This is a genomic window from Sphingopyxis indica, from assembly GCF_032879645.1.
In the GTDB taxonomy this organism is placed as follows: domain Bacteria; phylum Pseudomonadota; class Alphaproteobacteria; order Sphingomonadales; family Sphingomonadaceae; genus Sphingopyxis; species Sphingopyxis indica.
Genome location: NZ_CP076394.1, coordinates 2,019,743 through 2,075,733 on the forward strand (window position 1 = coordinate 2,019,743; position 55,991 = coordinate 2,075,733).

Consider the following 55,991-nt stretch of genomic DNA (forward strand, 5'->3'; position numbering starts at 1 on the left):
GAGAGCTACGGCCAGCTGACCGCTGATGAAGCCGCCACCCGATGGCGGAGCGCTGCTGGCGTCTGACAATCCGGTCCGACCAACGGGCCGACCTTCAATACCCGCTCACCCCAAGGCGGCTTCGACCCAGGTCGGAGCCGCCCTTTTCATGTCGAAAGGATCTGATCATGCACGCATCCGCCCAGGTCGAAATGCAGACCTTCATCGTCACCGTTGAATTCTCCAGCGGCGGCGAACCCTACGCCACCGAGACGTATACGGTCGAAGCGCCCGACTGGTATCGCGCCCAACGCGACGCGATCGAGATGTCGGTCTCCAGTCCTTACGACAATTCCCGCATCCCCGAACTCACGCGCCGCGTGATCGCACAATAGCCGGCCTCGGCTCTCTCCCGCCACCGATCACGGCACGGCGGGAGGAGTCACGTCTGCAACCGGAGTTGCCGCTCATGATCACCACCAGAAGCCAGCGCTGGCGCGATCGACGCTGCCACTGGGTGCCCGGTGCCACCGAGATCGATCCCCGGCGCTTCGCCGTCGATATAATCGATACCGTCAAACAGGCTGCCCCCTTCGTGCGCCAGCATCATTATGCCGCCTCGATGCCGGTCACACGCCTCTCGGTCGGTCTCTTCCGAAACGGCGCTGGAGGGCGATCCGACCTGGTCGGTGTTTGCGTCTTCGCCCACCCGGTCAACAATGCCAGCGTCCCCAAATCGGCTGGACTTTCCGATCCGCGCAGCGCCTGCGACCTCGGACGCCTTGTGCTGCTCGACGACACCGGCGGCAACGCCGAAACCTGGATGCTCTCGCGGGCCTTCAAACTTCTGCGTCGCGAGAAACCGGAAATCGTGTCGGTCATCTCCTATGCCGATCCGATCCGCCGCACCGACGACCAAGGCCAGGTGTTCATGCCTGGCCATGTCGGTTCGCTCTATTGCGTGATGGGCAGCCGCTATACCGGCCGCTCGTCCGCGCGCATCGATCTCATCCTGCCCAACGGCCAGCCGATCTCAAGCCGGGCGATCTCCAAGATTCGTAACGACGAATGCGGCCAACGCTATGCCGCCGAGCAACTCGCCGCCGCTGGTGCCCGGACCCGTCGTTTAGGCGAGGATGGGGTGCATTGGCTCGCCGATCTCGAACGCTCAGGCTTTCTGCGCCGCCAGAAGCATCCGGGCAACCATGTCTATCTTTTCCCGCTCACCAAAGCGGCGCGGCTCGCGGCACGCAAGGTTCCAGACTTTCCCTATCCGATACTCGACCGCATCGCCAGCGACGCAGATGTCACCGCGTTACCACTTCTCAGAATGGCGTCATCACCAGGATGATGCCAAAGGCGTGCCCGTATAGTAGAGCGCAAGACTGCAAACACAGCCTCTTCTACTGATAGTGCGCGACCGACCGAGGGAGCACCAGAATGCCATTCCGTGAGGGTCATATCTATCCGCTCAGGGATCCAGGCAGATTTGTCGAAGCTTTGGGCGAAATCTCGCACCACCGCAGAACAACGCTGCTCGCAATCCCTCTTGAGTTACCAGCCAGCGCCTTCACGCACGCGCTCCTGGCCTATTACGGTCCAATCCCCGCTGACGCGGCCACGCATGACGCCTTCATCACCACCGATAAAGGCGATGTGCATCCAAACATGGACAAGCCGATTTCGATCCATCTAGACGACGTCATTCTGGAGGACGGCCGACTCCTGCGTCTCGACTGAGCCAAGACGACTTCGTTCCGGCATCCGAGAAACCCTGCACCGGCAATGCGTTCACCGGGTTTCTGCGCGTTCCGTCCACCGTTCGTCCGCTGCGGCAAGACAGACCTGGCAGCAGTCCTAACCCTGTCTATCGGTTGCCGACTACCGAGGTGCCAAGGACCGCCTCGCACGGCATTGGCGAAACGCGGCGCGCGGTGCTGAGCCTGCCCATCGCGCCACGCCCGCCGGCGACGTGACGGCGCTTCCGCTGCCTGCCCACGCAGCCTGAGGAAAACGGACGCAGCCGGAGGGAAGGGGGTGGGACTGGGTGCCGGTCCGGGATCGGTTCAACGGAGACCCACCATGTCCGACCATGACGCCCGCGCCCTCCTTGTCGAGGCGCTCGATTTCTTCAACGACCATCCCAGCTTTAGCCTGCGACGCGACCGGCGTCGCACGAGCTACGAACTTGCCGCGCGGATCGATGCCTTCCTTGCGCCGGACAAAGCCGTTCTGCCTGTCGTGGCGGATGCACGCCAACGCTGGGAGGCCTCCCATGACGTGCGGATCGACCCCGGCGAACAGGCAGTAGCGCGCGAAGACGATGGCTATTGGGTGCGAGCCTGGGTGCGGTTGAGCGAAGTCGGCCTCAGTCCCGTTGCGCCAGATCTGGCCGGGCAATACGCTCACGCCGTGGCCGCGCTGCCGGAGATCACCCGCAAGGTGCTGCTCGCGCACCAGCGCGACAACGAGGACTTTCGCACCATCGCTGTTCGGCTCGGCATCACGACGTCTGAGGTCGAGCAACATATCGCCGACGCTCTTCTCGCCATCGGCCAGGCGCTGAATCGCCCCTGATTTCACGCCCGAGGCACTCCTCCCGACCCGAAATTCCGAAAGGATATCATCATGACACCTATGACGAGGCACGATTTCGCGCGCCTTCTGGCGCGTGCCCGTGTTGCCATCGCCGGCAACGCCACTAACCCGGCAGACAGCACTCTACGTGACGACCTGGCACGGGCCGAACAACTCACGGAAAACCATGTGGTGCCCTGGCCGGCGGATATCCACGTGGCTTTCATCGACCATCGTCATGGAGGCGATCTCTATGCCGCCTTCACCCGCGAGGCGCTGATGGCCGAGGTCGGCGAATTCTGCCGGGAATGGTGGTCCGAAATCAGCGACAAGCGGGACCCTTCGGCGCTGTCCGACGAAGATGTCGCCTCGGTCTATTTTGATGGCCACGACAACGAATATCTCTGGACCGAACGCGTCTCCGTCGACCGACCCGCAATGGACACCGACGGCTTGCGCATCGGTCGCCATCTGGTGATCAGCACCAGTCACATCCAGCCTTCGACCGCCGACCTTCTCGATCAATGGGCACCCCTGCTTCCGGAGAACCGCCCGCTAGGTGTTGCGGAAGCCGGCTATGGCTGGTTCGTCCTCACCGACCCGCTCGACGGAGACGAACGGGACATGATCCCTTCCGAGCTGTGGTCCGCGATCGAATATGCCCGCGCACAGGGCTGCAGGTGGCTCCTCCTTGATCGCGATGCCGACACCGTCGACGCGCTCGAAACCTTCGACTGGTGAATGCCGCCATGCACGCGCGCTCCACCCGTGCCGAAGTCCGCAATCCCGTCCTCGGACTGCCCTCTGCCAGGCTGCTCCGGGCCATGCCCGACGAAAGCCGCAATTTGCTTGCCGCATTGCTTATCGACCTGGCGAACGACGCCAAAAGACGTAGCGCCCGCAGCTGGGACGCCCGCAAGGTCTTCGTCGCAGCCTATTGGGCGACCGTTGCAGTCCATGCCCGGCATATCGCCCGGTTGCTGTGTCGCGGCGCTCGTAGCCGTCCGGCGCGAAATCCGTTTCGGGTCGTGCAACGAGGGTTTCCCGAACTTGCGGCCGCGGATTGGGCAGACGCCTCCCGCCTCTATTGCGAGCGGCGCGACACCCTTGACCTTGGCGCCAGCATGTATCCGGAAGGCTTGCTCCTGATCGGCGAAACAAAGGTCGGCCGGATCAGCTATAACGGCCGCATCTGGCAGCCGGGCGAATGGCAGGCGGATGATGCGCCGCTCTACGACAACCGCGTTGCCGCCGGCGCCTAGAGCGCCCTTCCAACGAGGCGGCTCCTCCCAATAGCTGGAGCTGACGTCCCGCCTCTCGCCTCTCGCCATTCAGGAGAACCCGCATGGGCACATCCCTTGCGCGCGGCTTCGCCTACGTCATCTCCGACCCGCAGCCCGCCATCGATGCCCGAGTGATGGCCGCGATCAGGGCGGGTGCATGGTTCGCCTTCAACCTTTCGGGCGGCAAGGATTCCACTGCCTCGGCGCATGCCGCGCTCGCGCTGCTCGATGCGATGGGCCATCCGCGCGATCGCCGGATCGCGATCCACGCAGACCTCGGCCGGGCGGAATGGCGCTCGACCCCGGCTATGGTTGCAGCGATCGCCGACAGGCTGCGGATTCCCCTGCTGGTTGTCAGCCGATCGGCAGGCGACATGGTGGCACGCTGGGAGCAACGCTTTCTCTCCGGCAAGCGCCGTTACGAGGCGCTCGAGACCTATAATCTCATCGGTCCATGGTCATCGGCATCGCTGCGTTTCTGCACGTCCGAACTGAAGATCCAAGTGATCGGCCCCGAGCTGGCGCGCCGCTACCGGGGTGAGACTATCGTTTCGGTGATCGGCCTGCGCCGCGACGAAAGCCCGAGCCGGCGCTCGACCCCGATTTCCCGAAGCGACGAACGCTTCGCAAAGCCAGGCAATGCCGCCGGTACGCGCATGCTCACCTGGTATCCGGCGGTCGATTGGAGTGCCGACGACGTATTCGGAATCCATGAGCGCCATAGCCTGCCGCTGCACGAAGCCTATGTCCGCTACCACACGAGCCGGCTGTCCTGTGCTTTCTGCGTGCTTGCATCGGCGCACGATCTGGCCGCCTCCGCCGATGCTCCCGGCAATCTCGATCTCTACCGCCATCTCGTCGCGATCGAGATCGACTCGACCTTCTCCTTCCAACCCCAGCGGTGGCTCGCCGATGTTGCGCCCCACTTGCTGTCGGCCGCTCATCTTCGAGAGGTCGCCCGTGCCAAAATACGGTCCCACGAGCGCCGGACGCTCGAAGCGGCAATGCCCCCGGAACTGCGGTTCGTGAAGGGCTGGCCACCGCGCATGCCGAGTGTGGTCGAGGCCTCGCGGATCGCGAAGGCGCGCGCGCCGATCCTCGCCCATCACGGCCTCGCTGACCATTTTCCCGACGCGCCCGCGGTCCAGGCACGCTTCGCAAACCTCCTCATCATGAAGGCCGAACGGTCCCGCTAGCGAGCCGGAGGGGAGGTTTCCTTTTTGAGAATGCGTCGGGCGTTGCCTGGCGATTCCCTTGCTGCCGGACGCGCAGCCCCATGCCCCCATTATCGAAGGAACAGCCAATGGACGTTATCGTCTCTCGGTCCCGCATCCCGGGCACTGCCTCGACCTACCACTATCGGACCCTCGTGCCGCTGGCCGAGGTCGCGGTTCCCCGACGCCTGCGCTGCGTCGTCATCCAGGCCCGGATCGCCAATGGACGGATTCCTTCGACCCGCATCGCCGACGTTGTAGCACCCGCGACCTGGTATGAGCGTGAGTTGGCGACCCCCTTGGACCTCGCGGCGCGCCTCAACCTGGTAGCGCGGCGAATCGAGGCGCTTATCATCCGCACCGTCTTTCCCGAGATGACCGCTCGGCTGACCCCGCTGATGCTCGCCCTCGATTTCGACCCTAGCGAAGCCAACTACCGGGTCGCCGTCGCCGATCTGAACGAAGCGTTCGACCGGCTCGCGCCAGGCATCGACATGCTGATGGCAGCCGATCTCGGCCTCTATCAGGGCTGCGACCTGCGCGCCGCCTGACATTGAAAGGACCCCGTCATGGCTCAATATTCCGAAGGCAGCCTCGAGACCGCCGCCTGCCTCTGGGAGGCGGTCCTGGCCCTGCGCGGCAGGCCGATCACGGATCCCGATGCGATCGGCCTCGCTCTCGCGATCGACAAAGCCTTCGATGCGCTCGGCACCGCTGCGCTGCGGCTGACTGTGGTTGGCTGGACCGATGCCGTCGAAGCCTCCTGGCGTGAAGCCCGGAACGACTATCCGCTCTGCTTCGACTGGGATTTCGTGCCGGCCTGGATCATCGACCACGTCGACTGGTCCGATCCGTTCCGCCCCACCGTGATCCCGAGGGGAGGGGGATGAGGAGCTGTGCGGCGGGGAATTGGTCTCCACCGCGCAGGAGCTGAATCCCATGTCCCTTCCCGCCACCATCCGGCCTGAGGTCGGCCAGTCGCTCATCACCAAGGTCTCGCGCCTGTTCAACGGCACGCTCGGCGACGTTCTGATGGAGCTTTTCCAGAACGCTCGCCGCGCCGGCGCGCGCGCGATCCATGTCGCCATCTACAATCTCCCTGCCGGCACTGCGCTGTCCATCTACGATGACGGCTGCGGCATCGACGATCCCGCCAATCTCCTGACGCTCGGCGATTCGGGCTGGGAGCAGGATATTCGCTCCCGCGAAGATCCCGCCGGTATGGGGGTATTCAGCCTCGCCGGCTGCGATGTGGTTGTCCGCTCCTGGTCGCGAGCGGCGGGACGGGGTTGGGCGGTCCATATTCCGACTGACGGCTGGGAAGGGGCTGTACCGCTCGCGATCAATTCGTGCGGGATCGTGCGCGGCACCGAGATCCAGATCACGCTGCCGACCGCATGGCAGGAACAGCTTGGGTCGGCGCTGCGGCTCGCCGCCCGATATTTCCCACTCCCCGTTCATTTCGAGGGCGCGCAGCTTCCGTGTGAGGACTTTCTCGCTGGCGCCGGGCACATCGAAGAATGGGAAGGCTGTCGCATCGGCATCTTCCACGACGGCACCACCGAGGCAGTCCACACTCCCCGGATCAATTTCCATGGCGTGACGGTCGCGTCCCGTCTTCCCACCCTGAGCGAAATCGAGAGTCCCCATACCTGGCGGGTCCGGGTTGATATCGTCGACGCGCCGGCGCTCCAGCTCGTGCTCCCAGCGCGCAAGGAAATGGTCGAAAACGACGCGCTGTCCCGGCTCAGGGAAGCGGCCGAGATCGCGCTTTATCGAGCCATCGCCCGCGAGAAATCTCACCAGCTCTCCTACAAGGCCTGGGCCCGGGCACGCGACCTTGGTGTCGCTCTTCCCGAAGCCGATCCCTGGCTCAATGTCTGGACGCCCAATATTGCCGATACGTCCAACCGATATCAGGGCGAGGCCGTTCGATCGGGCCCGATGATCATCATGTCCGATCACGAACCCGACATCGAAAATGCGCTTTCCCGCGCACTCGACAAGGAAACACCGCTCGGCGCTCCCCTCGTTCACGAGAATCGCGATTTTGAGGGCTATCGCTGGTACGACGAATTACCCCGTCTCCTCTCCTGCAGCTTCGTCTTGCAGCGCGGCGGCGTCTCCCATCGTTATGCCGATGACGTCGCTTTGCCCGACGATTTTGAATCCGGACCGGTCGAACAAATCTCCGCCGAGATCCTTCTGCGACCGGGCGGTCCATCACCGACCGAACCTGCCCTATACAGCATCCCGGCGGACATGCTGGTCTGCAACAATGGCTGCTGGACGCTCGACGAGGCGACCATACTCTTCGATGGCGGGGCCAACTTGCAGCCGGACGCGCTTGCCGACCTGATGCACGCCAGCCTGTTCTGTTATTCCGACGACTGCGAGCGCGACAGCTGGGATACGCAATCGCTCGAATTCGAGCGTGAAGCCCGCATTCTCGCCAACCTTTTGCTTCTAGGCGAGGAAGAGGCGCTGCTCGCCCGGCTGCGTGAAGCGGTCTTCGAGCACGTCCAGTGGCTCATCCCAGATGGCCGGTTCCTGACGATCTCTGCCGACAAGAACAGGCTCTCGCTCTCGCTCGATCAGGCGGCCTGACGCCATCGACCGAACCTCGCCCAAGCCCTCAGGGAGGAGATATCTCATGCGCCATGCCGCACTCTTTGTCTGCTCGACCGTCCATCTTCCCGTAGCCGAGCGTCGTCACATCGATCACCTGATTGCCGTCGCGCCGCGCGGGGCGGATGGACGTGTCGAGGTCGGTCATCCCGATCTGGTGATCGAGCCCTATGCCTATGGCTTCTTCGTCCACACCTGCGTCGTCGGGTGCGGCGGGGAAGCGCCCGACATCAGCCCGGAATTCTGGGCGATCCTGAAGGCGGCATTCGACAGGGATGCCTCCTGGGTCCTGTTCGACCGCGACGAGCCGGCCTGGTCCGAACTGCCCACCTTCCCCGACCCCGGCCATCCTGAGGAGCATCAGTCATGACCAGCGCCAGTTCGACACAGCCCAGTTCGTCCAAGCGAGCGGCACTTGCGTCCTTCGAACATGCCTACGCCGTTGCCGTTCGGATGCGGCATGAAACCGGCCGCCCACAATTCGTGCTGCGCACCGGCGATCCATTCCAGCCCTTTCGCGTCTCCAGCACCGGACCGCAGCCCCGCCAGGCGCTGATGACGCTCGTCGCCTGAGCCGTCGCTTGCATGTGCCGAAAACGGCGCTTTTCGATGAGGAATAGCGAAATGACCGATAGAATATCACACGGGCCCGCCGCCGAGCTGACCGACGATTCTCGCCCTGCCGTCCAATATCTCAACCTCACCGAGGACGAGTTCGTGGACAGGTTCCAGCCGGTGCCCAATCATCTGCTCGCGACCGCCGGTTTCGACTTTGGTCGGGGTGGGTGTCTGTTCGAAGCCTCCGACCCGGACCTCGCCTTCATCCGCTCCCAACCAATGGCGAATGTCTGGACAGTGATCGATGGCGACGAGTGCCTCGAGATCACCGATGGCATGCACACCGTCAATCGCCTCGGCTATCTCCTGACCGAGCAGCCATGTCCTCCCGACACAATGGTCAGCGTCCCGCTCGACTTCTGAGCGGCGGCACGCCGCGACTCCCACAGCCTCGGGAACCAGCCGACCGTCACATTCCGGTCGCGGGGCATCCGGGGGCAGCCACCACCCGTCACGCCGACACTCCTTCGGCGCCCCCGGCCTCGTTGCTGGAGATCAGCCATGTACGATCCGAAGCGTCCGCCGATCGAGGCGTCGAACGACGACGCCTGCCTTGCTGTCTTGCCCGGCGCCCCTGTCATTGCCGCCTGGGGCATGGGCGTCGACAGCACCGCAATGATCATCGAATGGGTTGCGCGGGGGCTGCCCCTGTCCGCAGTCCTCACCGCCGACACCGGAGTCGAACGCGAGGAGACATATGCCTTTCTGCCGATCTTCCAGCGCTGGATGGACCGGCACCATATCGAGCATCATGTCGTGCGCTATGTGCCAAAGCGCTTCAAGCACTGGCCGCCCTATTTCTCGCTGCTTGAAAACTGCCTTACCAACGCGACATTGCCGTCGATCAGTTTCGGCCGCCACAGTTGCAGTCAAAAATGGAAAATACAGCCGCAAGATCAATGGGTTAATGGATGGTGGCCTGCGCAGAAAATATGGGCCGAAGGCGGCAAGGTTGTCAAGCTCATCGGCTATGATAGCTCGCCCGCCGATAGCCGCCGCTATGCCCATCGCGAAGGCCATATCAGCGACCTCTACGACTATCATTATCCGCTGCGCGAATGGCGCTGGGACAGGGATGCCTGTATCGCCCGCATTCGCGCCGAAGGTCTACCGGTACCGATCAAGTCCGCTTGCTGGCTCTGCCTGGCACAGAAAACCAGCGAGTTGATGAGCCTCCCGCGCTGGTGTCTTCGCCTGATCATATTGGTGGAGGCTCGCGCCGCGCCGCGCCTCGTGACGGTCGAGGGTCTATGGCGGAAGACGACGCGTGAGCGCCCCGGCTCGATGACCCGGTTCATCCGCGAACGCGCTCTGCTGCCCGCTTCCGAAATAGACGCCATCATTGCCGGCGCTCCGGTCGATCTGATCGACTTCCAAAGCGTCGCGGCCCAGATCCCGCTCGCCGAACGTCCGACGATGCGGGACTGGATCGACCGCTTCAATGCGGGGGTCGAGCGCCTCGCGGCATGACGATCCCGCCAATCTGTCTGCAACTGTTGTTGACGGCCGGACAGCATCGCCGAAAAACTGCCTCGATGCGACTTATCGACGAACTGGCCGCAAAGAGGCTCTATTATCACCGGCCACTCCCGACATTGCCGGATATCCTGCTGATCGACATCCCACCTCGCTTTTCGGGAGGAGGCTTGGCACTCGGCCGCTACTATCCTGTCATCCTCGAAAGCCTCTCGGAGATGCACGAATTCGAGGCACATCTGTGCGAGTCGCGGATGACCCTTGAAGCGCCTGCTCTTCTCGACCGACGCCCGTCTGGCCTGCGAACCACCGACATCATTTTCGCTCGCTATGAGCCCCAGGTACCGAACTGGCCCTGGCTGCTGATATGTTTTTGGCCGCGATCCTACACCGCCATGGTATCGCCCTCAGCCGACACCTTCGCGCGGGGTAGCTATACCATCGATGCCTATTCCACGGCTGGAGAACTCACGGACGCGGAGCTGAAACTTCTCGCCACGCTCGGCCCCGAACAAGCCCGCATCGTTCGCTCGGTGGCAACCCGCCTCGGAAACGCCTGAAGCCATGCGTCGCGCTACGCCGCAAGGTCAATGCGCGCGAGCATGTCGAAGATGAAGGGTGGCAACGACGCGATGATACCGGTGACGGCCGCGTCAGTGACGATAACCGAGCACGGCCGCGATCGGTAGCGCCATGTCGGCCCGGCGCTTCATCAAATCCGCAAGCCAGACGAGATGCGCCGCCGCGTCTGCCAATGGCAATTCGCAAACTTCGTCGAATAGTTCATGCTGATAGGCGAGGTTGCGACCCAAAACATCACGCAGCCGAACGCGGGCCGGACTATCCTCCTCCTCGATCCCCGCATTCGCCTCTCGGGCGGCATCGAGAAACGCCTCGGCCATCTCCTGCGCCTCATAATAGCCGCCGTCCAGACCCTCACTCGCCGCAAGGCTCGCCAGCCTGCGGCGAACCAGCGACAGGTCTGGATCGACTGCCGCATCGTCCAGCGGCAAATTATAATCATAGCTGGCAAGATAATCGCGGATCATAGCGGGACTCCTCAGCGTGCCTGAGAACATAAAATGAACAAGATTGCAAGTCTGAGCGCGCCTATGCCATGCGGGGCTAATGTCTGTTTCGTCTTTTTTGCCGATTCCCCCTTTGGCAGTCTCCATTCTGGAGGCACTCGCCCGTGACTGACAGCAGGGCACCGTTGCGATTGCACGGAATACTGCGCGTCAACGAGCGCGGCCTGTTTCTGGAGGTGGAGGAGGGGCCTCTCTGGCGCCTTCAAACAGACTCGGATCTTCGGACGCATCAGGATCGGCCGGTTCGGATCGAGGCTTGGCAACGCGGAGCAAGCGTCCTCGAATTGCTGTGGATCGGTCCGGCCTGATGGCCGGATGATCCCGGTAGGGGCCGAACTATGCCTCAGATGATGGCGGAAGCCAGTCGCGCAGCAGCGTCGCCCAATTCTCCTCACCCTCGCCGCCGGTCGTACCTGGACCCCCGGCTGACTTCGCGTAGATGCGCTCATGTTCCGATGCCATTTCGGTGGTCACCTGCGCCATGAACGTATGAAGATCGTGAATATTTTCGGACATTCCCGCAAGCTGAAGCGGATCAGGATCAAGTCCAGCAATCTGCCAGGAAATGCTCGGGAATCTCCTCTATATAGCACTGATGGCACTCTCCGACGTAATCACGCCGAAAACGATCTACTCCTATGCCGAAGCCTGCGTGCAGGTCGCGCGGACGTCACTTCGCCTGGGACGGGAGGGGTATCGCTACGCGATCATACCGAGCCGCGGCGCCGCTCCGATCGAGCAGGCTGCCAATTCCTATTTCCATGCCGTGGTCAAGGCAGCGACCCGGGGTCGGCACCACCGCCAGCTCATGAGCCAGTATTTAACCAGCCCTTTGAGCGCGGAACTCTATCTCCCGTTCACCGCCGACAGCTGCGACGAGATGGAGGATATCTCTTCCAGGCAGGTTCGCACCTTCTGGGCCAAGGTCCTCGCCGCCATCATCCGCGGCGACCTCGAGGATCCGCATTACCGCTTTTTCGCCTTCACCCGGGACAATATCTGCCGCGTCGGGTTCAAGGTGGGGCATGAGGACAATGTCCGCTCCCAGAAATTCGTCTTTCTCGACACCGTCGTCTCGGGCCGGGCGATTACAGAGATCATCGACGCCTTCGAGGCCGAAGGCCTCACGCAATGTCACTACATCCTTGTCGTGGATCTCCAGGGTGAGAAGCTGGAGCGCCCATATCGCTTGAAACTGGAGCAGCTTCAGCGCGGCGGGCGCGCCACGTTGCTCTTCGTCGATACGCTGTTCACCGAAGACCAGGGGCCGGCCGTCAGTGGCATCTGGTGCCTGTCCTGCCCGGAACTGATGACGGTCGCGCGCAATGAGATCAGCGCCTTCGGCGATCACGGCTCAATCGGGGCAGGCGTTTATTATCACGAGGTCAGGGCGCGCGCCGATAACTCGAATGTCTCAGTGACCGTCGGGATCGCGAAGCTCTACCATCTGTTGTGGACAGCCGTCCAGATCGTCGCGTCACCTGAAGAGCTACTGGACGATTTGCATCAGTTGGAAATGCTCGACGAGGCCTATGATCCGGATTGGCAACTCCTGCGGCCCAAGCTGTACGGACGGCAATTCGATCTCGACGTCGAACTCTATCTCGATCACATCGACCAGCACACGCTCTTTGATAAGGGCACGACGCACCGGATCGCGTCTCCCAAGTTGCTGGATGCCGCCGTCGCCAAACCGCGCATCGAGGTATCGAGCTCGCACGCGCTGCGCATGCATTTCAGCCGAGATGAAGCGGCACAGCTTGTCCGGCAGTTCCGGGATACGCTTCCAGCCTGAGCCGCCAGAAGGGCGCGAAGGCAGAAGGATGCCCAGGGCAACGGCCGCATGTCTGTTTATTCCGCAAGCCGACATTCGATGCCGAACCAAGAATGACGGCTTATCCCCAATCTCTACCACGAATGCGGTCAGACTGGGGACGCGCCATCTCTCAAATTAGACGACTGAGATACTGCGCATAAGGCGGGTTCGTCACCGCCAGGGGCAGGGGATCGGCCAGGCCCCAGAACTTCGTGGTAGCCCAGATATAGCGACCAAGGTCCGCCTCCCGAATACGGACATGCTCGCTTGCCACCGGCGTTCCGGGGAGGAGATCGTGATAATCGACGGCGTGTTCATCCCAAAGGTCCGGGGCGATCGCGCGCAGCCTTTCGCAAGACCGCCCCTCTCCATGGCGCACGACATTGGCGACCACGAACATCTGCGTCAGCGCCTCCCCGAGACCATCAACCGCAAGATCGATACCGGCCTGTTCGGCACAGCCGCCGAGCAATGGTTCAAAGCCGGTGAGCCTGCCCATGTCGGCAATCCCCGCATCCTGCGTCGCGCGCGCCCAGCGGCTCATTTGTCGCTCGAACAAACCGGCGAGGGTAAGGACAAACGCCTTGGCCGCCTCATTTGCAGTATAATTGTCGACCTGCGCAGCGGCCCGATCGAGAAACTGGTCAAGGCTATCTGCCTCTCCGGTCTCCAGCACGGCATGGGACGGCAGGTTCTCCATCACGGGGAGGATCACGCGTTCGAAGAACCGGCCGAGATTGGCCTGAAAGATCCTTGGTAACTGCTCCACCGTCGACATTCTCGGTATCCCCTCGCGCGGTTCCATGTGCCCCCCGAAGTGTGAAGCTTTCTCGCTTCCTTGCAAGTCATCACAGCCTCGCTGTGATGGTGTCGATGCGATACAGATGGACACCATCAATGACGCAGGGGGAATGCGTGACAAGAGCCAAAGGCGATGCTCACCGCCAATCTTCAAGAAAGCCCTATAATGAGCGCACCGACCTTGAAAAGCTCCAGTCACAATGGACCAAATTGTCGGGGTTTCATTGGCGCGATGAACCATCCGCGGCGATCGTGCGCTGCGCCACGGCTGCGGAAATCGCCGCCAACTATGCGGTACGCACCGAGTGGGGCAAAAAGACCCAGTTCGATGCCGCCATCGTCGACCAGTTCCTCCGATGGGCAAATGGTCTCCCGCTGAAGGTCGAGCGCCTGTTCGTCCCCGTTTTCTTTGCGACCCCCAGGACAAGCCCAACCGCACGCGCCCTGATCAGCTCGGCGGGCAAGATCAACACCGTCCGCAATGCCGTCGTCCACCAAGGTTCCTTCAGCAACAAGGATGAGGCCGAGGCGGTGATTGCGGAGGCCAAATCCTTCATTAACATGATCGTCCGCCTCTCGATCGACGGTTTCGATATCGACGCACAGGCCGCATCGGTCAGGACAGTGGGCACTGCCGATAGCGCGCCTCAGTGACCGCCGGCCGGCCCAAGCGGCACCATTATGTGCCGCAATTCTATCTCCGTCGCTTTGCCTGCCCGGACGATGCGAACAAGGTTCGCGTGGTCGAACGTCATGGCAATATCCTCGCGATCGACCGTAAATCCATCGATCGCATCGGCTATGAGGACGCCCTCCACGACTATGTCGAAGACGGCGCGGCCGCCTCTATCGAAGGCCCGATCAACCATATGATCGAGACGCCCTTCTCCAACAGTCCGACATGGAAGAAGATCGCCAAAGGTGCCTGCACGAACCTCGCCGAGGCCGACAAGGTCCCGATTTATGGGTTTGCCCGTCATCTCCAACGTCGCAACATTGAGACCTAGCGCTTCATCGAGGCTGAGTCCGCCCGCTTGGCGGGTGCTGCCCTCGACGGCGACCTGACCGAGGAGGATCGCGAGATGCACGCATGGATCACGGCATCCGCCGACAATGCCCATGCCCTCTTCCGAGAGGGCGCCATGGACACGAATATTCCCGAGGACGCCGACGCCATCAACGTCATGGTCTGCCATTCGCCGATCCCTTTGCGAACCTCAACCAACCCGACGCTGATGATCTCTGCGCCGGGTCATCAATCCATCTTCGGTGCCTTCTTCACCGACCTGCGAACCTGGTGGCTCACGCTCGATCGATATTGCGGCGCCTTCATCGTCGCCGGTGGTCCGCCCGGCTTCAGCAATTTGCCCATGCCGGCAGACGCCGCCCGCATGATCAACCAGCACTATCTGGTCCAGCACGGCAACAGCATGACGGTCCGCTACCTCCTCGCCGACGATCCCTATCTCGATGACGATCTTGTATGGGCTGGCTATGGTTTCGAGCGGTCTACGACCCACGGTGCCCGGTGGCGCAAGCTTGTCACGGGGCAATGATCCGGCACCTGGGATCCAGCACATTGCAGTAGGGTCCGCCGCCGGTTTGGCGTGAAGGCCGGGCATTTCGGGATCGCACGCCGGGCGATTGACGACAGGATCGGCATACCGAGGTCGGGCGGATGCCCGCTAAGGCGGGCACCGGGCTCTATCTCCGCTTCGCTCCGACCAAGCCCCCTGCGGGTCTTGGCCCCTGACGGGGTAACGATCCCTTCCGCAGGGGCACGGGGCAGGAGAGGCGTTCATCCCGAGGCGTCAGGATGAGCGGCACGACCACCGCAATGCAGGCTTCGCCTAAGGAATCGCGCTAGTCGCGCGATGCGGATCGTGGAGCCAGCAGACAAGCCATCACCCCCTTCGCCGCCCTCGCAGGATCCGTGCGTTGCAGGACGGGTTTCGTCCGCAAGAATTGCGTCGGGACAAAGCTACGCTAGGCGAAAAGGGGCCGGCGATATTTGTCTGTTTTCAACAGAAGCGCCGGCCCCTTTTCGCCAAGCTTCGCTAGAGCCCCTCCCGTGCTTCTTGCGGACAAGAGCCCCGCCCTGCGCCTTCGGACCTGCGAGGGCGGCTCCGGGTGCGATGACTTGTCAGCCGGCCCACGCTCCCTTTCCATTCAAGCAGAACCGGCCGCAAGCGGCCGGTGCGTCTTCGTTATTTGTGGGCCGCTGACGCGGCCGTTCGATGCTCGGGCTCACCAGGTACGATGGATTTCTGTCAAGTAATCAATGACATAGAAGTAATGGAGGGGAGGGAGTAGGGTTCTGATGTGGCCGGGAAAGAGAAACGGGCCACAGCACAGAGAAAGGATGGAGTCATGAAGATCGGTAGCTTCAAATTCGACGAACGCGCGAGCGATATTATCGGCAAGATCGCCACTCGTGAGATGCGCTTTCCTTACCTTATCATGCGCCGCGTCGAGGATCGACAGAGCGACAGCGCCCCCGTCTATGAGATTTACGAGACGAACCGCGCGGGCGACGAAATCCAGATCGGGGTGGTCTGGGAACGCCGCATGAAGTCCAATGACGAGGTGTTCCTGTCCGGCATGGTGGACGATCCGAGCTTCCGCGAGCCGCTTCCCATCGCTCTTTTCGGGGACGAGACGAACGGCTTTGATGTCCAGTGGCGGCGCGAACGCGAGCGCGACAGCCAAGGCGGCGGCTTTGGTGGACGGTCGGGCAGCGGCCAGCGGTCGGGCGGTTTCGGCGGACGGTCGGGCGGCGGCTTCTCCGGCGGCAGCACCGCAGGACCGGACGGCGGCTATACCGGCGGCGGTCGAAGCCTAGACGATGAGGTGCCCTTCTAAGCGGCACGAACAGACGGACCGGGGGAGCGCTGGAACGCTTCCCCGGCCCTGAACCGTCATCCCGTCACAAGGAATCAGCCCATGAGCAAGCCAACGGCCTTGCGCAGCGTTAGCAGCTTTGCCGACCTGCCGGAACTCTATGCCGAACTCACCGCCACACCCGATTTCGTGGCATCCTTCGGCGATCCCTTACCCCTCACCATCATCGAACCGGACGAGGAACCGGGCGAATTTCTCATGCCCGATCCCATCGCGGCGCAGGCGGAATGCGGTGGCATCATCGCCGCCATTTTCGACCTGCTAGGCGATACCCGACTGGACCCGCTCGCCCCCGAACTCGCATGGGGTTTCGTCAACAGCTTCCATTTCGTGGCGAACAAGCTGGAAGGCCGCGAGGACAGGCTGGCCGATACCATCCGCGACATGGCCCGCCGTCTGGAGCCGGGCGAGGTGTTCAACAAGGAACTGGAGGACACCCAGCTTGAGTGCCAGTCGGTCGCGGAACAGCGCGCCGCCATGGAAGCCATGCGCGACTATGCGGCGGCAATGTATCGCGCCTATGCCGGTCGCCCATGGTCGCCCGCCAAGGGTTCGCGCGCGTCCCATGTCACCACCGCCAGCCAGATTTCGGCGCTCGACTTCCTGCGCGCAAGGTCCGAACGGCGGCGCGACCGATACGACCCGCAAGGCCCCGTCGTCGTCGTTTCCGGCCCGCAGGACTGGCACGATTGGCGCATCATCTGGAATCGGCTCGACCAGATCAGGGCGCGCATTCCCCATATGGTGCTTGTCACCACCGGGCAACGCGCCGGAGTGGATGCAGCCGCCGCCGCATGGGCCGCACAGCGAGGCGTTATCTGCATCGCCTTCGGTCTCTATGGGCGCGGCAACGGAAAAGCATTCAAGCGCAATCGCAACATCGCCGAGCTTATGCCGGTGGAAGCGCTCTTGTGCGAAGGCTCCGGCATCCAGTCGAGCCTCTATGACCTGTTCAACCCGCAACAGGGACACCGTGTCCCGACCCATGTTTTCATGCGGGCAGATCAGGCGCCCGATGTGCCGATCAAGAAGAAGCGCCGCGTCATAGCTGCCTGATCGGGAAGCCACCAAGAGAAGGGCCGGGGCGGGAAACCGCTCCCGGCCCCTTGTCGTGCCTTTGGCACGAGCGGGGGAAACCCGAACGGTTTTCCCCGCACCGCTCCTTTTGCCGGCGTGCCGCCCGCCAACGTCGCTCCCCTTTCCGCTAAGGATGAACAGCCGTTGAGGCGTCATCCCCGCCAGCCGGGGCAACAACCGCGCGCTTGCGAGACCCACCGGGAGACGCTTCCGCCTGGACGCCCGGTGCCGTCAGCCCCTTTAGCGCGGAAATCGCAGCGCTTCCGCCAACCCGGATCGCTTGGCCGATCACATCGCGAAACTCTCGCTCGCTCAACCGTTCGACCGGCAATTCCGTCACCAGTTTCCCATAATGCGCGCGCAATCCACGCCGCACCGTTTCGGCTTCCCGCGCGAGATTGTGCTGGTCGGCCTCGATCTTCGCCAACCGTTCGCGTTCCGTCATCTTGGGCATTCTTAGACTCCTTGCTCAAGGAGGTCTGCCCGCCAGCACCGACTATCCATCAAGGACCATCGCCATGCAATGCCTTCCCTGCATCGGGAACAACATCGCTCCACCACAGGCACTCGGCTGGGGAGCCTCCCCGCCGACGAGAATCGACGGGCGCAGCGGGCAAGCGCGCTGCGGAGGAGGGACGCACGCCGGAGGCGAGTGTAATGCACCCCACGCACGGGTGCTGCGGGGATGAATCGCCCGGATTTCCGCCATTTTTGCCGGGCACAGGATGGCTGTCGATCTGGCACTGAACGGCTGCCGCCGGCAGCCAGCCACTGGCTGTGCCGCACTTAAGCGGTTGATCTGCCTTGGCACTTAGTGGCTGCCACCGGCAGTTTCGATAAATTGTTGAGATCACGGCGTAAATCGGCTATAAAGCCCTTGCTTCACCACGTTGCTGGCGTGCCGGACAAGGAGTCCGCCGCTTGGCACGCATCACAATCCGCATAGATGATGACCTCTATGCGCGCCTTTCTGTCCAGGCGCGCAATGCAGGTCTTGGCGCCGCGACCTACTGTCGCGACATCCTCGAACGCTTCGAAGGCTCCGATCCTTCAGGCTATCACGCCCGGTTCGACGAACTCCACGCGACGGTCATCCAGGCCTTCGCGATCCTCGCCACATCGGTCGGCGAACGGTCGCCGGATATCCTCCAGAAGGGACTGGGCGAAGCCCGTCGGCTTCTCCGCGAAAGGGGGCTGCTCGATCCCGAGCAGGATCGCCCATGAGCATCTTCCGCCACGATACGCTGGGCTCCTGGACCCGGGGAGGCCAGGCCATCGTCCACAATGTCCGCATGACCACGCAGGTGTTCTACCAGACCTTCCTCGCGGGACTGGTGATCTGGATCGGCGGCATCATCTGGTACGCGCTCGAGAAGTCATCCGAATACGAACGCTTCGTGATTCTGAAGATTACGCAGGCCTATTTCATGGGTGACGCGCTGCCGGGCAACGCGACACCGATCCTGTTCAAGACCCCGGCGGGTAAGCAATACTGGACCACCCCTAAAGGACTCATCGGCTCCGGTATCGCGCACAAGACGCTCGCCGCCTTCGAAACCTACCTTCTTCATGGGGCGCTGCTCGCCGGTCTCTTCGCCCTCGCCATGTTGGGGTGGGCCTGGTTCTATTTCACCCGAACAGGGAGGGGGCTGGGCTCCAACCAGTTCCTACGCGGGGCTCGGTTCGGGACTGTGCGTCAGGTCCGCCGGGCTCTCTGGCGCTATGCTAAGGGCAGCTTCGAAGTCGGTGGCGTCAATGTGCCAGATGCCTTCGAACCGGAACATATCCTCATTTGCGGCGCGCCCGGAACCGGCAAGACCAACATCATCGTCAAGATGCTGGACGGCATCAGAAAGCGGAAGCGCCGTGCTATCGTCTATGACACCGCCGGCACCTTCGTGGAAAAATTCTACCGGCCGGGGATCGACGTTCTGCTCAATCCTCTGGATGCCCGCGCGGATTGCTGGTCGCCCTGGGTCGATGTTCCTCGCGACTATCATTACGATCAGATCGCCGAGTCCACGATCCCGGACAAAGCCGGGGATCCGTTCTGGGCCAAGGCCGCGCGCGGTACGCTGGTTGCCGTCCTTCGGAAGCTCGCGCGCCAGGAACGTACCCTTGTGTCGATCCTGCTCGACACGTTGCTGCGTTCCAAATTGAAGGATCTCGCTGCCTTTGCCGCTGGCACTGATGCGGCTGCGTTCATCTCGACGGAAGGGGAACGCACCAGCGCCGGCATCCAGGCGGAACTCGCCTCCGTCATGCGCAGCTTCTCCTATCTCGACGATACCACCGACGGTTTTTCGATTCGCGATTGGGTCGCCAACGAGAGGGACGACAGTTGGCTCTTCATCACGGTGAAGGCGGATCAGCTTCCGTCGCTGCGTCCTCTTATCACGGTATGGCTCGACATCGCGATCAGCGCGATCATGAGCATGACCGCCGATCGCAATCGGCGCCTCTATTGCGTGATCGACGAGTTGCCGACGCTCCAGCGCCTGCCCTCGCTCGGTGATTTCCTTGCCCGCGCCCGCAAATATGGTGGCTGCGGCATTCTCGGCTTTCAGAGCTACCCACAATTGGAAGCGACCTACGGCATCCAGGATGCAGCCGCGATCACAGGCTACTGCTCAACCTGGGTGGCATTGCGAGCCAACGACACCCCGACCGCGAAGCATGTCAGCGAGAACCTCGGCCAAGTTGAGCAGGTCGAAGCCAATGAGGGCATGTCCTACGGCGTGAACGACATGCGAGATGGCGTGAATCTTTCGCGCATGCAGGTGACGCGACCTTTGGTAATGCACACCGAGGTCACCAACCTTCCAAATCTCATTGGCTATCTGCGCTTCGGACGCAGCCTGCCGGTGGTCCGTTTCGAGGACAGCTACAACAAGGTTGCCTCCGTCGCGGATGCGTTCGAGGAGCGCGGAGCGCCGCCCGTTCGGATAGGCGGCGCAGTCCCACCGACGTCCCCACCTTCGGTAGCGTCGGCTTCACCGGCCAGGCCAAAGCCAGGAGCACCGAAACGACGCCGGCCCGAGCCAAAGGTGCAAGAGGCCGAGCTGCCGCTTCGTCCGCCGCCGGAAGAGACGGAACCATCGGGCGGCGCCCCAAGTGCAGGATCGACGCCACCGGCGCATCCGAATGGAACCGATGAACGGGGCCCCGCTTCGCCTCCGCTCGAACTATTCGGCAAGCCCGCTGGGTTCCGTCTCAGCCAGCATGGTCGGCATGACGGTGCCCGCAACGCTGCGAGGCCGGCATGATCAATCCCATCCGCCTCAAGGGAAAACCCGCGAACATCGCCCGCTATTATACTGTCGGTGACTATTACACCAAAGGCGCCGATGAGCATTCCGAATGGGGTGGTAAGGTGGCCGCTGAACTCGGCCTTGAAGGGAAGGTCGATCCCGGCGTTTTCAAGGAGCTTCTCGCCGGCAAGGTTGGTGATCAACAATTGGGCCGCCGCCGCAAGGATGGAAATATCCAGCACCACCCTGGTTGGGATTTCGCGGTCAATGCTCCGAAATCGGTCTCGATCATGGCGCTGGTGGCAGGTGATGATCGAATCATACAGGCCCATGAGAAGGCAGTCGGGGTGGCGCTTTCCTACCTCGAAGAACACGCCACAATGCGGCATCGCGTCGATCGAGAGGTTGTCGAGAAGACGACGGGGCGGCTCATCTACGCCCGCTTCACCGAGCATGCTTCACGCGAGCTCGACCCGCATCTTCACACCCATGTCGTGGTCATGAACATCACCGATGAGCGTGACGGCGAAAAGAAGGTCAGCCTGGAGACGCGCGCCATGTTCGCGGAACAGATGGCCGCAGGACAGGTCTATCGGAACGAGCTGGCGCACCTTCTCAAGGAGCTTGGCTATGAGGTCGAGTTCGATCCTCGACGCGGTCTCTTTGAAATCAAGGGTGTTCCGAAGGGCCTGATCGTCGAGATGTCCCAGCGAGCCGAGCAGATCGAGGCTCACGCGAAGGAACATGGTCTGATGGGGCAGGCGGCGCGCCAGCAGGCCTTCTACGTCACCCGCGGCCCGAAGCAGAAAATGACTCTTAATGACCTGCATCAGCGGTGGGACGGGCGTTTGGGCCAACATACCGAGGCGGTAAAGGAGACGCGCGAAAGCGCCGAAAAGTCCGGAGAGCGAAGGATCGAGGTCGAGCCCGAGGTCGCCGCGCGGGCGATGCTGTTTGGCCTGCGCCAATCGGAAGGCAAGGAAGCGGTCAATAACCTCGGACGGTTGTTGCAGACGGCTTTAGCCTCGCATGTGGGTGAGGTTCGCCTCTCTGACATACGCCCCGTTATCGAGGACCACGAGGCGCGTGCGAAGCTTCTGGAAACACGACATCGTACTGGCGACGAAATCCATACGCGCGGCCGGACGACACGGAAAACGGCCCGCCTGGAAATGGCCTTGTCGGATCATCTGGCGCTGGCCCTCAATGACGCGCGGCCACTGGTTTCAGTCGAAGCCCTCCGCGACGCCGGTATTGCCCACAATCTCAAGCCCGAGCAGAGAACGGCCCTTCTCCACATCGGGACGACAGACCACCGGGTTGTCGCGGTGCATGGCGTTGCCGGCTCCGGCAAATCGACCATCATCGGGGCGTTGCGTGAAGCAGTGGGGAAGACCAACACCCTGATTGCGCTGGCGCCAACCTCGTCGGCCGCCGGTGAACTAGGCCAGAAGGCGAAAATCGAGTCCCGCACCGTGGCCAGCTTGCTCGCCACCGGAGGTGCTAGGCTCGATGAGAATCATGTCCTTGTGGTTGACGAGGCAGGTCAGCTCGGCAACCGCCAAGCCATCCGGCTCCTCGAGATTAGTCGGATGACCGGCGCCCGCCTCATCCTGCTCGGCGACACCCGGCAGACGGGGGCAATCGAGCAGGGAAAGCCGTTCTGGCTGATGATGCGCCTGGGGATGCCCAAGGCCGAGTTGAAGGATCCGATTCGCCAGCAGGACGACGGGATCACGCAGGCCGTCCGGCTGGCACGGCTTCAGAACTATGATGGTTCCCTCAAGGCGCTTGAAGCTGTCATTAGCGGAGAGAGCAGCGAAAAACTTGCGGTCGCAATGGTTGCGGATTGGACGAGGTTGAGCCCGGAGCAACGTGCCAAGACCAACATGCTCGTTCTGGAAAACGCGACCCGCTTGATCGTCAACACCAAGGTCCGCGAGGCTCTCAAGACCGAGGGCGCGCTTGCGGCGGAGGAGGCCCGGCTCTCGATACTCTTCCCGTCGGGAATGACCGATCAGGAGAAGCATTTCGCGCGTTTCTACTCCCGTGGTCAGGTTGTGGTGTTCTCTCGCGACAACGTGGGCCTCGGGATCGCCCGGGACGCCGAATACAAGGTGATCGGGATCGGGCGGGACAGTCGCGGGCGGCAGACCGTCAATCTGGTGGATGAGCATGGCAGAACGATCCAGTGGGACCCGCGCTTGGGACGGGCATCCCAGATCAATGTGTTTCGCGAAGAGCAACGGGATCTTGCCGCGGGCGACCGTATTCAGTGGCGTCTCGTCAACAAAGACCTGGACCTCAAAAATGCTGAGCGTGGGACCGTGGAGCGCCTTGACGGTTCGCTCGCGACCATTCGCTGGGATCGCGACGAGCGGCTTCAGGAGATCGATCTCTCTCGGCACAAGAACTGGGACCATGGCTATGGCGAAACCGTCTATTCTGCGCAGTCCAAGACCTACGATCGGGTCTATGTCCTTGCGCCGGTGAACTCGCCATTGGTCACCGGCCAGAACTATTACACCGCCATCACTCGCGCGAAATTCGGGGCGAAGCTCTGGACCGAGGATCGGAAGCGCCTGGTCGATAAGCTGAAACAGCGTTCGGGAGAGAAGACCTCTTCGCTGCAAGGTCTGGGACGGATCGAGCGGGACAGCGTCAGGGGCCGAACTGCCCGCCACGGTGAGCGCTGGGACCGGCTTCGCAACGAGCAGCGCGCCAATCGCGAAACCCTCAAGGATCGCTTTGCAGCACAAGGTGAACCGATTGAGATATCTCGGCCGGAGGGGTTCGCCGAGCGCATCGCAGACCGAGCGCAGTCCGCAGCATCCTTTCTGGATCGTTGGATAGTTTCTCTGCTCGACCGAAGTGCGGATCGAGGCGATGACCGGGAAGGTGGACGTTCCGCTGGGTCCACTCCTCAGCCTACGGCTGAACCCGCTCACGCCCCCTCCCAGGAACATGGGGGCGGCCATGATCACTAACCGCGTGCGTCTCGTGGCATTGGTGGGTCTGACGACTCTGGCAGTATCTGGTCAACCAGCGCCAGCGATGGCGAAACCATCGCAGGCCCATGAAGCCCGTCTGGGCCTATGTATCCGACAGGCTGCGGGTGGCCGGGCATGGCTCGAAAAGACGCTCTGGGGCTTACGCGACAAGGAAGCTGGATGGATCGGAGCCGAGGTGCCAAACAGCAACGGTAGCCACGACCTCGGACCGCTCCAGGTCAACAGCTACTGGGTGCCCAAACTGGCAGTGCTCACCCGACGTCCTGAAGGGCAAGTTCGGGCTTGGCTGATCAACGATCCATGCTTCAACGTGCAGGCCGCGCGATGGATATTCCTCACCGGACTTACGCTCACGCGGGATTACTGGAGGGCGGTGGGCGTGTACCATAGCCCCACGGCATGGCGTCAGCGCGGATATATTGATTCAGTAGCGACCAAGCTTCGAGCGCGATACGGGAAGGCGGCTTTCGACTGAAAGCGCGTCACCGCGCTTTCTGAGCCGACCGCACTTTCCTCGGCATCGAACCACCTGGCTGCCGTTGGAGGTTGACCCATTCGTCGAGATCTTCGATTGAGTACCGGATCCATCGGCCGAACTTGTAATAGGCAGGGCCTCCGCCAAGGTTCCGATAGCAGGCCAGGGAGTGGGGTGTGATGGTCAGATATTTGGCCGCGAGTGCGGGCGTTACGAGACGAAGCGGTTTGACATTGTTGAGGTGGATCGCGCCGTGAAGCTGATCCGACGTCAGATAGCGACGATCGATGCCATCAGCCATGATAAGTCGCCCCCGATGTAACCAGTGCGTCCGTCATGCCACCAGCCACGAGTTCATCCAGATCGATGGTGGGCGGCTTGGAAGGAGCGCCTCCAGCGACGATTGAGGCTCGACGTCTTGAGACTTTTTCGGCGGCAAGCCGCACCTGATCGTCTTCGATGTGAACATACCGCATGAACGAGGTGACGGTCTTGTGGGCAGTCAGCGCCATCCCGACGCGGAGTGGAACGCCCGAGTTCGCGATATCGGTTGCCGCGCGATGACGGATGCCATGGGTCCCGACGTGCGTGAGACCGGCCGACTCGACGATCCGCTTCCAGGCCGACCAATAGCTGTGTTTGCTCAGATATCGGTCAGGACGGTGGATAGCCGGGCACACGAATGGCGATCCCTCGCGGCGCGGCACTTGGGCCAGCAACTCGAGCGCTTCTTCGGTCAACGGTTTTGAAATCCCGCCGGTCTTGCTGTCGGGCCAGACGACTCTGCGCTCGTCGAGATCGATCCAGTCCCACCGCAAGGTGATGATTTCGGACATGCGCGCGGCAAAGGCGAACTGAAGCCGGATCCCGAAGGTGAAGGACGGATGCTCCAACCCTTCAGCGTCCGCTCGATCGAGATAGGCGAACAGCTTTTCCAGCTCGCGGTTCTTGATCAGCCGGGTCTTCTTGCGCTCCGGGTAGCGAGGGATCAGCCTGCAGGGGTTCGTGCCATCGGTACGATAACCCCATAGCTCCGCGCAGTTGAACATCTTCTTGAGGCAAGCCAAGGTCGTGTTGGCCGCGCCTGGTGTGTGGGCGAGTTGCAGCATCAAGGCAGCCACGTCCGGGCGGGTAAGATCGGCGACCTTGATCTTACCCAACACGGGAATGATGTGTTTCCTGATGTTCTGCCGGTTTCGCTCCACGGTGCTCGGCTTGTTATGCGGGATGGAATGCTGCTCGATGAACTGCTCGCAGAATTCCCTGATTGTCGGGTTGGTCCGGGCGCGAGTCTTATTGAGCGAGGGGTCGCCGCCGGCGCGGACACTCGCTTGCCATTCCTGAGCGAGCGCGCGGGCCTGCTCGACCGTCAGTTCGCCGAACTGACCGATTGCTGGCTTGCGTCGATTGCCGCCGATCGTGCGATAGGACAGCATGAAGACCTTGCGCCCACTGGGCGTAACCTTGCATAGGAAGCCTGGAACGACGCTGTCGCGAAGCTCATAGTCTGATTTTTCCGATCGGGCGCTTTCGATGGCGGTCTTGGTGAGTTTGAGCGTGGGCATTTCGGTCTCCGGACTGCCCTTTTTCCAAGTGCCACATAGGAGCCACGGGAAAGCGAAGCAGGTCGTATTTGGTCGAAGCCGGGACAAGCATAATGTCAGATAAGTGTCTGATATAGAGAGACTATTCCAACTCCAGCGCGTCCTGGCGTAGAGCGTCGTAGCACCGATTCGGAAACTCAAAATCGAGTTCCGCAAGGAGTGCTGGTTCGAGTCCGGCCAGGGGCACCATCGCCGCTCAAGAATTTGTTATTTCATCACTTTTCGGTTGGTCGAACGGTTCGCCGCGACTTTCGGGCTGGTGCGATCGGCGGTGCGGCGCCCCCTGGTCGTTCGGCGTTGCCGCCGCCATCCCCTTCGATGCGGCGATCGTCCGGCCGTTGTCGGCGCGATCGAAATTTTCAGTTGACGCACGCGGCGATGGCGCCACCCTCGCGCGTGCGTAGGTAGGGCCCGAAAAGGACAATCATTCTCCATGCAGTTGGTAATTGTGGAATCGCCGGCCAAGGCGAAGACGATCGAGAAATATCTCGGCCGCGATTTCAAGGTTTTGGCAAGCTATGGTCATGTGCGCGATCTGCCGCCCAAGGACGGGTCGGTCGATCCCGACGACGGCTTTGCGATGCAGTGGCAGCTCTATCCCGACAAGGCGAAGCGGCTGAAGGAGATTCAGGACGCGGCGAAGCAGGCCGACCGCCTGATCCTCGCGACCGACCCCGATCGCGAGGGCGAGGCGATCAGCTGGCATGTGCAGGAATTGCTGCGCAACAAGAAAGCGCTGCCGCAGGTTGTCGAGCGCGTGACCTTCAACGCGATCACCAAGCAGGCGGTGACCGACGCGATGGCGCATCCGCGCGGGCTCGACGACGATCTGATCGACGCCTATCGCGCGCGCCGGGCGCTCGACTATCTCGTCGGTTTCACCCTTTCGCCGGTGCTGTGGCGCAAGCTGCCCGGCGCGAAATCGGCGGGGCGCGTCCAGTCGGTCGCGCTGCGCATGATCGTCGAGCGCGAGTGCGAGATCGAAGCCTTTGTGCCGCAGCAATATTGGTCGGTGACCGGGCTGTTCGAGATGGACGGCACGCCGTTCAAGGCGCGCCTCGCGCGCTGGCGCGGCGACAAGATCGAGCGGCTGTCGATCGGAACCGAAGCCGATGCGCGCGCCGCCGAAGCCGATGTGAAAGCGGGGCATTTCACTGTCGACGCGGTCGAAACCAAGCCGCTGACCCGCAACCCGCCGCCACCCTTCACGACCTCGACTTTGCAGCAGGAAGCCGCACGCAAGCTCGGCTTTTCGGCAAGCCACACGATGCGGGTCGCGCAGAATCTCTACGAGGACGGCGCGATCACCTATATGCGCACCGACGGCGTCCAGATGGACGGCAGCGCGATCAGCGCGGCGCGCAGGGCGATCGCCGACCGCTACGACGGCGGCTATGTGCCGGACAAGCCGCGGCAATATCAGACCAAGGCGAAGAATGCGCAGGAAGCGCATGAGGCGATACGGCCGACCGATTTTGGCAAGGACAAGGTCGGCAGCGGCGACCATGCGCGGCTCTATGAACTGATCTGGAAGCGCGCGCTGGCGAGCCAGATGGCGTCGGCACGGCTCGAACGCACGAGCGTCGACCTGACCGACGGCACCGGCAAGACGATGCTGCGCGCGACCGGGCAGGTGGTGAAGTTCCCGGGCTTCCTTGCGCTCTACGACGAAGGCCGCGACGATAATGGGGAAGACGACGACGCGCGCCTGCTCCCCGCTATGGGCAAGGGCGATGCGCCCGCCAAGACCGGGGTCGAGGTCGAAGGGCACGAGACGCAGCCGCCGCCGCGCTATTCGGAGGCGAGCCTCGTCAAGAAGATGGAGGAACTCGGCATCGGGCGTCCGTCGACCTATGCCTCGATCCTGCAGGTGCTGAAGGACCGCGCCTATGTCACGGTCGAGAAGAACCGCTTTCATCCCGAAGAGAGCGGGCGCCTGCTGACGGCATTCCTCGAACGCTTCTTCGCGCGCTATGTCGAATATGACTTCACCGCCGGGCTCGAAGAGGAACTCGACGACGTGTCGGGCGGCCGCGCGCAGTGGCAGGCGGTGCTCGACCGCTTCTGGCGCGATTTCAAGCCGCGCACCGGCGAGGTGATGGAGCAGAAGCCGTCGGAGATCACCGCGGCGCTCGACGAATTCCTCGGCCCCTACCTCTTCCCCGACAAGGGCGACGGCAGCGACCCGCGCCTGTGCCCCAATTGCGGCACCGGGCGGCTCGCGCTTCGCGGCGGGCGCTTCGGCCCCTTCATCGCGTGCAGCAACTATCCCGAGTGCAAATATACGCGCAAGTTCGCGCAGCCGGGGGGAACCGAAAATGGCGGCGACAACGGCCCCGAGACGCTCGGCACCGATCCCGACAGCGGGCTCGAGGTCACCAAGCGCAGCGGGCGTTTCGGCCCCTATATTCAGCTCGGCGACGGCAAGGAAGCGAAGCGCTCGTCGATCCCGAAGGACATAGCGGCGGAGGACTTCGACCTCGATTATGCGCTGCGGCTCTTGAGCCTGCCGCGCGAGGTCGGCGTGCATCCCGAAAGCGGCAAGCCGATCGTCGCCGGGCTCGGGCGCTATGGCCCCTATCTGCTCCACGACGGCAAATATGCGAAGCTCTCCGGCACCGCCGAAATCTTCGAGATCGGCATGAACGCCGCGGTCGCGCGTATCGCCGATGCAGCGAACGGCGGCGGACGCGGGCGCGCCAAGGCCGAGCCGCTCAAGACCTTTGGCGCGCATCCGGTGAGCGGCGGCGAGATGAAGCTGATGGCTGGGCGCTTCGGTCCTTATGTCACCGACGGCACCACCAACGCGACCTTGCCCAAGACGCTCGAACCCGACGCGCTCACCGCCGAGGAAGCGGTCGCACTGATCGACGCCAAGGCGGCGAAGGGACCGGCGAAGGGGAAGAAGAAGGCGGCGCCGAAGAAGGCTGCCGCGAAGAAGGCGCCGGCGAAGAAAGCTGCGTCTAAGAAATAGGCGGCTATATGGTTCGCAAACCGAGGCCGATGGCGGTTTTGGGGTGGTGAACCGCCATGGCCTTCTTGCGTCGTCGCGGGTTGGATCCGGCCGGCGCAGGGGCCGCGTGACATTCCAAAGCTCAGGCCAAAGTTCAGGAAAGTTCAGCCCATTGCGTCCCCCGATCTGGACCGGGAGGATTGCCGAACGCATCGCGCGCGCCTCGCCGCGGCCGCACGCGCGAGCTGGACAGCAACCGCTTTTATCCACCGGATGAAAGAGCCGGGTGAAGGCTGGCACAGCCGGATAATGTAGGAAAGGCTTTTTTGAAGGCGATGCCCGCTTGGGAGAGCGTTACGATCCTCCCCGCTCGCGGGGAGGTGGCAGCCCCGCAGGGGCTGACGGAGGGGGGTGGCGTCCTCGCGCAGGCGCTGCCTCAGGACGATGACCCCCTCCACCGCCTTCGGCGGTCCCCCTCCCCGCAAGCGGGGAGGATCTGTTACGTCGCCTCCCACTCGAAAGCCGTCATCCTGGCGAAACCTGGATGACCGCCATATTCGAGCATGTTAGAGTGCCGCATCGGGAGGTATTTCGATGCGCCGCTTGCTCGCTGCTTTGCTCGCCCTCTTCGCGATGTCTACCATCCCCGCCGCCGCGCAGCAGCCCGGAACGCTGATCTCCGCCGACCCGATGCCGGAAGCGCCGCCCGGCGTGCAGGCGTGGCGCGTGCGTTACTGGACCGCGAACGGGGAGGGCGCGCCGTTCCAGGTCACCGGCATCGTCGCCGCGCCGATGGAGGCGATCCCGCCGCGCCCGCGCCGCGTGATCGCGTGGACGCACGGCGCATGGGGCGTCGCCGAAAAATGCGCGCCTTCGCTCAGCCCGGACTTCTTCGCCTATTCGGCGGGGATGGACGCGGTGCGCGCGGGCTATGTCGTCGTCGCGCCCGATTATATCGGGCTCGCCAGCCCGACGATGCATCCGTTTCTGGTCGGCACCGACACGGCGCAGGCGGTGCTCGACGCGGTGCGCGCGGCGCGCGCAATACCAGGCGCGGCGGCAGGAAGCAGCTTCGCCGTCTGGGGCGAATCGCAGGGCGGTCATGCCGCGCTGTGGACCGCGATCGCGGCGCGCTCCTATGCCCCCGAACTGACGCTCGTCGGCACCGCCGCGGCGGCGCCGCCGACCGACCTTGCCGCCAATCTGCGCGAAGGCAGCGACAAGAATGCGCGCGCGCTGCTGCTCTCCTTCGCGCTGCATAGCTGGTCGACGCTCTACGGCTTCTCGCTCGACAGCGTCGCCAACCGCACCAACCAGGGCATCATCCACCGCCTTGCCGAGAATAACTGCGTCAGCTTCAACAAGAAGCCGAAGCTCGGCACCATCCTCGGTATCCTGACCATCGCGCGCGCGACGCGCAGCAAGGATATCGGGAGGATCGAGCCCTTCGGCTCCTTTGCGCGCGCGAATAGCGTCGATCCGGCGCGCGTACCGGGGCCGCTGCTGATCGCGCAGGGCGACAAGGACATGATCGTCGCGCCCGCGGTCACGCGCAAGTTCGCGAAGGCCGTGTGCCGCAAACGGACGAAGCTGCGGTGGTTCGAGATGCCCGGTACTGCGCATGGCGCGAGTGCAAAGGACAGCGTGATCGAAACGCTGGCGTGGATCGGCGCGCGCTTCGATGGAGAGGCGCCGCCCGACGATTGCCGGCGGATTTAGAGCAAAGCAGCATTCATCTTGATCGTCATTCCGGCGAAAGCCGGAATCCCGCCGCTGCTGAGAAAATGCGAGGGCGAGATTCCGGCCTTCGCCGGAATGACGCTATTGAGGGGAAGCGGTGTGTCTCGATCCGACTCGATCATGCTCAGCCCGGCCTCAATCGACCCAGTCGAGCCCTATGTCGCGATAGACGCTGCGGTCCTCGTCCCAATTTTCCTTGACCTTGACGTGCAGGAACAGGTGGACCTTGCGCCCCATCAACTCGGCGAGTTCGGCGCGCGCCCTTGCGCCGATTTCCTTGATGCGCGCGCCGCCCTTGCCGAGTACGATCGCGCGCTGATTGTCGCGCGCGACATAGATTTGCTGGTGGATTTCGGCGCTGCCGTCGGGGCGCGTCTTGAAGAGTTCGGTTTCGACCGTCGACTGATAGGGAAGCTCCTCGTGGAGCTGGCGATAGAGCTGTTCGCGCGTGATTTCGGCGGCGAGCATGCGCTCGGGCGCGTCGCTGACCTCGTCCTCGGGAAAATGCCATGGCCCCTCGGGCATCAGCGCGGCGAGATGCGCCTTGAGCTCGGGCACGCCGTCGCCGCTGCTCGCCGCGACGAAGAAGGTTTCGTCGAACGGCAGCTTGGCGTTGAGCTCGGTCGCGATGGTGAGCAGCTTGTCCTTCTTGGTCAGGTCGACCTTGTTGAGGACGAGATATTTCTTCTCGGGCCGCCCCGCGACACCTTCGAGCACGCGCTCGACGCGCCCGCTCAGCTTCGCGGCGGCATCGATCATCACCAGGATCGCCTCGGCTTCCTCGAGGCTGCCCCAGGCGGCCGCAACCATCGCGCGGTCGAGCCGGCGGGTCGGCGCGAAGATGCCCGGCGTGTCGATCAGGATGATCTGCGTCTCGCCCGCCATCGCGACGCCCATCAGCCGCGTGCGCGTGGTCTGCGCCTTGGGGCTGACGATCGCGACCTTCTGGCCGACGAGCGCGTTGACGAGGGTCGATTTGCCCGCATTGGGCGCGCCGACGACGGCGACGAAGCCGCAGCGCTGGGTCATTTTATGTCGTCCTGTATCAATCGTTCGAGCAGCGCCGCCGCCGCGGCCTTTTCGGCCGCCTGTTTCGACGCGCCTTCGCCCTCCGCCTCGGCGAGCTTTCCGATGCTCACCGCGACGCGGAAGCGCGGGGCATGGTCGGGGCCTTCGCGGCGGACGAGGCGATATTCGGGCGGCCTGCGCTTCCGCGCCAGCGCCCATTCCTGCAGCGCCGCCTTGGGGTGCTTGGGCGCGGCGACCTGCCCCTCGATCATGTCGCCCCATTTGTCGGTGATGAAAGCGCGCGCGGCGTCCTCGCCAAGGTCGAGCCACAGCGCGCCGATCAGCGCTTCCAGCACGTCGGCGGCGATATTGTCGCTCTGCCGCCCGCCGTCGCCGATCGCCTGCGCGCCGAAGCGGACGTGCGCGCTGAGGTCGAGCGCCTGCGCGATGCGCGCGCAGGTTTCGCCCGACGCGAGCGCGTGAAGGCGTGACGAAAGTTCGCCTTCCGCCGCCTTGGGAAAGCGGCGGAACAGCTCCGACGCGATCACGAGGCCGAGGACGCGGTCGCCCAGAAATTCGAGCCGCTGATAATCGCCCGCGCCGCTGCTGCCATGGGTCAGCGCTTCGTGGTAGAGCGCGAGGTCGCGGGGTTCGGCCCCGGTCAGGGCGGCGATGGTTTCAGCGGAAACGCCGCCCGTCAAAAGCCTTCCCCAAGCCGTTCCCAGCGCGCCGCGGTGAACCAGCTTACGGGATTGAACCAGCTTGCCGAGCCGTCGGTCGAGAACATCGAAACGAGCGCATGGCCGACCAGATTCTTTTCGGGGACCAGGCCGATGCCCTGGTTCTCGATCGCCGGGAAGCGGCTGTCGGCGCTGCGGTCGCGGTTGTCGCCCATCAGGAACAGATGTCCCTCGGGCACGGTGATCAGCGGCGTATCGTCCTCAGGGATCGAGGTGATGTCGAGCACCGCATAGCTCTTGCCGCTGGGCAAGGTTTCCCTGAAGCGCGGATAGCGGCACTGGCGCTCGCCGTTCGCGCCGATCTCCTCGAACTGCATCGCATAGCAGGGCAGGGTGCCGTTGGTGCGCGACGCGTCGATCATATTCTGCGTCACGGGAATCACGAAATCGGCCATCCTCTCGCGCTTCAGCGGCTTGCCGTTGAGCCAGACGATGCCGCCGCGGACCTGAATCGTATCGCCGGGCAGGCCGATGACGCGCTTGATATAGTCATTGTCGTTGACCGGCGGCGCCTTGAACACGACGACGTCGCCGCGTTCGGGAGTGCGCGGAAAGATGCGCCCCGGGATCAGCGGCAGGCTGAACGGCAGGCTGAACTTCGAATAGCCATAGGCCATTTTGTTGACGAGCAGATAGTCGCCGATCAGGAGGCGCGGCTGCATCGATTCCGACGGAATGTTGAACGGCGAGAGAAAGAAGCTGCGAAAGATCAGCACCGCGATCGCCAGCAGGGCGAGGAAGCGGACCGTGTCGACCGCCTCTTCCTTGGCGGAAACAGGGGCCGGGGTGGGCGAGCTGTCGGCGGTAGCGCTGGCGTCGGTCATGGCGCGGCATTGGCGACGAATAGGTCTGCACGTCAAGCAAATATCGGCGGACGGCGCTGGCAAGGGCGCGGCGGCGGTCCTAAAGAGGGCGCGACATCTCCAACGGATAACAAAGGAAGTCCGATGACCACCGCCGCAAAAGCCTGGCAGGCGCTCGCCGACTGGAAACCGCAGAAGATTGCCGATCTCGTCGCGGCCGATCCCGATGCGCGGTTGCAGGCGACGGTGCGCAGTGTCGCCGACATCCGCTTCGATTTCGCCAAGACGCACCTCGACGAAGCCGCGGTCGCGATCCTGTCGGACCTTGCCGCAGCGCAGGATTTCGCCGGGCGGCGCAAGACACTGTTTTCGGGCGGCATCGCCAACCCGACCGAGGCGCGCGCCGCCGAGCATAGCGCCGAGCGCGGCGAGGGGGCGCCGGAATCGGTCCACCGCGCGCAGGCGCTGCACCAGCGGATGCGGATGCTCGTCGACGCGATCGAGGCCGGCGCATTCGGCGAAATCCGCCACCTGCTCCATATCGGTATCGGCGGCTCGGCGCTCGGTCCCGACCTGCTCGTCGACGCGCTCGGGCGGCACAACAGCCGCTATGACGTCGCGGTGGTGTCGAACGTCGATGGCGCGGCGCTGAGCGAGGCCTTCGCGAAATTCAGCCCCGAACACACGCTGGTCGCGGTCGCATCGAAGACCTTCACGACCACCGAGACGCTGCTCAACGCGGCGTCGGCGCTGCAATGGCTCGAGGAGGCGGGGGTCGAGGACCCGACCGGGCGTTTCATCGCGCTGACCGCCAACCCCGAAAAGGCGATGGAGTGGGGGATCGACGAGACGCGCATCCTGCCGTTCAGCGAGACCGTCGGCGGGCGCTATTCGCTCTGGTCGTCGATCGGCTTTCCCGCCGCGCTCGCGCTTGGCTGGGATGCCTTTGCCGAACTGCTCGAAGGCGCGGCGGAGATGGACCGTCACTTCCGCCTCGCCGACGGCGCCGACAATGTCTGCCTGCTCGCGGCCTTCGTCGACCAGATCTATGCCAATCGCCTCGACTGCCAGACGCGCGCGGTCTTTGCCTATGACGAAAGGCTGCGGCTGCTCCCCGACTATCTGCAACAGCTCGAGATGGAGTCGAACGGCAAGGCGGTGACGCTCGATGGCAAGCCGCTGGATCAGGCAAGCGCGGCGATCACCTGGGGCGGCGTCGGCACCGACGCGCAGCATGCGGTGTTCCAGCTGCTCCATCAGGGCACGCATCTGACGCCCGTCGAATTCGTCGTCGCGCGCGAGCCCGATCACCTGCTCGACGAGGCGCATCATGAAACGCTCGTCGCCAATTGCATCGCGCAGGGCGCGGCGCTGATGGCCGGGCGCGCGAGCGACGACGGCGCGCGGAGCTATCCCGGCGATCGCCCGTCGGCGACGATCCTGCTCGACCAGGTGAGCCCGCATAGTCTGGGCGCGCTGATCGCCTTCTACGAGCATCGCGTATTCGCGAACGCCGTGCTGCTCGGCATCAACCCGTTCGACCAGTTCGGGGTCGAACTCGGCAAGGAAATGGCGAAAGGGCTGGCCGAGGGCACGGTCGAATTCGATCCGGCGACGCAGGCGCTGATGAAGGCGGCGCTGGGCGAATAACCTCCGTTCGTCATTGCGAGGACTCCGGACTCCGGGGGACGAAGCAATCCAGAGCGGTCTTGGGCAGCCCTGGATTGCCGCGTCGCCTTCGGCTCCTCGCAATGACGGGGTGTTTACACTGAATGCAAAATTCGATTGGCAAGCCGTTACCGCGTAACCACATAGGCGTCGGCTGCGAATGCTCGCGGCAATCTTCAGGGGTTTTCCATGAGCGGTTTCGACTATGATCTCTTCGTCATCGGCGCCGGATCGGGCGGCGTCCGCGCGAGTCGCGTCGCTGCCTCGCACGGCGCGCGCGTTGCGGTGGCGGAGGAGCATCGGGTCGGCGGGACCTGCGTGATCCGCGGCTGCGTGCCGAAGAAATTGCTCGTCTATGGCGCGCATTTCGCCGAGGATCTGAAGGATGCGCGCAAGTTCGGCTGGGACGTGCCCGACTGCCGGTTCGACTGGAATGTGCTGCGCGACAATGTGCTCGGCGAGGTCGACCGGCTCGAGGGCCTCTATGGCCAGACGCTCGACAACCACAAGGTCAAGGTCTTCAAGACCCGCGCGACGATCGTCGGCCCGCAGAAGGTGCGGCTCGCCGACGGCACCGAATTGACCGCCGAACGCATCCTCGTCGCCACGGGCGGCTGGCCCTTCGTTCCCGAATTTCCGGGGAGCGAATATGCGATCACCTCGAACGAGGTCTTCCACCTCGAAACCTTGCCCAAGCGGATCGTGATCGCGGGCGGCGGCTATATCGCCAACGAGTTCGCCGGCATCTTCAACGAGTTCGGCAGCAAGGTGACGATCGTCAACCGCGGCGACGCGATCCTGCGCGGCTATGACGAGCAGATCCGCGACCGGCTGCTCCAGATTTCGATGACCAAGGGGATCGAATTCCGCTTCAACGCGCCCTTCCAGTCGATCGAGAAGAATGACGATGGCTCGCTGACCGTGCATTTGGACAATTGCGACCCGATCGTCGCCGATGCCGTGCTCGTCGCCACGGGCCGCGCGCCGAATACCAAGGGGCTCGGGCTCGAGGAGGTCGGGGTCGAACTCGACGCGAAGGGCGCGATCAAGGTCGATGAAACCAACCAGTCGTCGGTGCCGAGCATCTACGCCGTCGGCGACGTCACCGACCGCATCCAGCTCACCCCCGTCGCGATCCGCGAGGGGCAGGCGTTTGCGGATAGCGTCTATGGCGGCCAGCCGACCGTTGTCGATTACAAGAATGTCCCGAGTGCGGTGTTCAGCCACCCGCCGATCGGCGCGGTCGGCATGACCGAGGCCGAGGCGCGCAACAAACTCGGTTCGGTGCGCGTCTATACGAGCGATTTCCGCGCGATGAAGAATGTCCTCGCGGGGCGCAACGAGCGCGCGCTTTACAAGATGGTGGTGAATGCCGCGACCGACCAGGTCGTCGGATTGCACATGATCGGCCCCGACGCGCCCGAGATATTGCAGGCGGCGGCGGTCGCGGTGAAGGCGGGGCTGACCAAGGCCGATTTCGATGCGACGGTGGCGCTGCACCCGAGCATGGCGGAAGAACTGGTGTTGCTGAAGTAGAGAGACTCCCCTCCCGCTTGCGGGAGGGGTAGGGGAGGGCGTGTGGCTCTTCCGCACGTTCCGTTCTGGAACAGGCCCTCCCCCGACCCCTCCCGCAAGCGGGAGGGGAGAAGATCACCCGATCCGGTACGGCACCACGTCCCGCCGGTCCGGGTCCACCAATATCGGTCGGTCGCTCGGCGGGAAGGCGCGCTGGTCGCAGTCGTCGCGCGGGCAGATGCGGCACGAGGAGCCGATGCGCGTCGCGGCGTGCGGAGCGTCGACATCGACCCCGTCGGCATAGACGAAATCGGCGGCATATTGCGCCTCGCACCCCAGCGCGACGGCGTAGCGGCGCGGTGCGCGGGCATAGCTGCCCGATGGCTTCACCAGCCCCTTCGCCATCGAGACGTAGCGCAGCCCGTCGGGGGTCTCGGCGAGCTGGAACAATATGCGGTCGGGGATCGCCGCCGCTTCGTGTACGATCCACAGCGGGCAGGCGCCGCCGAAGCGCGCGAATTGCAGTCGCGTTGCCGAGTGGCGCTTGGTGATATTGCCTGCCATGTCGACGCGGCAAAAGAACATCGGGATGCCGCGCGCGCCGGGGCGCTGGAGCGTCGAGAGGCGGTGGCACGCCTGCTCGAAGCTCACCCCATATTCGAGCCGCAGCCGGTCGATGTCGTGGCGCGCCGCGCGCGCGCTGGCGCGGAACGGGGTATAGGGCATCAGCACCGCGCCCGCCGCATAATTGGCGAGCCCGACGTGGAGGAGCTGGCGCGCGGCGGCGGTGCGCAGCGGCGAGGCTTCGACCACCGCCGCAATCTCCTTTGTCAATGCCAGCGCGGCGAGCTGGTGCGCGAGCTGGAAGCGGCGGCTTTCGGGCGGCTGCGACGGGTCGATCACCAGATGACGCATCGTCGCGTCGAAATCGCGCAAGGTTTGCGACTGCTGATAGACGATCGAGATGCCGAGTGCTTCGCGCAGCCGCCGTTCGATCGTCTCGATTGCGGGGGAGGGCGCCCGTCCGCGCAGCTGCCCGGCCAGCGCCTCGGCTGCGCGGTCGATGCTGTCGACATAGTTCCCCGCGTCGTGAAACCAGTCGCGCACCTCCTCCCACGGCAGGCGGCTGCCCTCTGCGGTGCCGCCGGTCAGCGCTTCGTCGATGATCTGAAGCCGCTGGCCTGCGCGGCGATAGGCCGCGTGAAGTGCGACGAACTGATCGGCGAGCTGCGGCTGCTGGAGCGCGGCGCGTTCGAGCTGTTCGGGGGGCAGAGGCGACGCCGCAAACAGCGGATCGGCGGCCGCTTCGCGCAGCGCGCCAGCGCGGCGGTCGCCCGCGTCGCTCGCGACCTCTTCCCATTCGAGCGGGAAGAGCTTTTGCAACCGGTCGAGCAGTGCCGGGGTCAGCGGGCGATCGTCATGCTCGATCTGACTGAGGTAGGAGGTCGAGATGCCGAGCGTCGCGGCGAACTCGGCCTGTTTGAGACCGCGATCGAGGCGCAGCGCCTTGAGACGATTTCCCGCAAAGATTCGTTGGCGCACCGCAAATCCTCCCCGTGCCGGGGAGGATAGTTTGCAAACTCCAACTTCGCAACTTTGCAAATTCGCATTTGCACGACGCGCTACAAGAAGGCACACGAGCCCCCGCTATTTCAGGAGAGTGCCGAGTGTCCGCCAATATCGCCGAAATGGAACGCCGCCGCGCCGCCGCCGCGCTGGGTGGCGGGCAAAAGCGTATCGACGCACAACATGCCAAGGGCAAGCTGACCGCGCGCGAACGGCTCGACGTGCTGCTCGACGAAGGCTCGTTCGAGGAACTCGACACCTATGTCGAGCATGATTGCGTCGATTTCGGGATGCAGGACCAGCGGATCCCCGGCGACGGCGTCGTCACCGGATCGGGGACGATCAACGGCCGCCTCGTCTATGTCTTCAGCCAGGATTTCACCGTATTCGGCGGATCGCTGTCGAAGCGCCATGCCGAGAAAATCTGCAAGGTGATGGACAAGGCGATGCTCGTCGGCGCGCCGGTGATCGGCCTCAACGACAGCGGCGGCGCGCGCATTCAGGAAGGGGTCGCGAGCCTCGGCGGCTATGCCGATGTGTTCCAGAAGAATGTGCTGGCGTCGGGCGTGGTGCCGCAGATCAGCCTCATCATGGGGCCGTGCGCTGGCGGCGCGGTTTACAGCCCCGCGATGACCGACTTCATCTTCATGGTGAAGGACAGCAGCTACATGTTCGTCACCGGCCCCGATGTCGTGAAGACGGTGACCAACGAGGTGGTGACGCAGGAGGAACTCGGCGGCGCGATCACCCATACGACGAAAAGCTCGGTCGCCGACCTCGCGTTCGAGAACGACATCGAGGCGCTGCTCAGCGTCCGCGATTTCTTCGATTATCTGCCCGAGAACAATCGCGCCGGCGTGCCCGCACGGCCGACGAGCGACCCGTTCGACCGCGCCGAGATGAGCCTCGACACGCTGATCCCGCCCAACGCGAACCAGCCCTATGACATGCACGAGCTGATCCGCAAGACGGTCGACGAGGGCGATTTCTTCGAGGTTCAGCCGGCGCATGCCGCGAACATCATCTGCGGTTTCGGGCGCATCGAGGGACGGACGATCGGCATCGTCGCGAACCAGCCTTTGGTGCTCGCGGGGGTGCTCGACATCAATTCGTCGAAGAAAGCCGCGCGCTTTGTGCGTTTCTGCGATGCGTTCGAGATTCCGATCGTCACCTTCGTCGACGTCCCCGGCTTCCTGCCCGGCACCGCGCAGGAATATAACGGCATCATCAAGCATGGCGCGAAGCTGCTCTTCGCCTATGCCGAGGCGACGGTGCCCAAGATCACAGTGATCACGCGCAAGGCCTATGGCGGCGCCTATGACGTGATGGCGTCGAAACATCTGCGCGGCGATCTGAACTATGCCTGGCCGACCGCCGAGATCGCGGTGATGGGCGCCAAGGGCGCGGTCGAAATCATCTTCAGGAGCGACATCGGCGACCCCGAAAAGATCGCCGAGCGCACGAAGGAATATGAGGACCGCTTCGCCAACCCCTTCGTCGCGGCGCAGCGGGGGTATATCGACGAGGTGATCTATCCGCACTCGACGCGGCGGCGGATCGCGCTGGGGCTACGGAAGCTGCGGAACAAGCAGTTGGAGAACCCGTGGAAGAAGCATGATAATATTCCGCTGTGACCCCTCATCGTCACCCCGGACTTGATCCGGGGTCCATTCTTCCAGCGCCGGGTGAATGGATGCCGGATCAAGTCCGGCATGACGAAATTGGAGAGACTTTAAGATGAAACTAGGCCGCCTCAACCACATCGGCGTTGTGACGCCGTCGATTGCCGACAGCATCGTCTTTTATCGCGACGTGATGGGCGCGACGAAGATCCATGCGCCGTTCGACCTGCCCGAGCAGGGGGTGAAGGTGTGTTTTGTCGATACGCCGGGTGCGGGCGGGGCGATGGACGGGACGCAGATCGAGCTGATCGAGCCTTTGCCCGGCAACACGTCGATTGCAGGGTTTCTGGAGAAGAACCCGCAAGGGGGGCAGCATCATGTCTGTTACGAGGTGCCCGACATTCACGCGGCCAAGGCCGAGTTCGAGGCGATGGGCAAGCGCGTGCTCGGGAACCCAAGGATCGGGGCGCATGGGACGCCGATTTTCTTCGTCCACCCCAAGGATATGGGCGGGGTGCTGACCGAGATCATGGAGACGCCGAAGGGGGCGCATTGACCTTCATTTCATCGTCACCCCGGACTTGATCCGGGGTCCATGACTTCACTGCTGCGATGGATGCCGGATCAAGTCCAGCATGACGAAAAATAGAGAATGAGACTGGATATGACCGACAAACCCACGCTCGACCAATGGGCCGCCGCCGCCGCCAAGGAAGTGAAGGGCAAGGACCTGACCTGGCACACGCCCGAGGGGATCGACGTCAAGCCGCTCTATACGGCGGAAGATGTGCGCGAAGACCCCGGCCTGCCCGGTTTCGCGCCCTTCACGCGCGGCGTGCGCGCGTCGATGTATGCGGGTCGGCCATGGACGATCCGGCAATATGCGGGCTTTTCGACCGCCGAGGAATCGAACGCCTTCTATCGCCGCAACCTCGCGGCGGGGCAGAAGGGCCTCTCGGTCGCCTTCGACCTCGCCACCCACCGCGGCTATGACAGCGACCATGTGCGCGTCGTCGGCGACGTCGGCAAGGCGGGGGTCGCGATCGACAGCGTCGAGGATATGAAGATCCTGTTCGACGGCATCCCGCTCGACCAGATGTCGGTTTCGATGACGATGAACGGCGCGGTGATCCCGATCCTCGCCTTCTTCATCGTCGCGGGCGAGGAGCAGGGTGTCGACAGAAAATTGCTCGACGGGACCATCCAGAACGACATTCTGAAGGAGTTCATGGTCCGCAACACCTATATCTACCCGCCCGAACCCTCGATGCGGATCATCAGCGATATTTTCGGCTACACCTCGCGCGAGATGCCGAAGTTCAACAGCATTTCGATCAGCGGCTATCATATGCAGGAAGCCGGCGCGACGCAGGTGCAGGAACTGGCCTTCACCATCGCCGACGGCATCGAATATGTGAAATATGGCGTCGCCAGCGGCCTCGACATCGACAAGTTCGCCGGGCGCCTGTCCTTCTTCTTCGCGATCGGCATGAATTTCTTCATGGAGGCGGCGAAGCTGCGCGCGGCGCGCGTGCTGTGGCACCGGGCGATGACGAAGCTCGGCGCGCAGTCCGAACGCTCGAAAATGCTGCGGACCCATTGCCAGACCTCGGGCGTTTCGCTCACCGAGCAGGACCCCTATAACAATGTCGTCCGCACGACCATCGAGGCGATGGCGGCGATGCTCGGCGGGACGCAGAGCCTCCACACCAATGCGCTCGACGAGGCGATCGCGCTGCCGACCGACTTCTCGGCGCGCATTGCCCGCAACACGCAGATCATCATCCAGGAAGAGACGGGCATGTGCAATGTCGTCGATCCGCTGGGTGGCAGCTATTATGTCGAGGCGCTGACGCAGGAGCTGGTCGATGCGGCGCAGGCGATCATCGACCGCGTCGAGGCCGAAGGCGGCATGGCGAAGGCGGTCGCGGCGGGCTGGCCCAAGGCGATGATCGAGGAGGCCGCCGCGGCGCGGCAGGCGCGCGTCGACCGCGGCGACGATGTGATCGTCGGCGTCAACAAATATCGCCTAAAGGACGAGGATCTGCTCGAAACGCTCGAAGTCGACAATAGCAAGGTGCGCGAGGCGCAGGTCGCGCGGATCAATCGCGTCAAGGCAAGCCGCGATGAAGCTGCGTGCCGTGCAGCGCTGAAGGCGCTGCGCGACGCCGCCGCGGCGCCGCAGTCGGTCGAGACCAACCTGCTCGCCCACGCGGTCGAGGCGGCGCGCGCGCGCGCGACCTTGGGTGAGATTTCGTCGGCGATGGAGGAGGCATTCGGCCGCTACGCCACCGTGCCGACCCCGGTGAAGGGCGTCTATGCCGCGCCCTACAAGGACGACAGCCGCTGGGCGCAGGTCGTCGATGGCGTCAAGGCGGTCGAGCGCCGCCTGGGCCGTGCGCCGAAGCTGCTGGTCGCCAAGATGGGGCAGGACGGCCACGACCGCGGCGCCAACGTCATCGCCTCGGCGTTCAGCGACATGGGCTTTGACGTCGTGTCGGGGCCGTTGTTCCAGACTCCGCAAGAAACGGTGGTGCTGGCGCTCGAAAACGGGGTCGATGCGGTCGGCGCCTCGAGCCTCGCCGCCGGACACAAGACCTTGATCCCCGAACTCATCAAGGGACTGAAGGAGGCGGGCCGCGGCGACATCAAGGTGATCGCGGGCGGGGTGATCCCGCCGCAGGATTATGATTATCTGCGCGACGCGGGGGTGCAGGGCATTTATGGCCCCGGCTCGAACGTCGTCGAGTGTGCAGCCGATGTGCTGCGCCTGCTGGGACATAATATGCCGCCGATTGGAGAAGCTGCATGACAAACCAAACAAATTGCGCCCCTGCGCAGGCAGGGGCCCATCACCACGTCTATCAAAATGGCGCGGCGCTTGCGGCACACACCGGAGATGGGCCCCTGCCTGCGCAGGGGCACGCCGACCAGGAATGTCGGCGTGACTGGACCCGCGAGGAAATCGCGGCACTGTTCGACCTGCCGTTCGACGAGCTGATGTGGGAGGCGCAAAGCGTCCATCGCCGCCACCACGCGCGCGGTGAAATCCAGCTTTGCACCCTGCTGAGCATCAAGACCGGCGGCTGCGCCGAGGATTGCGGCTATTGCTCGCAGTCGGCGCACGCGGACAGCGGCCTCAAGGCCACCAAGCTGATGGACGTGCGCGCGGTGCTGCAGGCGGCGGCGCAGGCGAAAGATTCGGGATCGCAGCGCTTCTGCATGGGCGCCGCGTGGCGCAACCCCAAGGACCGCGACATGCCGGCGATCGTCGAGATGATCGAGGGCGTGCGCGCGATGGGCATGGAAACCTGCATGACGCTGGGGATGCTGACCAAGGAGCAGGCGCAGATTCTGGGCGCCGCGGGGCTCGATTATTACAACCATAATATCGACACGAGCCCCGAAAATTACGAGAATATCATCTCGACGCGCACCTTTCAGGACCGGCTCGACACGCTCGAGGAAGTCCGCAACGCCGGGATCAACGTCTGCTCGGGCGGCATCGTCGGGCTGGGCGAGACGCGCGCCGACCGCGTCGGCTTCATCCACGCGCTCGCGACGCTCGAACGCCATCCCGAAAGCGTGCCGGTCAACGCGCTGGTGCCGGTGAAGGGCACCGTGCTCGGCGACATGCTGGCGGACACGCCGCTCGCGAAGATCGACGACATCGAATTCGTCCGCACCGTCGCGGTCGCGCGCATCACCATGCCCAAGTCGATGGTCCGCCTGTCGGCGGGGCGCGAGAGCATGTCGGAAGCGACGCAGGCGCTCTGCTTCATGGCGGGCGCGAACAGCATCTTCACCGGCGACAAGCTGCTGACGACCGCGAACGCCGGCGACAATGCCGATGCGGGGCTGTTTGCGAAGCTGGGATTGAAGCCAATGGAAAGCGAAGAGCCGATGCGCATGGAGGCGGCCGAGTGAGTGACGACGCACTTGTCGCGATTCTAACAATCGCCATTGTGTTGGTTGCCGGGTCCGTCGGGGCTTTGCTTGGTTTGCAGCTTGTCCGAGGTTCTAACCTAAAGGCGGATCGACCACGCCTCACCAAGCTGACAATCGGAATCTGGATCGCTGGCGCTCTGGCCATTGGGGCATGGATGCTCAGCGATGGACGGATAAGCCTCGCCAACGCCAGCTTCGGCTTCGCCCTCGCGAGTATCGCGATTTTTTGTGTTTTCCGTCGACCAAAGGCATCTTGATGTTCTCCAAAATCCTAATCGCCAACCGCGGTGAAATCGCCTGCCGCGTCATCAAGACCGCGCGGCGCATGGGCATTGCTACCGTCGCCGTCTATTCGGACGCCGACGCGCGCGCGCCCTTCGTCCAGATGGCCGACGAGGCGGTGCATATCGGGCCGTCGCCCGCGTCCGAATCCTATCTGGTCGCCGACAAGATCATCGCCGCGTGCAAGGCGACGGGCGCCGAGGCGGTGCATCCGGGCTATGGCTTCCTGTCCGAACGCACCAGCTTTGCCGAGGCGCTGGCGAAGGAAGGCATCGCCTTCATCGGCCCGCCGGTGAACGCGATCGCCGCGATGGGCGACAAGATCGAGTCGAAGAAGCTCGCGAAGGAAGCGGGGGTCAACGTCGTCCCCGGCTTCGTCGGCGAGATAAGCGACACCGACCATGCGGTCGAGATTGCGAACGAGATCGGTTATCCGGTGATGATGAAGGCGTCGGCGGGCGGCGGCGGCAAGGGGATGCGCCTCGCTTATAACGAGCAGGACGTCCGCGAAGGGTTCGAGAGCGTCAAGCGCGAGGGGTTGAACAGCTTCGGCGACGACCGCGTGTTTATCGAGAAGTTCATTCTCAATCCGCGTCATATCGAGATCCAGATACTCGGCGACCAGCACGGCAATATCCTCTACCTCAACGAGCGCGAGTGCAGCATCCAGCGCCGCCATCAGAAAGTCGTCGAGGAAGCACCGTCGCCTTTCGTCACGCCGGCGATGCGCAAGGCGATGGGGGAGCAGTGCGTCGCGCTGGCGAAGGCGGTCGGATACTACAGCGCGGGCACGGTCGAGCTGATCGTGTCGGGCGCCGACCCGACGGGCGAGAGTTTCTACTTTCTCGAAATGAACACGCGGCTTCAGGTCGAGCATCCGGTGACCGAGGCGATCACCGCCATCGACCTCGTCGAGCAGATGATCCGCGTCGCTGCGGGCGAAAAACTCGAAATGACGCAGGACGACATCAGGATCGACGGCTGGGCGATCGAGAACCGCGTCTATGCCGAAGACCCGTATCGCGGCTTCCTGCCATCGACCGGGCGGCTGACGCGCTATCAGCCGCCGGTCGCGGGCTGGACCGACGACGGCGCCGGGAACGGCCGCCGTGGGGTCGACGGCGTGCGTGTCGACGACGGCGTCTATGACGGCGGCGAAGTGTCGATCTTTTACGATCCGATGATCGCCAAGCTGATCACCTGGGGCGAGACGCGCGATGCGGCGGCGGACCTCCAGGTCGCGGCGCTCGACCGTTTCGAAATCGAGGGACTCGGCCACAATATCGACTTCCTGTCGGCGATCATGCAGCATCCGCGTTTCCGCTCGGGCGAGCTGACCACCGGCTTCATCGCCGAGGAATATCCCGAGGGCTTCCACGGCGCCGACACCAGCGAAGAGGTCGTGCGCGCGCTTGCGGCGATCGCGGGTTTCATGGCGAGCGCCAATGCCGACCGTGCGCGCCGCGTCGACGGCCAGCTCGGCGACCGGCTCGACCCGCCCGCGAAATGGCAGGTGACGGTCGATGGGGCCGAGCATCGCGTGAAGGTCGGCGCGAAGCATATCAAGGTCGATGGCGAAAAGATCGACATCGCGCTCGAATATACGCCGGGCGACCGGCTCGTCGTCGCCGAGATCGACGACAGCGAGCTGGCGGTGAAGGTCGCGCGCACGCGCACCGGCTGGCGCATGACGACGCGCGGGCGCATCCACGAGGTGCGGGCGCTTCCCGCGCATGTCGCCCCGCTCACCCGGCACATGATCGAAAAGATTCCGCCCGATCTGTCGAAATTCCTGATCTGCCCGATGCCCGGCCTGCTCGTCGCGCTGCACGTCGGGGAGGGTGATGCGGTCGAACTCGGCCAGCCGCTCGCGACGGTCGAGGCGATGAAGATGGAAAATATCCTGCGCGCCGAAAAGGCGGGGGTGGTGAAAAGCGTCAACGCCGCGCAGGGCGATAGCCTGGCGGTCGATGCGGTGATTTTGGAGCTGGAGTAGGGGCCCGCCGCAACCTCTTTGACGATCGGTATTTGATCCGGGGTCCATTTGGCGCGGCGCCGGTAGAATGGATCCCGGATCAAGTCCGGGATGACGATGGAGAACGAATGGCGGCTGCCCCGTGAAGCCCTCGGCGTGCCGCCCGGTCAATCCACCAGCGCCACCGCCCGGATCCATCCGGCGCTCGCGCGCTCGATCTTCACCGGGAAGCAGGAAAGCGTCCAGCCCGTCGGCGGCAGCGCGGCGAGATTGGTCAGTTTCTCGATCTGGTAATAGGGCTTGATCCGCCCCGCCTTGTGCCCTTCCCAGATGATCGAGGGGTCGCGCGTTTCGGCCCAGCGCCTGGCGGTATGGCTGAACGGCGCGTCCCAGCTCCACGCGTCGGTGCCGACGACCTGCACGCCGCGCTGCGTCAGATACAAGGTCGCTTCGGCACCCATGCCGCAGCCCTGGTCGGTGAAATCGTCGGTGCCATAAATTGCGCCCGACTGGACGAGGACGATGTCGAGCGGTTTGAGCTCATGGCCGATGCGCGAGAGTTCGGCCTCGACCTCCGCGGCGCCGACGACGTGGCCCGCGGGCAGATGCGAGAAATCGAGCTTGACGCCGGGGCGGAAGAAGAGGTCGAGCGGCGCCTCGTCGATGCTCGGCGCAGGCGTCGCACCGCGGTCGGTGGTCGAGTGAAAATGCCACGGCGCGTCCATATGCGTACCGTTGTGCGTCGACAGGGTGATGCTTTCGACCGCCCAGCCTTCGCCGTCGGGCAGGTCGCCCTTGGTCAGACCGGGGAAGAACATCGCGATCTGTTCCCACGTCGTCTCGTGGGTCATATAGGTGATTTGCGGGCGCATCACCGGCGGGTCGGACACGACGGTGTTGGTGATCGGGATCGACAGGTCGATGAAGCGGGTCATGGCGGCGATGCTGCGCCCACGCGCCCGCTTGTGCAAGGCTCAACAGCGGCTATGACGGAAGGCAGAACCGAATTGCTCACCGGGAGGGGGAGCCCGCATGACCGATCAAGCCGCCGTCGCCGGCCATGGCGCGGCCTATCAGCCGAGCGCGAAGGATATTCGCCTCGTCATCGCCGCATCGTCGGCGGGGACGATCTTCGAATGGTATGATTTTTTCATCTACGGAACGCTCGCCGCGATCATCGGCAAGGCCTTTTTCCCCAGCGACAATGCGACGCTCGAAATATTGCTCGTCTGGGCGGGGTTCGCGGTCGGCTTCGGTTTCCGCCCGCTCGGCGCGGTGCTCTTCGGCTTCCTCGGCGACCGGCTGGGGCGCAAATATACCTTCCTCGTGACCGTGACCTTGATGGGCATCGCGACCGCGGGCGTCGGCATGATCCCGCCGGCGGCGGCGATCGGCATTGCGGCGCCGATCATCGTCATCGGCTTGCGCATCCTTCAGGGGCTTGCGCTCGGTGGCGAATATGGCGGCGCGGCGATTTATGTCGCCGAACATTCGCCGCCCGGCAAGCGCGGCTTTTACACCAGCTTCATCCAGGCGAGCGTCGTCGGCGGCTTCGTGCTCAGCCTGATCGTCGTGCTGTCGTGCAAGGCGTTGATGCCCGGCGCGATCTGGGAAAGCTGGGGGTGGCGCGTGCCCTTCCTGTTGTCGCTGATCCTGCTCGCAATCTCGCTGTGGATGCGGCTGAAGCTCTCCGAAAGCCCGGTGTTCCGCGCGATGAAGGAAGAGGGAGAGATTGCGCGCAATCCCTTGAAGGAAAGCTTCACCTATCCCGGCAATCCGCGGCGCATCTTCATCGCGCTGTTCGGCATTTCGGCGGGGCTGACGGTGATCTGGTACACCGCGATGTTCTCCGGCCTTTCCTTCCTCAAAGGTCCGATGAAGGTCGACGATACGGCGGCGGAGATCATCGTCGGCACCGCTGCGGCGCTCGGCATGGGTTTTTTCATCGTCGCGGGGCGCCTTTCCGACCGGATCGGGCGCAAGAAGCCGATCATATGGGGCTATGCCGCGACGCTCGTCCTGCTCTTTCCGCTCTTCTGGTGGATGGGCAGCGTTGCGAATCCGGCGCTGGAGGCGGCGGCAGCGCGCGCGCCGGTGGTGGTGACGGGCTCGCAATGCAGCTTCGACCCGTTCGCGAAGGCGCAGGCGACCGCCTGCGGCAAAACGCTCGGCGAACTGACGAAGCTCGGCGTGCCCTACAAGGTCGTCGCGAGCGACAGCGCGTTCGACAGCGTGACGATCCGCATTGGCGGCCGCGAGGTCGCGAGCGAAGACCCGGCGATCCTCCGGCCAGCGCTCGAGGCGATGGGCTACGGCTTTGAAAAGCAGATTCCGTCCGCTGCCGGGATCGCCGTGATCCTGCTCGCGCTGCTCGGCCTCAGCGCGCTTTCGGGCTTAACCTATGGCCCCGTCGCGGCGCTGCTCGCCGAGATGTTCCCGCCGCATGTCCGCTATTCGTCGCTCTCGATCCCCTATCACCTCGGGACCGGCTATTTCGGCGGTTTCCTGCCGCTCATCGCGAGTTTCATCGTCGCCAAGACCGGCAACGCCTATGCCGGGCTCTGGTACACCTGGGGTGTCGTGCTCATGGCCTTCCTCGTCAGTGCCTTGATGCTCAGGGAGCCGGCCGAAGGGCAGTGGGACCGGGCGCCGAGGGGCTGAACGAAGCCATTGGCGCTGCGATCATTCGCCGCTAGGTGCGGGGCAATGATCGACATCGCTTCGCCGCTCCGCCTCCGCCTCGATTCCGCCGCGCTCGTCCACAACTGGCGCTGGCTCGCACAGCTGGGCGGCGCCGAGGCGGGGGCGGCGATCAAGGCCGACGGTTATGGGCTCGGCGCGCGCGATGTGATGCGCATCCTCACCGGTGCCGGCTGCCGCTACTTCTTCGTTGCGACCTGGGCCGAGGCGGCGGCGCTGATGCCGCTGCCGCCGGGCGTTTCGCTGTCGGTGCTCCACGGCGTCGGCGACGAGGATATGATTGCAGCGCGCAGCCTTCCCGCGCGCCCGGTGCTGAACAGCGTCGAACAGGTCGCGCGCTGGCGTGCGAGCGGCGAGGGGCGGCGGTGCGACGTGATGGTCGATACCGGGATGAACCGGCTGGGCCTGCGCGTCGAGGAAGCGCTCGGCGGAGCGCTCGACGGCCTCGCGATCGAGACGTTGCTCAGCCATCTCGCGTCGGCCGACGAAGACAGCGCGCTCAATGCGCGTCAACTCGCGGCGTTCAGGGCGGTGCGCGAAGCGGTGCCCGCACGCCGCTACAGCCTGTCGAACAGCGCGGGGGTGTGCCTCGGCGCCGACTATGGCTTCGACCTGACGCGTCCGGGCATCGCGCTCTACGGCGGCGTCCCCCGGCGCGAGGCCGCAGGGCATATCCGGCAGGTCGCCTTCCCCGAAGCGCGCATATTGCAGGTGCGCGGCGTTCCGGCGGGCGAAACGGTCGGCTATGGCGCGACCTGGACGGCGCCGCGCGACAGCCGCATCGCGGTCGCCAACCTCGGCTATGCCGACGGCTATCTGCGCTGCCACGCCGGATCGGGCGGCGCGACGTGGCAGGGTCGCGCCCTGCCGCTGGTCGGGCGCGTGTCGATGGACCTCACCGCCTTCGATGCAACCGGAGTCGACGGCCTACGCGAAGGCGACTGGCTGACGCTCGACTACAACCTCGCCCCAGCGGCGGCGCGCAGCGGCCTGTCGCAATATGAGCTGCTTACCGGACTCGGCGCGCGCTTCGAACGCATCTGGGACTGAGGACCTCGCATTGCGACCGGACATGAGGGCTTATCCCGCGAGCACATCATGTTGCGACGCATCATAATTTGATGCTACTGCGGTGGGACCAAATGCAATATCGCGTGGCGGGGGCGGCTTTGCCATGGGTTTCAGGAGCGAGAGGTCAGCATGGCGAAGTCGAAGACGGCACAGGACGACGATGTCGTCACGATCAAGAAATACGCCAACCGCCGCCTCTATGACACCGAACGCAGCTGTTACATCACGCTCGACGATCTGGGCGCGATGGTGCGCGAGGGGCGCGATTTCCGCGTCGTCGATGCAAAGAGCGGCGAAGACATAACGCACAATGTGCTGACGCAGATCATCATGGACACCGAAACCCGCGGCGAGACGCTGTTGCCGGTCAATTTCCTGCGCCACCTGATCGGCCTCTATGGCGACAAGATGCAGTCGATGGTGCCGCAATATCTCGAAGCCTCGATGGCTGCCTTTCACAAGAATCAGCAGGACGTTCGCGCCGCCTTTGAAGGCGCACTCGGATCGGGCAACCCGCTCGCCGAACTCACGCGCCGCAACATGGAGATGTTCCAGCAGGCAGCGGGCGCGTTCATGCCGGGCGCGATGTCGAGCAAGAGCAAGGATGCCGAGATCGACGCGCTCAAGGCCGAAATCGCGCAGCTCAAGGCCGAGCTCGCCAGGAAGAAATAACCGGGGGCCTTCTCCCGCCCTCCAGCACAGAAACAGGACCGATGATCAAGCATGCGCTCAGCGTAACCCGTCAGGCCGACTTCGCGGCCTGGTATCAGGACGTCATTGCCGAAGCCGACCTTGCCGAAGAATCGGGGGTGCGCGGCTGCATGGTCATCAAGCCGTGGGGCTATGGCATCTGGGAACGCATCCAGGCGGTAATGGACGCGGCGATCAAGGACGCGGGGGTGCAAAACGCCTATTTCCCGCTGTTCATCCCCTTGAGCTTCTTTGAAAAGGAAGCCGACCATGTCGATGGTTTCGCGAAGGAAATGGCGGTCGTCACGCACCACCGGCTGATCGCGGACGGCAAGGGCAAGCTCGTTCCCGATCCCGAGGCGAAGCTCGAGGAACCGCTGATCGTCCGCCCGACGTCGGAAACCGTGATCGGTTCGGCGATGAGCCGCTGGGTGCAGAGCTGGCGCGACCTGCCGCTGAAGGTCAACCAATGGGCCAACGTCGTGCGCTGGGAAATGCGCACGCGCATGTTCCTGCGCACCAGCGAATTCCTGTGGCAGGAAGGCCATACCGCGCACGCGACGCGCGACGACGCGATGGACGAGACGCTGCGCGCGCTCGAAATGTATCGCAGCTTCGCCGAGGAGGTCCTCGCCATGCCCGTGATCGCAGGCGAAAAGCCTGAGCATGAGCGCTTCCCCGGCGCCGTCGCGACCTATTCGATCGAAGCGATGATGCAGGACGGCAAGGCGTTGCAGGCCGGCACCTCGCATTATCTGGGCACCGGCTTCGCCGAGGCGGCGAACATCCGCTATCAGGACAAGGACGGTGGTCACAGCCTTTGCCACACGACGAGCTGGGGCACCTCGACACGCATGATCGGCGGCGTCATCATGACGCACGGCGACGACGACGGGCTGCGCTGCCCTCCGCGCATCGCGCCGCACCAGGTCGTGATCGTGCCGATGCTGCGCGACAATGAGGAGGACGCCGCGATCCTCGACTATTGCCGCGATCTCGAAGCGCGGTTGAAGGCGCTCGACGCTTTTCGCGAGCCGGTGCGCGTGCTGCTCGACGCGAGCGCGAACAAGGCGCAGGCCAAGCGCTGGGGCTGGGTCAAGAAGGGCGCGCCGATCATCCTCGAAATCGGCCCGCGCGACGTTGCCGGCGGCAAGGTCGCGGTGATCCGCCGCGACCGGCTCTATCAGGAGAGCGGCAAGCTCGACACCTCCTTCACACCGAAGGACGAGTTCGTCGGTGGCGCCGTCGCGATGCTCGAGGACATCCAGCGGGCCCTCCATGCCGAAGCGAAGGAGCGGATGCACGCGAACATCCGCCGCGACGTCACCGACCTCGCGGCGCATTTCGGCGGCGACGACAAGTTCGTCGGCTGGGTCGAAGTGCAATGGTCGCGTCCCACGGGTGCGGTGCTCGACGGGATTGTCGAGCAGCTCAAGGCGCTCAAGCTGACGATGCGCAACACTCCCCTCGACGCGGCGCCCGCCGACGGCGCTTGTTTCTTCACCGGCGAGCCGGCGGTCGAGCGCGTGCTGATCGGGCGGACTTACTGATCCGCGACGCCCTTGCACCGGGGGGCGCGGCGTTCTAGCCTTCGCATCGAGGGGCTCGAAGGAGACTGTCGATGCGATACCCCCTGCTGGTCGCGGCCGCGACGCTGGCCTTCGCCGCGCTTCCCGCCGCCGCCCATCACGGCTGGTCGTCCTATGACGAGACCAAGCCGGTCACCCTGACTGCGTCTTTCACCGAATTGTCGTGGGGCAATCCGCACGGCAGCGCGAAGATGCTCTGGAAGGGCAAGGTCTGGGACGTCATTCTGGCGCCGGTTGGCCGTATGGAAGCGCGCGGGCTGACGCGCGCCGAGATCGAGCCCGGCAAACGCTTTCGCCTGACCGGCTATCTGCGGCGCGATGGCACCGCCGAAATGCGGGTCGAGCGGTTGATGATCGGCGAGAAGACGGTCGAACTGCGCTGAGGAACCCCCGTGGAGTCCGTTCTGAGCGCCGTCGCGGCGTGGCTCGATACGGTCGGCATCGGACCATGGTCGCGCGGATCGGCGCTTGTCTACCCCGTCGCCAACACGCTGCACCTGCTCGGCCTCGTCATGCTGGTCGGCGGAATCGGCATCGTCGATCTGCGGATCATGGGCCTGTGGCGGAGCTTGCCGATCGCGGAGCTGTCGCGCGCGCTGACGCCGGTCGCCGTCGCCGGACTGGTGCTGATGGCGGCGAGCGGCACGATCCTGTTTGCCGCCGATGGCGTTGCGCTCGCGCGGTCCGGCATCTTCGCGCGAAAGCTGGTCATCATCGCCGCTGCGTTAGCGAACGCGGCCGCCTTCAGACGGGCGTGGGGCCCGCACATGGCGCGCTGGACGGACCGGGCTCCGCGCGCAGCGCGGGCGATGGCCGGGGCGTCGCTGCTCCTGTGGCTCGCGGCGGGGGCGTCGGGACGCTGGATCGCCTATGGCTGACCATGGCGGGGACGCGCTATCGCTTGGTAAAGCCCGTTTGCGCGCTTATAGCCCTGGGGCAATGAAAAAACGTCCGAATAAATCGCCCGGCCTGCCGACCAGCCAACAGATTCTCGACTTCATTACGACGTCCGATCAGCCGGTGGGAAAGCGCGAGATCGCGAAGCATTTCGCACTCCACGGCAATGATAAGATCGCGTTGAAGGCGCTGCTCAAGGACATGACCGACGAGGGGCTGGTCGATCTGGCGCCGGGCCGCGCCTTTCACAAGCATGGCGGACTGCCGCGCGTGACGGTGCTGCGCGTCGCGGCGATCGAAGGCAGCAATGTCTGGGCGGTGCCCGAACGCTGGGAAGGCGCTGGCCCCGCGCCGCGTTTGCGGGTGATGGAAAAAGGACGCCGGGGAGGCGCGCTCGGGGTCGGCGACCGCATCCTCGCGCGCACCGAGGAGCGCGGCAGCGGCCATGTCGCGCACCCGATGAAGCGCCTGGCGGCCAGCGCCGAAATGGTGATCGGCGTGCTCGTCGAGGACAAGTCGCCGGGCGGCAAGCCGATGATCTGGTTGCGCCCCGCCGACAAGCGCGCGCGCTTCGATTTCGCGGTTGCCGACAAGGGCGATGCAAAGATCGGCGATCTGGTCCGCGCCGAACTGACAGGGCGTGGGCCGGCGACCAGGGCGAAGGTCATCGACCGTATCGGCGATCCCTTCGCGCCGAAGTCGCTGAGCATGATCGCGATCGCGCGGCACGAGATTCCGCACATCTTCGACGGCGAAACGCTCGCCGAGGCCGAGAGGGCGGCGAAACTGCCGCTCACGTCCGACGGTCGCGAGGATTTGCGCGACCTGCCGATCGTCGCGATCGACCCGCGCGACGCACGCGACCATGACGATGCCGTCTGGGCGGCGCCCGACGACGATCCGGCGAACAAGGGCGGCTGGCGCGCAATCGTCGCGATCGCCGACGTCAGCTTCTACGTCCGCCCCGACGGCGCGCTCGACCGCGAGGCGCGGCGGCGCGGCAACAGCGTCTATTTCCCCGACCAGGTCGTGCCGATGCTGCCCGAAACGCTGTCCGCGGGCGTCTGTTCGCTGAAGGCCGGCGAGGACCGCGCGGCGATGGCGTGCCACCTTGTCGTCGACAAGCATGGCAAGGTGACGTCATGGCGTTTTACGCGCGCGCTGGTGCGGCTTCGGGCGAATATCGCCTATGAGGATGCGCAGGCGATGATCGACGGCGACCCGATTCTCCCCGGAACGGGGAGGGGGACCAGCGAAGCTGGTGGAGGGGCACCCTCGGGGAAGCGTGCCGCCGAAACCTCGCACAAACCGCCTGTGCCCCTCCACCATCCTGCGGATGGTCCCCCTCCCCGTGCCGGGGAGGATCTGCTGCCCGCTCTGCAAAACCTCTGGGGCTGCTGGGCACTGCTCGCCAAGGCGCGCGCGGCGCGGGCGCCGCTCGAGCTTGACCTGCCCGAGCGGCAGGTGATTCTCGACGACCAGGGCAATATCGCCGAAATCCGCGTCCGCGAGCGGCTCGACGCGCATCGGCTGATCGAGGATTATATGATCGCGGCGAACGTCGCGGCGGCGAAGGCGCTCGAGGCGAAGAAATCGCCGGTGATGTATCGCATCCACGAGCCGCCGAGCCGCGAGAAGCTCGTCAGCCTGAAGGAGTATCTCGACAGCTTCGACCGGAATTTTGCGCTCGGACAGGTCATCACCCCGGCGGTGTTCAACCGGCTGATCGACGGTTTTTCGGACGATGACCGTTTGCCCGAGATCATGGAAGCGATCCTGCGCAGCCAGACGCAGGCCTATTATGGCCCCGCCAACTCGGGGCATTTCGGCCTCGCGCTCGGCTCTTATGCGCATTTTACCTCGCCGATCCGCCGCTACGCCGACCTGATCGTCCACCGCGCGCTTGTCGATTCCTGGCGCCTTGAGGTGCCGGGCAAGGCGAAGGGGCTTCCCGAACGCACCGGGCTCGGCGAGGCCGACGCCAAGGGGCTGTCGCGCATCGGCGAGACGATCAGCGGCCTCGAACGCCGCGCGATGGAGGCCGAGCGCGAGACGATCGACCGCTATGTTGCCGCCTATCTCGCTGGCAAGGTCGGCGAGATAGTGCCTGCGCGGATCACGGGTGTGCAGCCCTTCGGTTTCTTCGCCACGGTCGACGGGCTCGGCGGCGACGGGCTGGTGCCGGTCTCGACGCTGGGCAGCGAGCGCTTCTTCTATGACGAGGCGGCACGGACGCTCGATAGCGAACATGGCCGCGTCAGCTATTCGGTCGGCCAGCGGCTCGCATTGCGGCTGATGGAGGCCAACCCGGTCAGCGGCGCGCTGCGCTTCGAACTCCCCGACGCGCCCGAAGGCGCATCGGTAAAGCGACCACCGCGGCGCGAGGGCAAAGGGAAGGGCGGGGCCAAGCATATGGTCGGCAAGCGCGGACGGCCGAAGAATATCCGCCATCAGGGGCGGCGGCGGTGATCTATTCTCCCTATCCTGAGGAGATGATCTTACCGTCTGCAAGCACGAGGGCCGACGGCGACTTTGGGGTGGGAAGCGGTCGTCCGACCAACCCCTCCTCTTCAGAGGAGGGGCAGCGAGACTTGCCAGCTTGCTGGCTTAGTCGCAGCGGGGTGGTGCTAGACGTCTTGCGCGCTGTCGCGCGCCACCACCCCAACCCCTCCTCTGAAGAGGAGGGGCTTATTATTGCGTCCCCTCCCGCCCGGAAGCCGCCATCCCGTTTGGGTTTGCAAACGGTATAATCTTATCGTCGGAAGAAGGCCTTATTCTCGCTGTAGCGCCAACTCGCGCAGCAATGCCGCACTTTCGGCGTCCGCCGGGAAAAAAGCCTCGATGGCCAGCTCGGACAGCGTGATGTCGAGCGGCGTGCCGAATACCGTCACCGTCGATACGAAGCGAATTGGCCCCGCGGGCGTGTTCAGGATCAGCGGCACCGCGATGCCGTTCGCCTCGGCAATGTAATCCTCTGCATCGTCCGCATCATAGGCCGCCAGCTCGTCGCGCAGCGCTGCGAGGCCAGCGTCGGCGGTCGCCTCGATCTGGCCGCCCAGGCGGTGCAATATATGCGCCCGCCATTCGGCGCGGTTTTCGATATGCGGTGCGAGGCCGTGCGGATGCAGCGCGATGCGCAGCACATTGGCGGGCGGTTCGAGAAGGGCAGGGTCGACGAGCGCGGTGAGGAGCGCGATCGCTCCATTCGCCGCGACCATGTTCCAGTGTCGATCTACCGCCAGCGCCGGATAGGGTTCGTGGCCTTTCAGCACATGCTCGACGATCGCACGCATCCCGGCCATTTCGGCGCTGTCGAGCGCGCGTTCGCGATAGTCGGGCGCGAAGCCTGCCGCGAGCAGCAGCGCGTTGCGCGCGCGGTGCGGCACCTGAAGCCGTTCGGCGATCCGCTCGATCATCTGCGGACT

At 64.2% G+C, this 55,991-nt stretch carries 56 protein-coding genes (2 of these 56 running past the window's edge); 43 read left to right on the forward strand and 13 right to left on the reverse strand.

Annotated features, from left to right (window positions below):
• From KNJ79_RS09530 to KNJ79_RS09605, 16 genes are all read left to right on the forward strand, one after another.
• Positions 1-66, forward strand: partial view of a hypothetical protein gene (locus KNJ79_RS09530; RefSeq protein ID WP_317153751.1) — the end only. Its footprint begins 552 nt before the window's first position; only the last 66 of its 618 coding nucleotides appear in the window; the start codon falls outside the window, past its left edge; it ends in the stop codon at positions 64-66.
• 101 nt (positions 67-167) lie between these two features.
• The gene (locus tag KNJ79_RS09535) at positions 168-374 is read left to right on the forward strand and encodes a hypothetical protein (protein WP_317153752.1); all 207 of its coding nucleotides are present in this window, start codon (positions 168-170) and stop codon (positions 372-374) included.
• Positions 375-448: 74 nt separating this feature from the next.
• Positions 449-1,330 (forward strand): Mom family adenine methylcarbamoylation protein, encoded by an 882-nt coding sequence (locus KNJ79_RS09540; protein WP_317153753.1) that lies wholly within the window; start codon positions 449-451, stop codon positions 1,328-1,330.
• A gap of 89 nt (positions 1,331-1,419) precedes the next feature.
• The gene (locus tag KNJ79_RS09545; protein WP_317153754.1) at positions 1,420-1,719 is read left to right on the forward strand and encodes a hypothetical protein; all 300 of its coding nucleotides are present in this window, start codon (positions 1,420-1,422) and stop codon (positions 1,717-1,719) included.
• A 342-nt stretch (positions 1,720-2,061) separates the two neighbouring features.
• A complete protein-coding gene (locus KNJ79_RS09550) occupies positions 2,062-2,556 on the forward strand; it encodes a sigma factor-like helix-turn-helix DNA-binding protein (protein WP_317153755.1) in 495 nt (164 codons plus the stop codon).
• 51 nt (positions 2,557-2,607) lie between these two features.
• Positions 2,608-3,297, forward strand: coding sequence for a DUF5983 family protein (locus tag KNJ79_RS09555; RefSeq protein WP_317153756.1), 690 nt, complete (start codon positions 2,608-2,610; stop codon positions 3,295-3,297).
• Positions 3,298-3,380: 83 nt separating this feature from the next.
• Positions 3,381-3,818, forward strand: a complete 438-nt coding sequence (locus KNJ79_RS09560; protein ID WP_317153757.1) for a hypothetical protein — start codon at positions 3,381-3,383, stop codon at positions 3,816-3,818.
• A gap of 83 nt (positions 3,819-3,901) precedes the next feature.
• The gene (locus tag KNJ79_RS09565; RefSeq protein ID WP_317153758.1) at positions 3,902-5,035 is read left to right on the forward strand and encodes a phosphoadenosine phosphosulfate reductase domain-containing protein; all 1,134 of its coding nucleotides are present in this window, start codon (positions 3,902-3,904) and stop codon (positions 5,033-5,035) included.
• Positions 5,036-5,142: 107 nt separating this feature from the next.
• Positions 5,143-5,604, forward strand: coding sequence for a hypothetical protein (locus tag KNJ79_RS09570; protein ID WP_317153759.1), 462 nt, complete (start codon positions 5,143-5,145; stop codon positions 5,602-5,604).
• Positions 5,605-5,622: 18 nt separating this feature from the next.
• Positions 5,623-5,943 (forward strand): hypothetical protein, encoded by a 321-nt coding sequence (locus KNJ79_RS09575; RefSeq protein ID WP_317153760.1) that lies wholly within the window; start codon positions 5,623-5,625, stop codon positions 5,941-5,943.
• Between the two features lie 49 nt (positions 5,944-5,992).
• Entirely contained in the window at positions 5,993-7,660 is a 1,668-nt protein-coding gene (locus tag KNJ79_RS09580) for an ATP-binding protein (RefSeq protein WP_317153761.1), read from the forward strand.
• A 46-nt stretch (positions 7,661-7,706) separates the two neighbouring features.
• Entirely contained in the window at positions 7,707-8,051 is a 345-nt protein-coding gene (locus KNJ79_RS09585; protein WP_317153762.1) for a DUF5983 family protein, read from the forward strand.
• Entirely contained in the window at positions 8,048-8,254 is a 207-nt protein-coding gene (locus tag KNJ79_RS09590) for a hypothetical protein (RefSeq protein ID WP_317153763.1), read from the forward strand. The genes KNJ79_RS09585 and KNJ79_RS09590 overlap by 4 nt, the downstream gene beginning before the upstream one ends.
• A gap of 51 nt (positions 8,255-8,305) precedes the next feature.
• Complete coding sequence (locus KNJ79_RS09595) at positions 8,306-8,662, forward strand: hypothetical protein (RefSeq protein ID WP_317153764.1); 357 nt, start codon at positions 8,306-8,308, stop codon at positions 8,660-8,662.
• A 138-nt stretch (positions 8,663-8,800) separates the two neighbouring features.
• Positions 8,801-9,769, forward strand: a complete 969-nt coding sequence (locus tag KNJ79_RS09600; protein WP_317153765.1) for a hypothetical protein — start codon at positions 8,801-8,803, stop codon at positions 9,767-9,769.
• Entirely contained in the window at positions 9,766-10,335 is a 570-nt protein-coding gene (locus tag KNJ79_RS09605; protein ID WP_317153766.1) for a hypothetical protein, read from the forward strand. Before KNJ79_RS09600 ends, KNJ79_RS09605 begins: the two co-directional genes overlap by 4 nt.
• A 93-nt stretch (positions 10,336-10,428) precedes the next feature.
• On the opposite strand, the gene KNJ79_RS09610 is transcribed toward KNJ79_RS09605, so the two are convergent.
• The gene (locus KNJ79_RS09610; protein WP_317153767.1) at positions 10,429-10,824 is read right to left on the reverse strand and encodes a hypothetical protein; all 396 of its coding nucleotides are present in this window, start codon (positions 10,822-10,824) and stop codon (positions 10,429-10,431) included.
• A gap of 143 nt (positions 10,825-10,967) precedes the next feature.
• Here KNJ79_RS09610 and KNJ79_RS22510 point away from each other — a divergent pair, with 143 nt between their 5' ends.
• Positions 10,968-11,171, forward strand: a complete 204-nt coding sequence (locus KNJ79_RS22510) for a DUF5818 domain-containing protein (RefSeq protein ID WP_394357164.1) — start codon at positions 10,968-10,970, stop codon at positions 11,169-11,171.
• A gap of 28 nt (positions 11,172-11,199) precedes the next feature.
• Here the strand turns inward: KNJ79_RS22510 and KNJ79_RS09615 are convergent, their stop codons facing one another.
• Complete coding sequence (locus KNJ79_RS09615) at positions 11,200-11,379, reverse strand: hypothetical protein (protein WP_317153768.1); 180 nt, start codon at positions 11,377-11,379, stop codon at positions 11,200-11,202.
• Between the two features lie 79 nt (positions 11,380-11,458).
• On the opposite strand from KNJ79_RS09615, the gene KNJ79_RS09620 reads away from it, so the two are divergent.
• Positions 11,459-12,658, forward strand: coding sequence for a hypothetical protein (locus tag KNJ79_RS09620; RefSeq protein WP_317153769.1), 1,200 nt, complete (start codon positions 11,459-11,461; stop codon positions 12,656-12,658).
• A gap of 151 nt (positions 12,659-12,809) precedes the next feature.
• Here KNJ79_RS09620 and KNJ79_RS09625 read toward each other — a convergent pair whose 3' ends face one another.
• On the reverse strand, positions 12,810-13,484 hold the full coding sequence (locus KNJ79_RS09625) for a hypothetical protein (protein WP_317153770.1): 675 nt from the start codon (positions 13,482-13,484) through the stop codon (positions 12,810-12,812).
• Positions 13,485-13,543: 59 nt separating this feature from the next.
• On the opposite strand from KNJ79_RS09625, the gene KNJ79_RS09630 reads away from it, so the two are divergent.
• The 5 genes from KNJ79_RS09630 (at position 13,544) to KNJ79_RS09650 (ending at position 17,437) form a co-directional block, all read left to right on the forward strand.
• Positions 13,544-14,134 carry a hypothetical protein gene (locus KNJ79_RS09630; protein ID WP_317153900.1) on the forward strand — a complete coding sequence of 197 codons (591 nt, stop codon included), beginning with the start codon at positions 13,544-13,546 and terminating at the stop codon, positions 14,132-14,134.
• A complete protein-coding gene (locus KNJ79_RS09635; protein ID WP_317153771.1) occupies positions 14,131-14,487 on the forward strand; it encodes a DUF4238 domain-containing protein in 357 nt (118 codons plus the stop codon). Before KNJ79_RS09630 ends, KNJ79_RS09635 begins: the two co-directional genes overlap by 4 nt.
• A gap of 27 nt (positions 14,488-14,514) precedes the next feature.
• The gene (locus KNJ79_RS09640) at positions 14,515-15,036 is read left to right on the forward strand and encodes a hypothetical protein (RefSeq protein WP_317153772.1); all 522 of its coding nucleotides are present in this window, start codon (positions 14,515-14,517) and stop codon (positions 15,034-15,036) included.
• An 814-nt stretch (positions 15,037-15,850) separates the two neighbouring features.
• The gene (locus KNJ79_RS09645; protein WP_317153773.1) at positions 15,851-16,342 is read left to right on the forward strand and encodes a DUF736 domain-containing protein; all 492 of its coding nucleotides are present in this window, start codon (positions 15,851-15,853) and stop codon (positions 16,340-16,342) included.
• Positions 16,343-16,423: 81 nt separating this feature from the next.
• The gene (locus KNJ79_RS09650) at positions 16,424-17,437 is read left to right on the forward strand and encodes a DUF2493 domain-containing protein (RefSeq protein ID WP_317153774.1); all 1,014 of its coding nucleotides are present in this window, start codon (positions 16,424-16,426) and stop codon (positions 17,435-17,437) included.
• A 148-nt stretch (positions 17,438-17,585) separates the two neighbouring features.
• Here KNJ79_RS09650 and KNJ79_RS09655 read toward each other — a convergent pair whose 3' ends face one another.
• Complete coding sequence (locus tag KNJ79_RS09655; protein ID WP_317153775.1) at positions 17,586-17,912, reverse strand: hypothetical protein; 327 nt, start codon at positions 17,910-17,912, stop codon at positions 17,586-17,588.
• Between the two features lie 467 nt (positions 17,913-18,379).
• Here KNJ79_RS09655 and KNJ79_RS09660 point away from each other — a divergent pair, with 467 nt between their 5' ends.
• The 3 genes from KNJ79_RS09660 to mobF are packed head-to-tail and all read left to right on the forward strand — an operon-like array spanning position 18,380 to position 23,696.
• Entirely contained in the window at positions 18,380-18,682 is a 303-nt protein-coding gene (locus tag KNJ79_RS09660) for a hypothetical protein (RefSeq protein ID WP_025291971.1), read from the forward strand.
• A complete protein-coding gene (locus KNJ79_RS09665; RefSeq protein WP_317153776.1) occupies positions 18,679-20,724 on the forward strand; it encodes a type IV secretion system DNA-binding domain-containing protein in 2,046 nt (681 codons plus the stop codon). Before KNJ79_RS09660 ends, KNJ79_RS09665 begins: the two co-directional genes overlap by 4 nt.
• Positions 20,721-23,696: a MobF family relaxase gene (mobF, locus tag KNJ79_RS09670; RefSeq protein ID WP_317153777.1), complete on the forward strand. Its 2,976-nt coding sequence runs from the start codon at positions 20,721-20,723 to the stop codon at positions 23,694-23,696. Before KNJ79_RS09665 ends, mobF begins: the two co-directional genes overlap by 4 nt.
• Before the next feature lie 506 nt (positions 23,697-24,202).
• Here the strand turns inward: mobF and KNJ79_RS09675 are convergent.
• Together KNJ79_RS09675 and KNJ79_RS09680 are read right to left on the reverse strand one after the other, a co-directional pair.
• Positions 24,203-24,496: a DNA-binding protein gene (locus tag KNJ79_RS09675; protein WP_317153778.1), complete on the reverse strand. Its 294-nt coding sequence runs from the start codon at positions 24,494-24,496 to the stop codon at positions 24,203-24,205.
• On the reverse strand, positions 24,489-25,760 hold the full coding sequence (locus KNJ79_RS09680; protein WP_317153779.1) for a tyrosine-type recombinase/integrase: 1,272 nt from the start codon (positions 25,758-25,760) through the stop codon (positions 24,489-24,491). Before KNJ79_RS09680 ends, KNJ79_RS09675 begins: the two co-directional genes overlap by 8 nt.
• Before the next feature lie 472 nt (positions 25,761-26,232).
• On the opposite strand from KNJ79_RS09680, the gene topA reads away from it, so the two are divergent.
• Both topA and KNJ79_RS09690 read left to right on the forward strand, forming a co-directional pair.
• A complete protein-coding gene (gene topA / locus KNJ79_RS09685) occupies positions 26,233-28,773 on the forward strand; it encodes a type I DNA topoisomerase (protein ID WP_317153780.1) in 2,541 nt (846 codons plus the stop codon).
• 612 nt (positions 28,774-29,385) lie between these two features.
• On the forward strand, positions 29,386-30,471 hold the full coding sequence (locus KNJ79_RS09690; RefSeq protein ID WP_317153781.1) for an alpha/beta fold hydrolase: 1,086 nt from the start codon (positions 29,386-29,388) through the stop codon (positions 30,469-30,471).
• On the opposite strand, the gene KNJ79_RS09695 is transcribed toward KNJ79_RS09690, so the two are convergent.
• The 4 genes from KNJ79_RS09695 to lepB are packed head-to-tail and all read right to left on the reverse strand — an operon-like array spanning position 30,468 to position 33,064.
• Positions 30,468-30,614: a hypothetical protein gene (locus KNJ79_RS09695; RefSeq protein ID WP_317153782.1), complete on the reverse strand. Its 147-nt coding sequence runs from the start codon at positions 30,612-30,614 to the stop codon at positions 30,468-30,470. The genes KNJ79_RS09690 and KNJ79_RS09695 overlap by 4 nt on opposite strands.
• Before the next feature lie 13 nt (positions 30,615-30,627).
• Entirely contained in the window at positions 30,628-31,521 is an 894-nt protein-coding gene (gene era / locus KNJ79_RS09700) for a GTPase Era (RefSeq protein WP_317153783.1), read from the reverse strand.
• Complete coding sequence (rnc, locus tag KNJ79_RS09705; RefSeq protein WP_317153784.1) at positions 31,518-32,201, reverse strand: ribonuclease III; 684 nt, start codon at positions 32,199-32,201, stop codon at positions 31,518-31,520. The genes era and rnc overlap by 4 nt, the downstream gene beginning before the upstream one ends.
• Positions 32,198-33,064, reverse strand: a complete 867-nt coding sequence (gene lepB / locus KNJ79_RS09710) for a signal peptidase I (RefSeq protein ID WP_317153785.1) — start codon at positions 33,062-33,064, stop codon at positions 32,198-32,200. Before lepB ends, rnc begins: the two co-directional genes overlap by 4 nt.
• Before the next feature lie 123 nt (positions 33,065-33,187).
• Here lepB and pgi point away from each other — a divergent pair, with 123 nt between their 5' ends.
• Together pgi and gor are read left to right on the forward strand one after the other, a co-directional pair.
• Positions 33,188-34,693, forward strand: coding sequence for a glucose-6-phosphate isomerase (gene pgi, locus KNJ79_RS09715; RefSeq protein ID WP_317153786.1), 1,506 nt, complete (start codon positions 33,188-33,190; stop codon positions 34,691-34,693).
• A gap of 207 nt (positions 34,694-34,900) precedes the next feature.
• Complete coding sequence (gene gor / locus KNJ79_RS09720; protein WP_317153787.1) at positions 34,901-36,247, forward strand: glutathione-disulfide reductase; 1,347 nt, start codon at positions 34,901-34,903, stop codon at positions 36,245-36,247.
• A 114-nt stretch (positions 36,248-36,361) separates the two neighbouring features.
• Here gor and KNJ79_RS09725 read toward each other — a convergent pair whose 3' ends face one another.
• Positions 36,362-37,768, reverse strand: coding sequence for a helix-turn-helix domain-containing protein (locus KNJ79_RS09725; protein ID WP_317153788.1), 1,407 nt, complete (start codon positions 37,766-37,768; stop codon positions 36,362-36,364).
• Positions 37,769-37,893: 125 nt separating this feature from the next.
• On the opposite strand from KNJ79_RS09725, the gene KNJ79_RS09730 reads away from it, so the two are divergent.
• From KNJ79_RS09730 to KNJ79_RS09755, 6 genes are all read left to right on the forward strand, one after another.
• A complete protein-coding gene (locus KNJ79_RS09730; RefSeq protein WP_317153789.1) occupies positions 37,894-39,426 on the forward strand; it encodes an acyl-CoA carboxylase subunit beta in 1,533 nt (510 codons plus the stop codon).
• Positions 39,427-39,529: 103 nt separating this feature from the next.
• Entirely contained in the window at positions 39,530-39,970 is a 441-nt protein-coding gene (gene mce / locus KNJ79_RS09735; protein WP_317153790.1) for a methylmalonyl-CoA epimerase, read from the forward strand.
• Between the two features lie 108 nt (positions 39,971-40,078).
• A complete protein-coding gene (gene scpA / locus KNJ79_RS09740; RefSeq protein ID WP_317153791.1) occupies positions 40,079-42,226 on the forward strand; it encodes a methylmalonyl-CoA mutase in 2,148 nt (715 codons plus the stop codon).
• Positions 42,223-43,341 carry a biotin synthase BioB gene (gene bioB, locus KNJ79_RS09745; RefSeq protein ID WP_317153792.1) on the forward strand — a complete coding sequence of 373 codons (1,119 nt, stop codon included), beginning with the start codon at positions 42,223-42,225 and terminating at the stop codon, positions 43,339-43,341. The genes scpA and bioB overlap by 4 nt, the downstream gene beginning before the upstream one ends.
• Entirely contained in the window at positions 43,338-43,619 is a 282-nt protein-coding gene (locus KNJ79_RS09750) for a hypothetical protein (RefSeq protein ID WP_317153793.1), read from the forward strand. The genes bioB and KNJ79_RS09750 overlap by 4 nt, the downstream gene beginning before the upstream one ends.
• The gene (locus tag KNJ79_RS09755) at positions 43,619-45,640 is read left to right on the forward strand and encodes an acetyl/propionyl/methylcrotonyl-CoA carboxylase subunit alpha (protein ID WP_317153794.1); all 2,022 of its coding nucleotides are present in this window, start codon (positions 43,619-43,621) and stop codon (positions 45,638-45,640) included. Before KNJ79_RS09750 ends, KNJ79_RS09755 begins: the two co-directional genes overlap by 1 nt.
• Before the next feature lie 146 nt (positions 45,641-45,786).
• Here KNJ79_RS09755 and KNJ79_RS09760 read toward each other — a convergent pair whose 3' ends face one another.
• Entirely contained in the window at positions 45,787-46,554 is a 768-nt protein-coding gene (locus KNJ79_RS09760; protein ID WP_317153795.1) for a cyclase family protein, read from the reverse strand.
• A 97-nt stretch (positions 46,555-46,651) separates the two neighbouring features.
• On the opposite strand from KNJ79_RS09760, the gene KNJ79_RS09765 reads away from it, so the two are divergent.
• The 7 genes from KNJ79_RS09765 (at position 46,652) to KNJ79_RS09795 (ending at position 55,035) form a co-directional block, all read left to right on the forward strand.
• The gene (locus KNJ79_RS09765; protein ID WP_317153796.1) at positions 46,652-48,280 is read left to right on the forward strand and encodes an MFS transporter; all 1,629 of its coding nucleotides are present in this window, start codon (positions 46,652-46,654) and stop codon (positions 48,278-48,280) included.
• 45 nt (positions 48,281-48,325) lie between these two features.
• Positions 48,326-49,369 carry an alanine racemase gene (gene alr, locus KNJ79_RS09770; RefSeq protein ID WP_317153797.1) on the forward strand — a complete coding sequence of 348 codons (1,044 nt, stop codon included), beginning with the start codon at positions 48,326-48,328 and terminating at the stop codon, positions 49,367-49,369.
• Positions 49,370-49,519: 150 nt separating this feature from the next.
• Positions 49,520-50,062 carry a polyhydroxyalkanoate synthesis repressor PhaR gene (gene phaR, locus KNJ79_RS09775; RefSeq protein WP_089214397.1) on the forward strand — a complete coding sequence of 181 codons (543 nt, stop codon included), beginning with the start codon at positions 49,520-49,522 and terminating at the stop codon, positions 50,060-50,062.
• A 41-nt stretch (positions 50,063-50,103) separates the two neighbouring features.
• Positions 50,104-51,630 carry a proline--tRNA ligase gene (gene proS / locus KNJ79_RS09780; protein ID WP_317153798.1) on the forward strand — a complete coding sequence of 509 codons (1,527 nt, stop codon included), beginning with the start codon at positions 50,104-50,106 and terminating at the stop codon, positions 51,628-51,630.
• Between the two features lie 71 nt (positions 51,631-51,701).
• Positions 51,702-52,052: a DUF6152 family protein gene (locus KNJ79_RS09785; RefSeq protein ID WP_317153799.1), complete on the forward strand. Its 351-nt coding sequence runs from the start codon at positions 51,702-51,704 to the stop codon at positions 52,050-52,052.
• 9 nt (positions 52,053-52,061) lie between these two features.
• The gene (locus tag KNJ79_RS09790; RefSeq protein ID WP_089214400.1) at positions 52,062-52,547 is read left to right on the forward strand and encodes a DUF6644 family protein; all 486 of its coding nucleotides are present in this window, start codon (positions 52,062-52,064) and stop codon (positions 52,545-52,547) included.
• 61 nt (positions 52,548-52,608) lie between these two features.
• Positions 52,609-55,035 carry a ribonuclease R family protein gene (locus KNJ79_RS09795; protein ID WP_317153800.1) on the forward strand — a complete coding sequence of 809 codons (2,427 nt, stop codon included), beginning with the start codon at positions 52,609-52,611 and terminating at the stop codon, positions 55,033-55,035.
• A 302-nt stretch (positions 55,036-55,337) separates the two neighbouring features.
• Here the strand turns inward: KNJ79_RS09795 and KNJ79_RS09800 are convergent, their stop codons facing one another.
• Positions 55,338-55,991 carry the 3' portion of a helix-turn-helix domain-containing protein gene (locus KNJ79_RS09800; RefSeq protein WP_317153801.1) on the reverse strand. 135 nt of this gene lie beyond the right edge of the window, so the window shows 654 of its 789 coding nt (coding positions 136-789); the start codon falls outside the window, past its right edge; the stop codon is at positions 55,338-55,340.

What these genes read in the sequence shown, in the direction of transcription:
- KNJ79_RS09570 (WP_317153759.1), top strand. Translation starts at nt 5,143, where the DNA reads ATGGACGTTATCGTCTCTCGGTCCCGCATCCCGGGCACTGCCTCGACC.
- KNJ79_RS09655 (WP_317153775.1), bottom strand. Translation starts at nt 17,912, where the DNA reads ATGCCCAAGATGACGGAACGCGAACGGTTGGCGAAGATCGAGGCCGAC.
- pgi (WP_317153786.1), top strand. Translation starts at nt 33,188, where the DNA reads ATGACCACCGCCGCAAAAGCCTGGCAGGCGCTCGCCGACTGGAAACCG.
- KNJ79_RS09690 (WP_317153781.1), top strand. Translation starts at nt 29,386, where the DNA reads ATGTCTACCATCCCCGCCGCCGCGCAGCAGCCCGGAACGCTGATCTCC.
- KNJ79_RS09550 (WP_317153755.1), top strand. Translation starts at nt 2,062, where the DNA reads ATGTCCGACCATGACGCCCGCGCCCTCCTTGTCGAGGCGCTCGATTTC.
- KNJ79_RS09595 (WP_317153764.1), top strand. Translation starts at nt 8,306, where the DNA reads ATGACCGATAGAATATCACACGGGCCCGCCGCCGAGCTGACCGACGAT.
- KNJ79_RS09605 (WP_317153766.1), top strand. Translation starts at nt 9,766, where the DNA reads ATGACGATCCCGCCAATCTGTCTGCAACTGTTGTTGACGGCCGGACAG.
- KNJ79_RS09585 (WP_317153762.1), top strand. Translation starts at nt 7,707, where the DNA reads ATGCGCCATGCCGCACTCTTTGTCTGCTCGACCGTCCATCTTCCCGTA.
- KNJ79_RS09785 (WP_317153799.1), top strand. Translation starts at nt 51,702, where the DNA reads ATGCGATACCCCCTGCTGGTCGCGGCCGCGACGCTGGCCTTCGCCGCG.
- KNJ79_RS09765 (WP_317153796.1), top strand. Translation starts at nt 46,652, where the DNA reads ATGACCGATCAAGCCGCCGTCGCCGGCCATGGCGCGGCCTATCAGCCG.
- KNJ79_RS09610 (WP_317153767.1), bottom strand. Translation starts at nt 10,824, where the DNA reads ATGATCCGCGATTATCTTGCCAGCTATGATTATAATTTGCCGCTGGAC.
- topA (WP_317153780.1), top strand. Translation starts at nt 26,233, where the DNA reads ATGCAGTTGGTAATTGTGGAATCGCCGGCCAAGGCGAAGACGATCGAG.
- lepB (WP_317153785.1), bottom strand. Translation starts at nt 33,064, where the DNA reads ATGACCGACGCCAGCGCTACCGCCGACAGCTCGCCCACCCCGGCCCCT.
- KNJ79_RS09795 (WP_317153800.1), top strand. Translation starts at nt 52,609, where the DNA reads ATGAAAAAACGTCCGAATAAATCGCCCGGCCTGCCGACCAGCCAACAG.
- KNJ79_RS09580 (WP_317153761.1), top strand. Translation starts at nt 5,993, where the DNA reads ATGTCCCTTCCCGCCACCATCCGGCCTGAGGTCGGCCAGTCGCTCATC.
- KNJ79_RS09555 (WP_317153756.1), top strand. Translation starts at nt 2,608, where the DNA reads ATGACACCTATGACGAGGCACGATTTCGCGCGCCTTCTGGCGCGTGCC.
- KNJ79_RS09755 (WP_317153794.1), top strand. Translation starts at nt 43,619, where the DNA reads ATGTTCTCCAAAATCCTAATCGCCAACCGCGGTGAAATCGCCTGCCGC.
- bioB (WP_317153792.1), top strand. Translation starts at nt 42,223, where the DNA reads ATGACAAACCAAACAAATTGCGCCCCTGCGCAGGCAGGGGCCCATCAC.
- era (WP_317153783.1), bottom strand. Translation starts at nt 31,521, where the DNA reads ATGACCCAGCGCTGCGGCTTCGTCGCCGTCGTCGGCGCGCCCAATGCG.
- KNJ79_RS09600 (WP_317153765.1), top strand. Translation starts at nt 8,801, where the DNA reads ATGTACGATCCGAAGCGTCCGCCGATCGAGGCGTCGAACGACGACGCC.
- KNJ79_RS09695 (WP_317153782.1), bottom strand. Translation starts at nt 30,614, where the DNA reads ATGATCGAGTCGGATCGAGACACACCGCTTCCCCTCAATAGCGTCATT.
- phaR (WP_089214397.1), top strand. Translation starts at nt 49,520, where the DNA reads ATGGCGAAGTCGAAGACGGCACAGGACGACGATGTCGTCACGATCAAG.
- scpA (WP_317153791.1), top strand. Translation starts at nt 40,079, where the DNA reads ATGACCGACAAACCCACGCTCGACCAATGGGCCGCCGCCGCCGCCAAG.
- KNJ79_RS09650 (WP_317153774.1), top strand. Translation starts at nt 16,424, where the DNA reads ATGAGCAAGCCAACGGCCTTGCGCAGCGTTAGCAGCTTTGCCGACCTG.
- KNJ79_RS09665 (WP_317153776.1), top strand. Translation starts at nt 18,679, where the DNA reads ATGAGCATCTTCCGCCACGATACGCTGGGCTCCTGGACCCGGGGAGGC.
- mobF (WP_317153777.1), top strand. Translation starts at nt 20,721, where the DNA reads ATGATCAATCCCATCCGCCTCAAGGGAAAACCCGCGAACATCGCCCGC.
- KNJ79_RS09540 (WP_317153753.1), top strand. Translation starts at nt 449, where the DNA reads ATGATCACCACCAGAAGCCAGCGCTGGCGCGATCGACGCTGCCACTGG.
- KNJ79_RS09625 (WP_317153770.1), bottom strand. Translation starts at nt 13,484, where the DNA reads ATGGAACCGCGCGAGGGGATACCGAGAATGTCGACGGTGGAGCAGTTA.
- KNJ79_RS09575 (WP_317153760.1), top strand. Translation starts at nt 5,623, where the DNA reads ATGGCTCAATATTCCGAAGGCAGCCTCGAGACCGCCGCCTGCCTCTGG.
- KNJ79_RS09620 (WP_317153769.1), top strand. Translation starts at nt 11,459, where the DNA reads ATGGCACTCTCCGACGTAATCACGCCGAAAACGATCTACTCCTATGCC.
- KNJ79_RS09535 (WP_317153752.1), top strand. Translation starts at nt 168, where the DNA reads ATGCACGCATCCGCCCAGGTCGAAATGCAGACCTTCATCGTCACCGTT.
- KNJ79_RS09545 (WP_317153754.1), top strand. Translation starts at nt 1,420, where the DNA reads ATGCCATTCCGTGAGGGTCATATCTATCCGCTCAGGGATCCAGGCAGA.
- KNJ79_RS09565 (WP_317153758.1), top strand. Translation starts at nt 3,902, where the DNA reads ATGGGCACATCCCTTGCGCGCGGCTTCGCCTACGTCATCTCCGACCCG.
- proS (WP_317153798.1), top strand. Translation starts at nt 50,104, where the DNA reads ATGATCAAGCATGCGCTCAGCGTAACCCGTCAGGCCGACTTCGCGGCC.
- KNJ79_RS09560 (WP_317153757.1), top strand. Translation starts at nt 3,381, where the DNA reads ATGCCCGACGAAAGCCGCAATTTGCTTGCCGCATTGCTTATCGACCTG.
- KNJ79_RS09760 (WP_317153795.1), bottom strand. Translation starts at nt 46,554, where the DNA reads ATGACCCGCTTCATCGACCTGTCGATCCCGATCACCAACACCGTCGTG.
- KNJ79_RS09675 (WP_317153778.1), bottom strand. Translation starts at nt 24,496, where the DNA reads ATGGCTGATGGCATCGATCGTCGCTATCTGACGTCGGATCAGCTTCAC.
- KNJ79_RS09645 (WP_317153773.1), top strand. Translation starts at nt 15,851, where the DNA reads ATGAAGATCGGTAGCTTCAAATTCGACGAACGCGCGAGCGATATTATC.
- mce (WP_317153790.1), top strand. Translation starts at nt 39,530, where the DNA reads ATGAAACTAGGCCGCCTCAACCACATCGGCGTTGTGACGCCGTCGATT.
- KNJ79_RS09590 (WP_317153763.1), top strand. Translation starts at nt 8,048, where the DNA reads ATGACCAGCGCCAGTTCGACACAGCCCAGTTCGTCCAAGCGAGCGGCA.
- KNJ79_RS09680 (WP_317153779.1), bottom strand. Translation starts at nt 25,760, where the DNA reads ATGCCCACGCTCAAACTCACCAAGACCGCCATCGAAAGCGCCCGATCG.
- alr (WP_317153797.1), top strand. Translation starts at nt 48,326, where the DNA reads ATGATCGACATCGCTTCGCCGCTCCGCCTCCGCCTCGATTCCGCCGCG.
- gor (WP_317153787.1), top strand. Translation starts at nt 34,901, where the DNA reads ATGAGCGGTTTCGACTATGATCTCTTCGTCATCGGCGCCGGATCGGGC.
- KNJ79_RS09615 (WP_317153768.1), bottom strand. Translation starts at nt 11,379, where the DNA reads ATGTCCGAAAATATTCACGATCTTCATACGTTCATGGCGCAGGTGACC.
- KNJ79_RS09630 (WP_317153900.1), top strand. Translation starts at nt 13,544, where the DNA reads ATGGTGTCGATGCGATACAGATGGACACCATCAATGACGCAGGGGGAA.